The organism is Marinobacter mobilis, assembly GCF_900106945.1.
Lineage (GTDB): Bacteria > Pseudomonadota > Gammaproteobacteria > Pseudomonadales > Oleiphilaceae > Marinobacter > Marinobacter mobilis.
Genome location: NZ_FNNE01000001.1, coordinates 283,498 through 341,168 on the forward strand (window position 1 = coordinate 283,498; position 57,671 = coordinate 341,168).

Here is a 57,671-nt window from a genome sequence, read left to right on the forward strand (position 1 = left end):
TACGGTGTTTGCGGGCAAGCTGGTAGATCACGCTCAGACGCTCCTCGACGTCGGCGAGGCGGGCGGGATCTGCTTCATAATCTTCAACAAAGCGGCGGAGGTTGTCGCCCGCTTCTGCGGCCTGAATCTGGGCTTCGCCGAGCATTTGCAGGGTGTCGGCCAGGGCAGGCACGCTTGTTGGTAACTGTTCGAGCTGATTCAGTGCCTGGCGTAGCAGGCTGGCAGCACTGTTGTCGTCTTCGCTGCACAGTTGGGCGGCCTGGTGGCAGCTGTGTCTGACGGTATCGGCGTGGCTGAGCTGGGTTTGCTCGTCTTCGAGCTGTGCCTGTTCGCCTTCGCTTAGGGCCAGTCGGTCGAGTTCCTCAACCTGGTAACGGAGCAGTTGCAGCCGGGCTTCGGTTTCGTCGGCATTCTGCTGCCGGTCAAGCAAGCGGCTGTGGGTGTCGTGCCAGGCTTTCCAGGCATCTCGGGTGGCCTGGGCCAGTTCCAGGGTATTGCCAAATTCGTCCACCAGTTTGCGGTGGGTGTCCTTGCGCAGCAGTGATTGATGCTGATGCTGGCTGTGAATGTCCATCAACAGTGCGCCCAGCGCCTTGAGGTGGGCAAGCGGGCAGGGTTGGCCATTGATGTAGGCGCGGGAGCGGCCATCCTTGCTGATGGTGCGACGCAAAATGCAGTCGTTTTCTTCGTCCAGCTCGTGTTCCCGAAGCCACTGTTGAGCATCATCAATGCGGGAGATGTCAAAGCAGGCGGTGATGTCTGCCCTTTGGGCGCCGTGTCTGACCGCTCCGGCGTCGGCCCTTCCGCCCATGGCAAGGCTCAGGGCATCAAGGACAATGGACTTGCCGGCACCGGTCTCGCCGGTGAGTGCAGTCATGCCATCCTTGAATTGCAGTTCCACTCTCTCGGCAATGGCATAGTTGGAGACGGTCAGTTGGGTCAGCATGGGATTTCTCCGGGCTTCGCGGTTTCGGTGCTGGGAATAGCACTGTCTATGTATACAGTGACTGTGAATATATACAGGCTTTTTGTGGTTTGCAAATGATGATTTCCTCTTTTGTGGAGGTTGAAACCGAAAATTCGGGCCCCATATCCGTTCCCAAAGTCCATAAACCCGGTGTGGATTTCCCCGGGGTCAAGTAATAGAAGCCCGAGCGACGGGCACTTCAAGTTTGAGCAGGAGTAGCCAATGAGTGCTGACAACACCCGCAATGACCAGGTTGAAGAGGAGCTGAACGAGGCCGCTAAAGCAGAGGCCCCGGACGCTGCCGAGACCGAGCAGTCCGGCGATGCAGCGGAGTCCGAGCTGGATGCGCTGCGCACCGAGTTGCAGGAATCCAAGGATCAGATGCTGCGCTTGCAGGCGGAGATGCAGAATGTTCGCCGCCGTGCCGAGCAGGATGTTGAGAAAGCTCACAAGTTTGCCCTGGAAAAATTCGTCAAGGAATTGCTCCCGGTAGCCGACAGCCTGGAGAAGGCGGTTGAGAGCACCCAGGCCCAGGAAGCCGGTGACCAGGTGGTCGCCTCTATCCGTGAAGGCGTTGAAATGACTCTGGGATTGCTGCTGGGCGGTCTGGGCAAGTTCAAGGTCGAGCAGGTCAACCCCGTGGGTGAGCCGTTCGATCCGCAATTGCATGAAGCCATGTCGATGGTGCCCGCCCCCGATGCGGAGCCCAACAGCGTGGTTGCGGTGATCCAGAAGGGCTACACCCTGAATGAGCGTCTGGTGCGTCCGGCCATGGTGGTGGTTGCCAAGGCAGACGAAGCGCCAAAAATCGACGAGCAGGCTTGAAAAGTTCAATGTGGCGCCAATATAGGCAGTAACGAGTAGCGACACGGGCGGTTTTCGGATCAACAAAGTCCCGGATCAGTAGTGAGCTAAGCGCCCGAACCGAATTGAAAAACGAATTGGAGTGAATCGATGAGCAAAATTATTGGTATCGACCTGGGAACCACCAACTCTTGTGTAGCCATCATGGATGGCGACAAGGTCAAGGTGATTGAGAACGCCGAAGGCGATCGCACCACCCCGTCCATCATTGCCTACACCGACGATGGCGAAACCCTGGTGGGTCAGTCTGCCAAGCGTCAGGCAGTAACCAACCCGAACAACACGCTGTTTGCTATCAAGCGTCTGATTGGTCGTCGTTTTGACGACAACGTCGTTCAGAAAGACATCAAGATGGTGCCTTATGCCATTGCCAAGGCCGACAACGGTGATGCCTGGGTTGAAGTAAAAGGACAAAAGATGGCTCCGCCGCAGATCTCTGCGGAAGTGCTCAAGAAAATGAAGAAGACCGCTGAGGATTACCTGGGCGAGACCGTGACCGAGGCGGTGATCACCGTGCCGGCCTATTTCAACGATAGTCAGCGTCAGGCAACCAAAGATGCCGGTAAGATTGCCGGTCTCGACGTCAAGCGGATCATCAACGAGCCGACTGCTGCGGCGCTGGCTTACGGTCTGGACAAGAAAACCGGTGATCGTACCGTTGCGGTTTACGACCTGGGTGGTGGTACCTTCGATCTGTCCATCATCGAGATTGCCGATGTGGATGGCGAGCACCAGTTTGAAGTGCTGGCCACCAACGGCGACACCTTCCTGGGCGGTGAAGACTTCGACCTGAAAGTAATTGAATACCTGGCTGACCAGTTCAAGAAAGACAGCGGCATTGATCTGCGTGGCGACTCCCTGGCCATGCAGCGTCTGAAAGAAGCGGGTGAAAAGGCCAAGATTGAGCTGTCCAGCAGCCAGCAGACCGACGTCAACCTGCCGTACATCACGGCTGATGCCAGTGGTCCCAAGCACATGAATGTGAAGCTGACCCGTGCCAAGCTGGAATCCCTGGTGGAAGATCTGGTTGAGCGTTCTCTGGAGCCCTGCAAGATTGCCCTGCAGGACGCGGGTCTGAGTAACGGCGAGATTGATGAAGTTATCCTGGTGGGCGGTCAGACCCGTATGCCGCTGGTTCAGGAGAAGGTTAAGAACTTCTTCGGTAAGGAAGCCCGTAAGGATGTGAATCCGGATGAGGCAGTTGCCATGGGTGCTGCGATCCAGGCGGCGGTTCTGTCTGGTGATGTCAAAGATGTTCTGTTGCTGGATGTTACCCCGCTGACCCTGGGTATTGAGACCATGGGTGGCGTTGCGACGCCTCTGATCGACAAGAACACCACCATCCCGACCAAGAAGTCACAGACCTTCTCTACTGCCGATGACAGTCAGACTGCTGTGACCATTCACGTGGTTCAGGGGGAGCGTAAGCAGGCGGCGCAGAACAAGTCTCTGGGTCGTTTTGATCTGGCCGACATTCCGCCGGCCCCTCGTGGTGTGCCTCAGATCGAGGTTACCTTTGATATCGATGCCAACGGTATCCTGAATGTGTCCGCAAAGGACAAGGCGACCGGGAAGGAGCAGTCCATCGTGATCAAGGCGTCCTCCGGTCTGAGTGAGGACGAAATCGACAAGATGGTGTCTGACGCCGAGGCGAACGCCGAGGAAGATCGCAAGTTCGAGGAGCTGGTGCAGACCCGCAACCAGGGTGATGCCATGGTTCACGCGGTTCGCAAGACCCTGACCGATGCGGGTGACAAGGTCTCCGACAGCGAGAAGGAAAGCATTGAGGCAGCCATCAAGGACCTGGAAGAAGCACTGACAGGCTCCGACAAGGAGGCCATCGAGGCGAAGACCCAGAAGCTGACGGAAGTGTCTTCCGAGCTGGCTCAGAAGATGTACGCTGAGCAGGGTGAACAGGCGGCTCAGGCTGGTGGTGCCGAGCAGGGTGGCGCCCAGGCGGAAGCGGCGGATGACGCGGTTGATGCCGAGTTTGAAGAAGTGAAAGACGACGACAAGCGCTGATTTCAGCGGCGTCGTAATCAAGGAAAACGCGGGGCCATTCGGGTTCCCGCGTTTTTCCTCGTTTGGGGGTTGCGTTAGAATGCCGCGCGGCTCCAACTGTACAAGCGAATTCAAGTAGTCAAAGACCTCGGGCAGCATCCGGGGGCGTTAACAGGGTTTTAAGCATGGCCAAGCGCGATTATTACGAAATTCTCGGAGTGTCCCGGGATGCGGATGACAAGGAAATCAAGCGGGCGTACCGTAAGCTTGCGATGAAATATCATCCCGACCGGAACCCGGATGACAAGGAGGCGGAAGGCAAGTTCAAAGAAGCCAGCGAAGCCTATGAGGTGTTGTCCGATGGCCAGAAGCGCGGCGCCTATGATCAGTATGGCCATGCCGGTGTGGATGGTCAGGCTGGTGGCTTTGGCGGCGGCAATGGCAGCTTCTCCGACATCTTTGGTGACGTGTTTGGTGACATCTTTGGTGGCGGTGGTCGCGGTGGCCGTAATACCCGTGGATCGGATCTGCGCTATACCCTGGAGCTGGACCTGGAAGAGGCGGTTAAAGGCAAGACCGTGAAAATCCGGGTGCCGGGTCACGTGGAGTGTGGCTCCTGTGACGGTACCGGTGCCGAGAAAGGAACCCGCCCGGAAACCTGTGGCACCTGTAACGGTGTCGGTCAGGTGCGCATGCAGCAGGGCTTCTTTACGGTTCAGCAGGCCTGCCCCAGCTGTCGGGGGTCCGGCAAGGTCATCAAGAATCCGTGTAAGTCCTGTCACGGTGTAGGTCGGGTTCAGGAAGAGAAGACCCTGTCGGTCAAGGTGCCGCCTGGCGTCGATACCGGTGATCGTATCCGTCTGGCAGGTGAGGGCGAGATGGGTATTGATGGTGGTCCGTCCGGTGATCTGTATGTGCAGATCGCAGTGCGCGAGCACAGTATCTTTACCCGCGATGGCCGTAACCTCTATTGCGAAGTGCCGATCAGCATCGTGGATGCCGCCCTCGGTGGTGAGCTGGAGGTGCCGACTCTCGATGGTCGCGTGAAGCTCAAGATTCCTGAGGAAACCCAGACCGGAAAACTGTTCCGCCTGCGCAACAAGGGCGTGAGCCCGGTTCGTGGCGGTCCTGCCGGAGATCTGTTGTGCCGGGTTATCGTGGAAACTCCGGTCAACCTGACCAAGCGCCAGAAGGAGCTGCTGAACGAATTCCAGCAAACGCTCGATGGCAGCAATGGCACCCATCATGCTCCGAAGAAAACCTCCTGGTTTGAGGGTGTGAAAAGTTTCTTTGACGAAATGAAATTCTGAGGACGATGAACATGAGGGTAGCAATCATCGGCGCCGCCGGGCGCATGGGGAAGGTTCTGATCGAGGCCGTGGATGAGGCTGAAGGTCTGGAACTGGGTGCTGCGGTCGTTGAGCCGGATAGCACTCTGATCGGTGCAGATGCGGGTGAGATGGCTGGAATCGGTAAGACCGGGGTCGCGCTCGCGGCCAGTCTGGCGGATGTGAAAGATGATTTTGATGTGCTGGTCGATTTCACCTTTCCGGATCTGACCCTGGAAAACGCCGAGTTCTGCAAGGTCAATGGCAAGCGCATGGTGATTGGCACCACGGGCCTGACCGAGGCTGAAAAAGAGCAGTTGTCTCTGGCGGCCGAAGCTACCCCGATCGTATTTGCGCCCAACATGAGTGTGGGCGTGAATGTGGCTCTCAACCTGCTGCGGACGGCGGCCCAGGTGCTGGGTGATGACTATGATGTCGAGATCATCGAAGCTCATCACCGTCACAAGAAAGATGCCCCATCCGGAACAGCGTTACGGATGGGGGAGGTGGTGGCCGACGCTCTGGGGCGTGATCTCAAAGAGTGTGCCGTATATGGTCGTGAAGGCTTTACCGGTGAACGCTCCCGCAAGGAGATCGGTTTTGAGACCATTCGCGCCGGAGATGTGGTGGGTGATCATACGGTCTTGTTTGCCGGAATTGGTGAGCGTATTGAGATTACCCATAAGGCCAGTAGCCGCATGACCTTTGCCAAGGGCGCGGTGCGCGCGGCCAAGTGGCTGGAAGGCAAGGGTGCCGGGCTGTATGACATGCAGGACGTGCTGGCGCTGAAGTAACTGACCGGTGAAGCGCGATACTTTTTGTCGTGGACAGTGAGCGCCTGAATTTCTTATAATGAGGCAGTTTAACTGCACCAAGCGTAGCTTAAAATGCCGGGGCGCCGTTGATTGACGGGGCCCTAACAACAAAAAAGCGGGACGGAGCAACTTGCTCCCTCTCGCTTTTTTGCGACCTGAATTTGCGCTTGCGCTCCTGTTCGTGACGTTGGGGAACGGGCCCAATGCCCTGCTTGGCGGGGTGGGTTCGAGCCCGATTCGGAACTGACGATACGCCACTCGATGAGGATACAAGCCTTGAGTACTCATACCTTGAGCACCGACACCTTGAGAACCCCGGCAATCCTGGCTCTGGAAGACGGAAGCCTGTTCCATGGATTTGCCATTGGCGCCGAAGGTGAAACCAGCGGTGAGGTGGTGTTCAACACCGCCATGACCGGTTATCAGGAAATCCTGACTGATCCGTCCTATGCCCGCCAGATTGTCACCCTGACCTATCCTCATATTGGCAACACCGGGGTCAATGAAGAAGACGTTGAATCTGATCGCGTCCAGGCTGCCGGCCTGATCATCCGCGATCTGCCCCTGCTGGCGAGTAACTGGCGCAGTAACGGCAGTCTTGATGACTACCTGCGCAGCAACAACATTGTCGGTATCGCAGGCATCGATACCCGTCGCCTGACCCGGATCCTGAGGGACAAGGGCTCCCAGAATGGTGCTGTCGTTGCTGGTGCAGATGCGACACCGGAGCGGGCTCTGGAACTGGCGCGGGCCTTCCCTGGCCTCAAGGGAATGGATCTGGCTAAGGAAGTGACCTGCGAAAAAACCTGGCATTGGTCACAGACCGAATGGGATCTGGTTGAGGGCTACGGCGAACAGTCCGAAGGCCGCTTCAAGGTGGTGGCTTGGGATTACGGCGTCAAGCTCAATATCCTGCGTATGCTCGCTTCCCGCGGTTGTGACATTACCGTGGTGCCGGCGCAAACCCCGGCCTCTGAAGTGCTGGCAATGAATCCGGACGGTATCTTCCTGTCCAACGGCCCGGGAGATCCTGAGCCCTGCGATTACGCCATCAAGGCGATTCAGGACGTGCTGGAAACCAATATCCCGGTATTCGGTATCTGTCTGGGGCACCAGTTGCTGGCCCTGGCCAGTGGTGCCAAGACCGTCAAGATGGGCCATGGCCACCATGGTGCCAACCATCCGGTACAGGACCTGAAGACCGGCGTGGTCATGATCACCAGCCAGAACCACGGCTTTGCGGTGGACGAGTCCACTCTGCCTGGCACTGTCGAGGCGACTCACAAGTCCCTGTTTGACGGCACCCTGCAGGGCATTCGTCGCACGGACAAGCCGGCCTACAGCTTCCAGGGGCACCCGGAAGCCAGCCCGGGGCCGCACGACGTGGCGCCGCTGTTTGACGAATTTATCCAGTTGATGGAAGCGTCAAAGGCCTGAACGGCCATTCCGGACAAATAACAGGCTGCGCCGTGTTTCGCGCTGCAAGAAATTAAACGTTGCTGACAGGTTTACCAAGACATGCCAAAACGTACCGACATTCAAAGCATCCTGATCCTGGGCGCGGGCCCCATCGTCATTGGACAGGCATGCGAATTCGACTACTCCGGAGCTCAGGCCTGTAAGGCGCTGCGCGAAGAGGGTTACCGGGTGATCCTGGTGAACTCCAACCCGGCGACCATCATGACTGACCCAGCGATGGCCGATGCCACCTACATCGAGCCGATTACCTGGAAAACCGTCGCCAAGATTATTGAGAAAGAAAAGCCGGATGCACTGCTGCCAACCATGGGTGGTCAGACTGCGCTGAACTGTGCACTGGATCTGGAAAAGCATGGCGTGCTGGAAGAGCATGGTGTCGAGATGATCGGCGCCAACGCTGACACCATCGATAAGGCTGAGGATCGTAATCGTTTCGATAAGGCGATGAAGGCGATTGGCCTTGAGTGCCCCCGAGCTGAAATCGCTCACACCATGGAAGAAGCCTGGCAGGTGGCCGAGAATATCGGCTTCCCCTGCATCATTCGTCCGTCCTTCACCATGGGCGGTTCCGGTGGTGGTATCGCCTATAACCGCGATGAGTTTGAAGAGATCTGTACCCGCGGTCTTGACCTGTCACCGACCAGCGAGCTCCTGATCGACGAGTCGCTGATCGGCTGGAAAGAGTACGAGATGGAGGTTGTCCGCGACCGCAACGACAACTGCATCATTGTCTGTGCCATCGAAAACTTCGACGCGATGGGTGTGCACACCGGTGATTCCATCACCGTGGCACCGGCCCAGACGCTCACCGACAAGGAATACCAGATCATGCGGAATGCCTCGCTGGCAGTCCTGCGTGAGATCGGTGTTGAAACCGGTGGCTCCAACGTCCAGTTCGGCATCCACCCGGACACCGGTCGCATGGTCGTGATTGAAATGAACCCGCGCGTGTCCCGTTCCTCGGCGCTGGCTTCCAAGGCCACCGGTTTCCCGATTGCCAAGGTTGCGGCCAAACTGGCCGTTGGCTACACCCTCGACGAACTGCGTAACGAGATTACCGGTGGCGTGACCCCGGCTTCGTTCGAGCCCAGCATCGACTACGTGGTTACCAAGATTCCGCGCTTCACCTTCGAGAAGTTTCCTCAGGCCGATGCCCGCCTGACCACGCAGATGAAGTCTGTGGGTGAGGTTATGGCCATCGGTCGTACCTTCCAGGAATCCATGCAGAAAGCGCTGCGCGGCCTGGAAGTCGGATCCGAAGGCTTCGAGCCGAAAGTGGATCTGGACACCGAAGAAGGTCTGGAAACCCTGACTCGTGAGCTCAATGAGCCCGGCGCAGAGCGGATCTGGTACATTGGCGATGCCTTCCGCAAAGGCATGACCGTGGAAGAAGTCTTTGAGCACACCAAGGTTGATCCGTGGTACCTGGTGCAGATCGAGGACATCATCCGTGAGGAAGAGGCACTGAAGCAGTCCGGCAAGGCCGACATTGACCGCAATGTGCTGTTCCGTCTCAAGCGCAAGGGTTTCTCCGATGCCCGTCTGGCCAAACTGCTGAGTATTTCCGAAGACAGCGTTCGCAAGCTGCGTGATGAGCTGGGTGTCCGTCCGGTCTACAAGCGCGTGGATACCTGTGCCGCTGAGTTTGCCTCCAACACCGCCTACATGTACTCCACCTACGAGGAAGAGTGCGAGGCCGATCCGTCTGACCGCGAGAAGATCGTGGTGATTGGGGGTGGCCCCAACCGTATCGGTCAGGGTATCGAGTTTGATTACTGTTGTGTCCACGCCGCGCTCGCCATGCGCGAAGACGGCTACGAGACCATCATGATCAACTGCAACCCTGAAACTGTGTCCACCGATTACGATACGTCCGACCGTCTCTATTTTGAGCCGATCACCCTTGAGGATGTGCTCGAAATTGTCCGGGTCGAACAGCCCAAGGGCGTGATTGTCCACTACGGTGGTCAGACCCCGCTGAAGTTGGCTCGGGGCCTGGAAGCGGCCGGAGTACCCATTATCGGTACCAGCCCGGACGCCATCGACCGCGCGGAAGACCGTGAGCGTTTCCAGCAGATGATCAGTCGTCTGGGGCTGTTGCAGCCGCAGAACGCCACTGTCCGTAGCCACGAAGAGGGTGTGCTGGCGGCCCGTGAAATCGGGTACCCGCTGGTGGTTCGTCCGTCCTACGTGCTGGGTGGCCGGGCGATGGAGATCGTCTACAACGAAGAAGAGCTGGTGCGTTACATGCGCAACGCGGTGCTGGTCTCCAATGACAGCCCGGTACTGCTGGATCACTTCCTCAATGCTGCGATCGAGGTGGATATCGACGCCATCTGCGACGGCAAAGATGTGGTGATTGGCGGCATCATGCAGCATATCGAGCAGGCCGGTGTTCACTCCGGTGACTCTGCCTGTTCCCTGCCGCCGTACACTCTGCCGAAGGATGTGCAGGACGAGATGCGCGATGCCGTACGCAAGATGGCCATCGAGCTGGAAGTGGTGGGTCTGATGAACGTCCAGCTGGCGTGGCAGGACGGCAAGATCTACGTGATCGAGGTCAACCCGCGGGCTTCCCGCACCGTGCCGTTCGTATCCAAGGCCATTGGCCTCTCCCTGGCCAAGGTCGCGGCTCGCTGCATGGCGGGCACCTCCCTGGAGGAACAGGGCTTTACCCAGGAGATCGTGCCGTCCTACTACGCCGTTAAGGAATCGGTCTTCCCGTTCAACAAGTTCCCGTCCGTTGACCCGATCCTGGGGCCGGAAATGAAGTCCACCGGTGAGGTGATGGGGCTGGGTGACAGCTTTGATGAGGCTTTTGCCAAGGCTGTACTGGCCTGTGGCGGCAAGCTGCCGGAGCAGGGCACGGCGTTCATTTCCGTGCGTGACGTTGATAAGGAAGGTGTGGTTGCGGTTGCCCGGGATCTGGTTGCTGCGGGCTTCAAGCTGATCGCTACCACCGGTACCGCCAAGGTACTGAACGATGCCGGCGTTGCTGTTGAGAAGGTGAACAAGGTTCGTGAAGGTCGTCCGCATATTGTGGATGCGATCAAGAATGGCCAGGTCCAGCTGATCGTGAACACCACCGAAGGCCGCAAGGCGATTTCCGACTCGGCGCAGATTCGTCAGTCGGCCCTGCAGTCAAAAGTGACCTACACCACTACCCTGGCAGGCGGCGAAGCCCTGTGCCGGGCAATCAATTTCGGTCCTGAGCGCACGGTTCGTCGCCTTCAGGATCTGCACGCAGGAAAGTAAAACTATGACAGTTCGTGTCCCAATGACCAAGGCGGGTGAAGCGGCACTTCGTGAAGAGCTTCAGCAGCTGAAAAGCGTAGAGCGTCCACGGGTGATTGCGGCCATTGCCGAAGCTCGTGAGCACGGTGATCTCAAGGAAAATGCCGAATATCACGCTGCCCGCGAGCAGCAGAGCTTTATCGAGGGTCGTATTCAGGAGATTGAAGGCAAGTTGTCTTCCGCTCAGGTGATTGATGTCACCACCATGGAGAACACCGGTAAGGTTGTGTTTGGTGTCACCGTGCATCTGCTCAATCTTGATACCGACGAACAGGTGGTTTATCAGATCTGTGGTGAGGACGAGGCTGACATCAAGGCCGGCAAGATCTCGGTGTCTTCTCCCATTGCCCGCGCCCTGATCGGCAAGAGTGAGGATGACGTGGTCGCGATTCGTGTGCCTTCCGGAACGGTGGAGTACGAGATCGAACAGGTCGAGCACATCTGATTGGCTCGCTGCGGCCTCCCCTTTTAAGGGGAGGCACAAAAAAACCGGCACCGGGAATGACTCCGATGCCGGTTTTTTTTCGCCTGCCGGTTAGCCGCGGTTGCGCAGCAGGTTTGACAGTTTAGGGTTCGGCTTTTTGGCGCGGCGCAGGATCACGGCAATCTTGCCGATCACCTGAATCAGCTGTGCGCCGGATTCCTGGCACAGGGCGTCGATGGCCTCGCGGCGGGCGTCGCGATCCGGATGGGCGACTTTGATCTTGATCAGCTCGTGGTCATTCAGGGCGCGATCGAGTTCCTGTTGCAGGCCCTCGGTCAGCCCCTTGTCGCCAATGATGATGACGGGTTTGAGATTGTGGGCGATGCCACGGTATTCGCGGCGCTGCTCAGGCGACAGGCTCATGATGCAATCCTTCAATGGGTGCCATAAAAAATCGTCAGCGGCACTGAGGCCGTCAAACCTTTATAATCGGGCGATTGTATCAGATACGGGGGGTGGTGAAATGGCCAAATCCACGTATCAAACCTAAGTGGGAGGTGAAATTGGCGCGTTCGAAATCCAGTGGTCGTTGGCTCAAGGAACATTTTGACGATGCGTGGGTCAAAAAGTCCCAGGCTGATGGTTACCGTTCCCGGGCCAGCTACAAGCTGATTGAGCTCGACAAGAAAGATCGCCTGTTCCGGCCAGGACAGCTGGTGGTGGATCTGGGCGCCGCTCCCGGTGGCTGGTCCCAGGTCGCGGTGGAGCTGGTCGGTGATCATGGTCTGGTGCTGGCCAGCGATATCCTTCCCATGGATCCGATCGCCGGAGTGACCTTTGTACAGGGAGATTTTACCGAGCAGACGGTGTTTGATGAGCTGCTGGATAAATTGGGCGATCGTCGGGCAGACGTTGTAATTTCCGATATGGCACCCAATATGAGTGGTATGGCTGCCGTTGATATCCCCAGCGCCATGGGGCTGGTTGAATTGGCCCTGGATATGGCGCGTCAGGTGCTTAAGCCTGGCGGGGTGTTTGTAGCCAAGGTTTTTCAGGGTGAGGGGTTTGACGCCCTGCTCAGAGACATGCGGGGCTCGTTCAGCAGCGTAGTCAGTCGCAAACCGGATTCCTCACGGGCCCGTTCCCGTGAAATCTATCTGGTCGGCAAGGGCTATAAAGGTTGATGGCGGACTTCAGGTAACAAAAATCCACCAGGCTCGGTCGATACGGATGGGGCGATTGTGGTGGTGGCGCCTACAATTGGTGTAAGGTGTCGATAGAGGCTGTTCTTCCGGTGTGTCTGGCGGTTTGGTCTTTTAATTCACAGGTGACGATCCTTGAACGATATGGCAAAAAATCTGGTTCTCTGGCTGATCATAGCCGCCGTGCTGTTAATGGTGTTTCAGAACTTCTCACCGTCGACGACCGGCCAACAGGTAAATTATTCCCAGTTTGTACAGATGGTGCAGCAGGGGCAGGTGCGTCAGGTGACGATTGACGGACTGGAAATTCAGGGCCAACGTGGTGACGGCTCCCGCTTCCAGACCATTCGTCCCCAGGTGGTCGACAACAAGCTGATGGACGATCTGCTGGCAAACCAGGTTGAGGTTGTCGGCAAGGAGCCAGAGCGGCAGAGTCTGTGGACTCAGTTGCTGGTGGCTGCGTTCCCGATACTCATCATCATTGCGCTGTTCGTGTTCTTTATGCGGCAGATGCAGGGTGGCGGTGGCGGCAAAGGCCCCATGGCCTTTGGCAAGAGCAAGGCCCGCCTGATGAGCGAGGATCAGATCAAGACCACCTTCGCTGATGTGGCGGGAGTGGATGAAGCCAAGGAAGACGTCAAGGAGATCGTCGATTTTCTGCGTGATCCGAGCAAGTTCCAGCGTCTTGGTGGGCGTATTCCCAAGGGCGTCCTGATGGTAGGCCCTCCGGGTACGGGTAAGACGCTGCTCGCGAAGGCTATTGCCGGCGAGGCCAAGGTGCCGTTTTTCTCCATCTCCGGTTCCGATTTTGTCGAAATGTTCGTGGGTGTGGGTGCGTCCCGGGTTCGCGATATGTTCGAGCAAGCCAAGAAGCAGAGCCCGTGCATCATCTTCATTGATGAGATTGATGCGGTGGGTCGTCATCGGGGCGCTGGCATGGGTGGTGGTCACGACGAGCGTGAGCAGACCCTGAACCAGTTGTTGGTTGAGATGGACGGCTTCGAAGGCAACGAGGGCGTGATCGTCATTGCGGCAACGAACCGTCCGGATGTTCTGGACCCGGCGTTGCTGCGTCCCGGTCGTTTTGACCGCCAGGTGGTGGTCAGCCTGCCGGATATCATTGGCCGTGAGCAGATCCTCAAGGTTCATATGAAGAAGGTTCCGCTGGCGGACGGCATTGATCCTGGTGTTCTGGCGCGCGGTACCCCCGGTTTTTCCGGTGCTGACCTGGCGAACCTGATTAACGAAGCTGCGCTGTTCGCGGCACGTCGTAACCAGCGTCTGGTCTCGATGGAAGAGCTGGAGCTGGCGAAAGACAAGATCATGATGGGCGCCGAGCGCAAGTCCATGGTGATGAACGAGAAAGAGAAACGGAACACGGCCTATCACGAAGCCGGGCATGCGATCGTCGGGCGCCTGATGCCGGAGCATGATCCGGTCTATAAGGTCAGTATCATTCCCCGTGGCCGTGCTCTGGGTGTGACTATGTTCCTGCCTGAGGAAGATCGTTACAGCCACAGCAAGCGGTATCTGATCAGTTCGATTTGCAGTCTGTTTGGTGGAAGAATCGCCGAAGAGCTGACGCTTGGCTTCGAAGGTGTGACCACCGGTGCGTCCAATGATATCGAACGAGCAACGGGCCTGGCTCGAAACATGGTCACCCGTTGGGGGCTGTCAGAGAAACTTGGGCCGCTGCAGTACGATACGGACAGTGAAGAGCCGTTCCTCGGTCGTTCAGCAGGGCAGGCCCATACGGTCTACTCCCCGGAGACGGCCCAGCGTATCGATGAGGAAGTGCGCAATATCATCGATGAGTGTTATGAAAAGGCCCGCCAGCTGTTGCTGGACAATCGTGACAAGCTCGACACGATGGCTGACGCCCTGATGAAGTACGAGACCATTGATCGCCATCAGATTGATGACATCATGGAAGGTCGTACCCCGCGTCCCCCGCAGAACTGGGGGGACAGTGGTCCGCAGGGCGGCGTAACCGCCGAAGAGCCGGCTTCCGGAAAGGCCGGCGACGACCGCTCGGCCGGGAGCGTGGGGAGTCCGGCCGGGGAGCACTGATCCCGCTGGACCCATAGAGAGCTGATAGTGCTGGCGCCGCCCTTCTGGGCGGCGCTTCTGTTTTGTTTCGGGGATTCTGGAGAAGGGTTGATGATCGTGGATTTTGGTGGCCGGGCACTGGACATGGCCCATTGCCATGTCATGGGTATTCTGAACGTTACGCCGGACTCATTTTCCGATGGCGGTCGTTTTAATCGGCCAGATAAGGCGCTTTTGCGTGCCCGTGAGATGGTCGCTGACGGGGCGGCGTTTGTGGACGTGGGTGGCGAATCCACTCGTCCCGGTGCCGCTCCGGTGTCAGTGCAGGAGGAGCTCGATCGGGTGTGTCCGGTCGTTGAAGCGATTGCGCGGGAGCTGGATGTCGTGGTGTCGGTGGATACCAGTACGCCGGAAGTTATGCGCGAGACGGCCCGTTTGGGCGCAGGCCTGATCAACGATGTGCGGGCGCTGAGTCGTGAAGGGGCGATTGAGGCTGCAGTGGCCAGTGGCCTGCCGGTGTGTTTGATGCATATGCAGGGGCAGCCGGCGAACATGCAGGAGCGGCCGCATTATCAGAATGTATTGCGCGAAGTTAGCTCGTTCCTGATGGAGCGGGTTCGGGCGGCAGAGCAGGCGGGGATGCCAGCAGAGCGGATTGTGCTCGACCCGGGGTTCGGGTTTGGTAAAAGTCTGGCTCATAATCTCCAGTTGCTGGATTCGCTTGAGCAGCTGAATGTCCTCGGCTATCCACAGTTGGTGGGGGTGTCAAGAAAGAGCATGCTGGGCCATATTACCGGTCGGGAAGTGGGTCAGCGGTTGCCTGCAAGTCTTGCAGTGGCGACAATAGCCGCCCTGAAGGGGGCGTCGATTCTGCGTGTGCACGATGTCTGGGAAACGGTCGATGCCATCAAGGTGGTGTCGGCAATGGAGGAGAAGGGACAATGACTGGCAGAAAATATTTTGGCACCGATGGTATTCGTGGCCATGTAGGGCAGGCGCCCATCACTCCGGAGTTCATGCTGCATCTGGGCTGGGCTGTGGGGCAGGTGTTCAAGCGTGAGGGCCAGCGCAACAGTGTCCTGATCGGCAAGGATACCCGGCTTTCCGGATACATGTTCGAATCCGCCCTCGAGGCCGGTTTGTCGGCCGCTGGCGTCGACGTGAAGCTGTTGGGCCCGATGCCGACGCCGGCCATTGCTTACCTGACCCGGACTTTCCGGGCGGCAGCTGGCATTGTCATCAGTGCATCCCATAACCCCCATCATGACAACGGCATCAAGTTTTTCTCTGCTGCGGGCACCAAGCTTGACGACGCCGTGGAGCGGGAGATTGAAAGCTGGCTGGATCGCCCCATTGAGGTGGTGGATTCCAGTGAGCTGGGTAAGGCGAGTCGGGTTGACGATGCCCCGGGGCGTTACGTTGAATTCTGTAAGAGCACGGTACCTAACGAGTTTACCCTGGAAGGTAAGCACATCGTTCTTGATTGTGCTCACGGTGCGACCTATCACGTGGCGCCAAAGGTGTTCCGGGAGCTTGGCGCGAAAGTGTCCCTGATCGGGGTTGAGCCGGACGGCCTGAACATCAACCTGAACGTTGGTTCAACCCATCTGGCGCCGCTGAAAGAAGCGGTATTGGCGCAGGGTGCGGATCTCGGGATCGCGTTTGATGGTGATGGTGACCGGGTCATGTTTGTGGACCGTAATGGCGTCGAGGTGGACGGAGATGAGCTGCTCTATATCATCGCCGCTGAGCGCCAGGACTCGGGCCGCCTGAAAGGTGGGGTGGTCGGAACCCTGATGACCAATCTGGGGGTCGAGTTGGCCCTGAAAGAGCGAGGGATTCCCTTCGAACGGGCCAAGGTCGGAGACCGTTACGTCATGGAGCGGCTGGTTGAGCATGGCTGGGTGCTCGGTGGTGAGGGCTCTGGGCACATGGTTATTCGAGATCGTACCTCCACAGGGGACGGCATTGTGTCGGCGCTGCAGGTGCTGGTCGCCGGCTGGCGCAAGGGGCAGACCCTGGCGCAGCTTCGTGAAGGTATGAGCAAGTTGCCGCAGACCATGATCAACGTGCGGGTGATCGAGCGTTTTGATCCGCTGGCGCGTGAAGATATCGCCGCGGCGGTGCGCCATGCCGAAGAAACGCTGGGCGATGCGGGTCGGGTATTGTTGCGCGCCTCGGGCACAGAACCCCTGATCCGGGTGATGGCGGAAGGGCGCGATGCGGTGGTCATCAGCCGTGTTGCCGAAGAGCTCGCCGACGTTGTGCGCAATTCAAGTCTCTGAGTTTGTGTCGTATTACCTGGTTGTGTGGTGGCGCGGACTGCTGTATAGTTCGGCCTCCCTCGTATCTGGGGTCAGTGTCAGGGGGCGAATATGCGTCGGAATATTGTAGCTGCAAACTGGAAGATGAATGGGTCTCGTGACCTGGTCGAGTCTCTGGTTGGCGGAGTTAAAGCGGGTGTTACAGAGCTTGATAAAGACGTAGAGGTTGTTATTATTCCTCCCGCGCTTTATGTGAGTGATGTTCGTCAGGCGCTATCCGGCAGTTCTCTTGGCTTGGGTGTGCAGAATGTTGCCCGCTGGGAGTCAGGGGCCTACACCGGAGAGGTGTCGGCACAGATGGCCCGCGATGCAGGTTGTGATTACGCTCTGGTTGGGCACTCTGAGCGTCGTCAGTTGTTTGCTGAAGATGACGCCCAGGTTGCTGAAAAGATTCGTCAGATTCTGAGTAGTGGTCTGAATGCCATAGTGTGTGTTGGCGAGACCCTGGAAGAGCGCGAAAGCGGTCAGGCCGAGCAAGTGGTCGCCGAGCAGATTCGCGCTGCCCTGGCAGGACTTGGCGCAGATGACTGGACGAAAGTCATTGTTGCCTACGAGCCGGTTTGGGCGATTGGTACCGGCAAAACCGCGACAGCGGAAGATGCCCAGAATATGCACGCGAGTATGCGTGCCCTGTTGGCGGAGCTGGGTGCTCCGGCTCAGGACATATCCCTCCTTTACGGAGGCAGTGTAAAGCCGGATAATGCGGTCGAGCTGTTTGCTCAGCCGGATATTGATGGCGGCCTGATTGGCGGAGCGTCGCTGGTTGCGAACGATTTTGTTCGTATTTGTGAAGCGGTTTAACGAGTCAGCCAGTTAATCGGGTTGAACAGTTTAGGTTTGCAGAGAGTCGTTATGGATTGGATGGAAACACTGGTTGTCGTTGTGCACGTCGTGATTGCGGTGGCGCTGGTGGGTCTCGTTCTGATCCAGCAGGGTAAGGGTGCCGATGCCGGAGCAGCATTTGGTGGCGGCGCTTCCCAGACGGTCTTTGGAAGTCAGGGTAGTGGTAGCTTCCTGACTCGCGTGACAACGTTCCTTGCGATCGTATTTTTTGTCACAAGTTTTTCGCTGGCGATCTTTGCCAAGCAGCGTGCCGATGTGGCCGTAGATGCGGGAATTCCGGTAGTTGAGGAATCTCCGATGGCGGCTGACGACGTGCCTGCTCTGGAAGGAAGTGCCAGCGAGGCTGAAGCGGCGGCGGGCAATGCTCTGCCGGAGCTTGAGTAACAGTATTGCCGAAGTGGTGGAATTGGTAGACACGCTATCTTGAGGGGGTAGTGGCGTAAGCCGTGCCGGTTCAAGTCCGGCCTTCGGCACCATTTTGAAAAACGGCTTGGAGTACCAAGCCGTTTTTTTTGGTCAGTCCTTGACCAGTGGGCTTGTGGTACTTATACTTCCGCCCACTATCTAGGCGGGCTTCCGGCGTTTTTGAGCGCTTGAGGTTTCGCAGATTGACAGGCCAGGTGTCTGTCTGCGGGAGGTTTTATTTTCCCGTAAGTTCTTGCAACAAAAGTCCCGTTAGAGGCTGCGTGTATGTCGCGCACTCGTGGATGGGGCTTTTTGATTAGGGGCCTGGCGCAAGGGCCCTGGTGCAAAAAAGGGCTGATTGACAGCCCTTTTTTTGTTTCCGGTCGCGGAAAATCTGTATGGAGACGGCATAGCCTTGTCAGCCAAGCTAAACAAACTTGAAGAAATGCTTCGCCCAGTGATTGAAGGCCTGGGGTATGACTTCTGGGGGTTGGAATTCCGTTCCCGGGGGCCACAATCCATGCTGCGCGTGTTCATCGATGATGCCGAGAAAGGCATCAGTGTCGAGGACTGCGAAAAAGTCAGTCGCCAGGTCAGTGGTGTGCTGGATGTGGAGGATCCCATTCAGAGCGAATACACGCTGGAAGTTTCTTCCCCGGGAATGGATCGGCCGCTGTTCCGTCTTGAGCAATACGAAACGTTTGCCGGCCATCGGGTGCAGATTCGCCTGCGCATGGCCTTTGAAGGACGCCGGAAATTTCAGGGTCTGCTCAAGGGTATTGAGGGTGCTGACGTGGTGGTGGTGGTTGATGATCATGAGTATCTGCTGCCCTTTGACAGCATTGAGCGCGCCAACATCGTACCGGTGTTTGAATAATTCGTCAGACTGCGAGTCTATTTAGATAAAGGCAGGGTAATCCAATGAGTAAAGAAATCTTGCTGGTTGTAGAAACCGTCTCCAATGAGAAGGGCGTTGAAAAGGACGTTATCTTCGAGGCGATTGAACTGGCACTCGCTACTGCGGCCAAGAAACGATACGAAGACGAAGAAGCGGACATCCGCGTGGTAATCGATCGTCGCACTGGTGAATACGAAACCTTCCGTCGCTGGCTGGTTGTGGACAACGACGCCGTTCCGGCCCTGGGCACCGAACTGACCATGCAAGAGGCTGAAGAAATTGATACCAGCCTTCAGCCTGGTGACATCCATGAAGAGAAGGTTGAGTCCGTTGCGTTTGGCCGTATCGGCGCGCAGGCGGCCAAGCAGATCATCTTCCAGAAGGTGCGTGAGGCTGAGCGCTCCAAGATTGTCGACAGCTACCGTGACCGGGTTGGCGAGCTGGTCTCCGGTACCGTCAAGAAAGTGACCCGCGATAACGTCATCGTGGATCTGGGCGGTAATGCCGAGGCGCTGTTGCCCCGTGATCAGCTGATTCCCCGGGAAACGTTCCGCATGGGCGACCGGGTGCGCTCGCTGCTGCTGGAAATTCGTACCGATCATCGTGGCCCTCAGTTGATTCTGAGCCGTACCGCGCCGGAAATGCTGATCGAGCTGTTCCGCATCGAGGTTCCGGAAATCGCTGAAGAGCTGATCGAGATCCGTGGCGCAGCCCGTGATCCGGGCTCCCGCGCGAAGATTGCCGTCAAGACCAATGACCGCCGTATTGATCCGGTTGGTGCCTGTGTTGGTATGCGCGGCTCCCGTGTCCAGGCGGTATCCAATGAGCTTGGCGGTGAGCGGGTTGATATCGTGCTGTGGGACGACAACCCTGCCCAGCTGGTGATCAACGCCATGGCGCCCGCCGAAGTGGCCTCCATCGTCATGGACGAGGATCGCAATACCATGGATGTGGCCGTGGCTGAGGATAATCTGGCCCAGGCGATTGGTCGCAATGGTCAGAACGTACGTCTGGCCGGCGAGCTGACGGGCTGGACCCTGAATGTTATGACCGAAGAGGAAGCGGGTGAACGTCAGGAGCAGGAGCAAACGCGTCTGCTTGAGCACTTCACCAACAACCTCGACGTTGATGAAGAGTTTGCTGGTGTACTCATCGAGGAAGGCTTCACGTCGATTGAAGAAGTGGCCTATGTCCCGATGGAGGAAATGCTGGCGATCGAAGGTTTCGATGAGGAAACCGTGAGTGAGTTGCGTCGTCGAGCCAAAGATGTGCTGCTGAACAAGGCACTGGCCGATGAAGAAGCGCTTGAGGGCAGTGAGCCCGCTGAAGACCTGCTGACCATGGAAGGAATGGACCGTGCCCTGGCGTTCAAGCTGGCGGGTATCGGTGTTCGCACCATGGAAGATCTGGCAGAGCAGTCGGTGGATGACCTGCTTGAAATCGAAGGTATGGATGAAGAGCGTGCCGGTCAGCTGATTATGACTGCACGTGCCCCCTGGTTCCAGGACCAGGCTTAATCGGGAGGAGGACCAGTATGTCAGAAGTAACGGTAAAACAACTGGCCGAGGATGTAGGCGCTCCCGTGGATCGTTTGCTGCGCCAGATCGTCGAGGCGGGTCTTCAGGCCCGTTCCGAAAACGATTCGGTTTCCAGCGATGAGAAGCAGCAGCTGTTGGCCTTTTTGCGTAAAACTCACGGTGAGTCTGAGGCCGAGCCTCGGAAGATCACGCTCAAGCGTAAGACTACGACCACCCTTAAAGCAGGTGGAGCGGCCGGGCGTGCCAAAACCGTGAATGTTGAAGTTCGTAAGCGTCGGACCTATGTCAAGCGTGCTGAGACGCAGCCAGAAGCTGAGCCGGAAGCGCCGAAGGTTGAGGAACTGCCGGAGACCCAGGAGCCGGTAGTTGAAGAGACAGTGGCGCCGGTTCAGGCCGAAGCGCCAGCCGTAGAAGAAGCACCGGTTCAGCAGGAAGCTGAGGTTAAAGCCGAAGCCCCTGCCGACTCAGCGGATATCGCTGCCGTCGAAGCAACCGTTGATGTTGTGGTTGAGCCGCCTGTTGATGGCGAAGGCAAAGACCGCAAGGGCAAGAAGAAAAAGGAAAAAGTGCGAGAGCGCGTCGAAGAGACTGATGATGGTAAGCCGAAGAAGAAGTCGGCCGGCCACCGCGGTCCCCGTAACCGTCCTGTGGATGAGCCAGTAGTTATCTCTGAGGACGAAGAAGACACGACGCTGCGTAAACCCATGCGGGCGAAGAAAAAGCTGAAAGAGAAGCGTCACGCCTTCGAGAGGCCAACCAAGCCTATGGTGCACGAAGTAGAGATTCCAGAAACGATTACGGTGGGCGATCTTGCCCAGCGTATGGCGGTCAAGGCCGCGGATGTTATTAAGACGCTGATGGGAATGGGCGTAATGGCCACCATCAATCAGGCTCTGGACCAGGAAACTGCGGTGCTGGTCACCGAAGAACTGGGTCACAAAGCCAAGCTGGTCAGTGCAGATGCCTATGAGGAAGAAGTCCTCAGTGAATTCCAGTCCGAAACGGGCGATATGCAGAAGCGGGCGCCTGTGGTCAGTGTCATGGGCCATGTTGACCATGGCAAGACCTCCCTGTTGGACTACATCCGTCGGGCCAAGGTCGCTGCCGGTGAATCCGGGGGCATTACCCAGCACATCGGTGCCTATCACGTCGAAACCGGCCACGGCATGATTTCGTTCCTCGATACCCCGGGTCACGCGGCGTTCACGGCCATGCGTGCACGCGGTGCCCAGTGTACCGATATCGTTATCCTGGTGGTTGCGGCTGATGACGGTGTTATGCCGCAGACCAAGGAAGCGGTTGATCACGCCCGTTCCGCTGGCGTACCGCTGGTTGTTGCCATCAACAAGATGGACAAGGAAGAGGCTGATCCCGACCGAATCAAGACCGAGCTGTCGGCACTGGACGTCATTCCGGAAGACTGGGGCGGCGATGTTCAGTTCGTGCCGGTCTCTGCCCATAGTGGTCAGGGTATCGACGAACTGCTGGAAGCGGTCTTGCTGCAGGCAGAAATGCTTGAGTTGCAAGCAGCTCCGGATGTACCAGCGAAGGGTGTTGTTGTTGAATCCAGCCTTGAGCGTGGTCGCGGTTCCGTAGCGACGGTTCTGGTTCAAAACGGTACCCTGCGTCAGGGTGATATGGTTGTTGCGGGCGGTTTCTTCGGTAAGGTTCGGGCCATGATGGACGAAACCGGTAGCCAGGTAAAAGCCGCTGGTCCGTCCATTCCGGTTGAGATCCTCGGCCTGAACGGTACCCCGGATGCGGGTGACGAGTTCTTTGCGGTCGCCGACGAGCGCAAGGCGAAGGAGCTGGCCGAATTCCGTCAGATTCGCGAGCGTGAACAACGCTTGCAGCGCCAGCAGGCCGCCAAGCTCGAAAACATGTTCGAAAATATGGGCAAGGACGAGGTCAAGACCCTCAACGTTGTCCTCAAGACCGACGTCCGTGGTTCCCTCGAGGCCATCACCAAGGCCTTGCTGGATCTTGGTAATGACGAAGTTCAGGTCAAGATGGTCTACACCGGTGTTGGCGGTATCGCCGAAACCGACATCAGTCTGGCCATGGCGACCGGTTCCGTTATCTTCGGTTTCAATGTTCGTGCCGACAACGCGGCCAAGCGTCTGGTTGAACAGGAAGGTCTGGATCTGCGTTACTACAGCATCATCTACAACCTGATTGATGATGTTAAAGCAGCCCTGACCGGTATGCTGGCTCCGGAATTCCGCGAAGAAATCATCGGTATTGCCGAAGTCCGGGACACTTTCCGTTCGCCGAAGTTTGGTCAGGTGGCGGGTTGTATGGTTGTGGAAGGTACCGTCTTCCGTAGCAAGCCGATCCGGGTTCTGCGTGACAACGTGGTGATCTTCGAAGGTGAGCTGGAGTCCCTGCGCCGCTTCAAGGACGATGTCCAGGAAGTCCGTAACGGCATGGAGTGCGGTATCGGCGTTAAGGGTTATGACGTGAAGGTCGGAGACCAGATCGAGGTATTCGATCGGGTCAGGGTCGAGCGCAAGCTGGAATCAGCAGGCTGATCGCATTACCGATCCCTTTACCTTAAGCAGAAGGAAACGTCCCGGGTTCGGGACGTTTCCCGTTAAGCAGGCGAAAACATGCCAAGAGAATTTAGCCGTCTTGATCGCATAGGTGATCAGATACAGCGTGAACTGGCCCAGATGATTCAGCGGGAGATCAAGGACCCGCGTCTGGGTATGGTCACCGTCAATGCCGTCAAGGTGAGCCGGGATCTCGGATACGCCGATATCTTTGTCTCCCTGTTGACCACTGAAGAGCTGACGGAAGACTCCGAACAGGTCAAGGTTTCACTGGCGATCCTGGCCAAGGCCGCCGGGTACCTGCGTGGACAGTTGGGGCGGGCCATGAAACTGCGGATGGTTCCACACCTGCGTTTCCATTTCGATACCCTGCTCGGCAAGAGCCGGCGTATGGATGCCCTGATTCGTCAGGCGGTAGACGAAAAGCCGGCGGTATCCCGGGATGACGACAGCCCGGAGACTGACGCTTGAGTCGTCGGCGCAAAGGCCGTGACGTCAACGGCATCCTGGTCATCGATAAACCTCAGGGCGTGACGTCCAACGGTATCCTGCAACAGGTTAAACGGCTTTACGGAGCGGCAAAAGCCGGCCACACCGGTGCTCTGGATCCGCTGGCAACCGGGGTTCTCCCGCTGTGCTTCGGTGAGGCGACCAAGTTTTCGCAACTGATGCTGGACAGTGACAAGGCTTACATCACCACCGCCCGTCTCGGTATCCGTACCGAAACCGGTGACAGCGAAGGTGCCGTGGTCGCGGAGCATGCTGTGCCTGAACAGCTTGATGAGGCGACGCTGGAGCCGATCCTGGATCGTTTCCGGGGTGACATCCAGCAGGTCCCGTCAATGTACTCTGCGCTCAAGCACAAAGGGCGCCCGCTGTACGAGTATGCCCGTGAGGGCATTGAGGTCGAGCGTCCTGCGCGACCGGTTACCATCTATGAGCTGACCCTGCTCGCTGTTCGTGACAACGAGATCGATCTGGCGGTGAAGTGCACCAAGGGAACTTACATCCGTTCGTTGGTTGAAGACATTGGCGAGGCGCTGGGTTGTGGTGCTCATGTCATCGCGTTGCGACGTACCCTGGCGGCCGGATTCACCCTTGAGGATTGTCATCCGGTCGATCAGCTGGAAGCGATGCGAGCGCGTGATGAGAGCCTTGATGGCTTGCTGGTGGCTCCGGACGCAGCGCTGACCATGTTCCCGCAACTGGAGTTGCAAGGGGCGTCCCTGGTATCGCTATTGAACGGACAACCGGTTAGAATACCGGGTCATTCCCTGGTCGGCCCGGTGCGCCTGTATGGCGAAGGCCGGTTTGTCGGACTGGGTGAAAGTTTTGCTGAGGGCGAGGGCGTCAATATCGTTCCCCGTCGCTTGGTAAAAAGCAGCTGACTGCCCCTCGAGAGAGGGACGGCAGCGTATTAGCCGGGCTGTAGAGATGCACGGTCCGGCTGAATGTTTATGCATCGCAATCAATGAGGTGATATATGGCACTTTCTGCCCAAGAGAAAGCACAGATCGTTAATGATTTCCAGCAAGGTGAAGGCGATACCGGTTCTCCTGAAGTTCAGGTTGCACTGCTGAGCGCCAACATCGACAAGCTGCAGAGCCACTTCAAGGCCAACAAGCAGGATCATCATTCCCGCCGTGGTCTGATTCGGATGGTTAACCAGCGTCGTAAGCTGCTTGACTACCTGAAGAACAAGAACGCTGATCGTTATCTCGATCTGATTCAGCGTCTGGGTCTGCGTCGCTAATCTGTCTGGATTAGACGAGACTGCCGGTTGGGGCTTTTGGGCCCTGACCAGCATACGGTGGGGTTTCCCCACCGTATGTGTTTCTCTCCTGTGGAACTGCTTCGGGCTGAGGTCTCAGCAGGGACTGTTTCACACCAAAGTGCTGCATCCGGGGTAACCGGAGTATTCGAAGGACTCCCTGTCGTATCAGAAAGCCGAAATTGATAGCAGGTTGTTGAAAGTATCCGCATCGACATATCGACCTGTGTGCTGGGATTTTCAACAGCCTGTTAGCTTTCAGACGGGTTCACCTTCGTACATCCGTTGTCACTCCCGAGGCAGTTAGATCGCCGCTGACGTTGGTGTCGGTTGGCGTTGCAACGAAGAATTGACGATTAAGGAGTTACCGTGAACCCGGTAAAGAAGACATTTGAACTCGGCGGTCAGACCGTCACCCTGGAAACAGGTCGTATTGCTCGCCAGGCCACCGGTGCTGTGCTGGTTACCATTGATGACGTAGCCGTGCTCGGTACCGTTGTGGGTGCCAAGGAACCGAAGCCGGGCCAGGGCTTTTTCCCGCTGACGGTTAACTACCAGGAAAAAACCTACGCTGTTGGTAAGATCCCTGGTGGCTTCTTCAAGCGCGAAGGTCGTCCTTCCGAGAAGGAAACCCTGACCTCACGTCTGATCGACCGTCCGATTCGTCCGCTGTTCCCGAACGGCTACATGAACGAAGTTCAGGTTGTGCTGACGGTTATGTCTGCCAACAAGACCCAGGATCCGGACATTGCAGCCATGCTGGCAGCTTCTGCTGCCCTGGCAATCTCCGGCATTCCGTTTGATGGTCCGATCGGCGCTTCCCGCGTTGGCTTCACCAACGAGCGTGGTTACTTCCTCAACCCGACCTTCCAGGAGCTTGAAACCTCGCTGCTGGACATGGTTGTTGCCGGTACTGAAGACGCCGTGCTGATGGTTGAGTCCGAAGCCAAAGGCCTGACTGAAGATCAGATGCTGGGTGGTGTTTTGTTCGCCCACGAAGAAATGCAGTCAGCCATCAATGCGATCAGGGAATTTGCTGCCGAGAATGGCAAGCCGCGTTGGGAGTGGGAGCCGGAAGCTGAAAACACCGAGCTGCTGAACGCCATTCGTGCTGATTTCGCTGGTGCCATTGAAGAAGCCTACGGCATTCGCGAGAAGATGGATCGTTACACCCGTCTGGGCGAGCTGAAGGCCCAGGCCGTTGAGAAGCTGGCCGGTGACGAAGAAGGTCAGCCGTCCGAAGACGAAGTGAAGAAGTACTTCGGCAAGGTTGAGAAGGCCACCGTTCGTCAGTCCGTGATTGACGGCAAGCCGCGTATTGATGGTCGTGACACCAAGACCGTTCGTCCGATCAAGATTGAAGTTGGCGTGCTGCCCAGCACTCACGGTTCGGCCCTGTTCACCCGTGGTGAAACCCAGGCCATCGTGACCACCACTCTGGGTACCGCGCGTGATACCCAGATCATCGACGCACTGGAAGGTGAGCGTAAGGATCCGTTCCTGTTCCATTACAACTTCCCTCCTTACTCCGTTGGTGAAGCGGGTCGTATGGGTAGCCCCGGCCGTCGTGAAATCGGTCACGGCCGTCTGGCCAAGCGTGGCGTTGCTGCGGTCATGCCGACCATGGACGAGTTCCCGTACACCATTCGTGCGGTATCTGAAATCACCGAATCCAACGGTTCCAGTTCCATGGCCTCCGTGTGTGGCTCCAGTCTGGCTCTGATGGACGCCGGTGTGCCGATCAAGGCGCCGGTGGCCGGTATCGCCATGGGTCTGGTCAAGGAAGGCGACCAGTTTGCTGTTCTGACGGATATCCTGGGCGACGAGGATCACCTCGGTGACATGGACTTCAAGGTAGCCGGTACTGCAGCAGGTGTGACCGCACTGCAGATGGACATCAAGATCAACGGCATCACCGACGAAATCATGGAAATTGCGCTGCAGCAGGCCTATGACGCCCGTCAGCACATCCTGGGTGAGATGGCCAAGGTCATTTCCGAGCCGCGTTCCGAGCTGTCTGAGCGTGCGCCGAGCATCACCTCCATGAAGATCCATCCGGACAAGATCCGCGACGTCATTGGTAAAGGCGGTGCTACCATCCGTGGTATCTGTGACGAAACCGGTGCTTCCATCGATCTTGACGACGACGGCAGCGTGAAGATCTACGCCGAAGATCAGGCGGCTGCTCAGGCAGCCATGAAGCGGATTCAGGAAATTACCGCTGAGATCGAAGTGGGTGCTATTTACAGCGGTCGCGTTGAGCGCATCGTTGATTTCGGTGCCTTCGTCAACATCCTGCCTGGCAAGGACGGTCTGGTGCACATCTCCCAGATCTCCGATCGTCGCATCGAGAACGTCACTGACGAGCTCAGCGAAGGTCAGGAAGTTCTGGTCAAGGTGCTGGATGTGGACAACCGTGGTCGCGTCAAGCTGTCCATGAAGGAAGTGAAGGAAGGTGAGCAGCCGACCGAGTTCTAACCCGGTCGTCAGCGCTCATTGAGCCTGAAAAGCCCGCCACCGGTTACGGTGTGCGGGTTTTTTTATGGCTGGGTGTTCTGGGCCAGGAAGTCGAGCACCGCCTCCCGGTACGCGGGGATGATGAAGGTCGCCGCGTGTGGGGTATCCGTGCGCAGGAAAGTCTTGGGGTTGCCGGCAGCGGTATAGAGCTCGGGGCCATGGTGAAAGGGGATGATGGTGTCGTTGATGCTGTGTATGACCATCACCGGGGTAGGTGCGATCGCGGCGATGTGATTGATGCCTTCGTAATCATCGGGAATGGTCCAGCTGAGGGGTACCTGCAAGGGCCAGGTCAGCCAGAAACTGTCGAGCTTTTCCTGGGCGATGGTGCGAAAACCGGAGAAGCTTGCGTCCAGTACCACCGCATCGAACGAGGGTTCCTGCCGCTGCTGGGCCCACTCACTGGCAAAGGCTATTGCCAGCGCACCGCCCAGACTCTGGCCAAGGAGGATCAGGGGCTGATCGTCGCGATAGTGGTGACTGGCGAGCCAGCGCAGGCCGCTTTCCACATCGTGCAGTGCGCCTTCGATGTCCGGTTCGCCACTGGACTGGCCATACCCCCGATAATCGATCAGGAATACGTTGTAGCCGCGCTCCGGAAGCCAGGCCACGTTGAGCAAATGGCTGCTGATGTTCTGGGCGTTGCCATGCAGATAGTAGACCGTACCCAGCGGCTCAGCGCCCATGGCCGGTAGCCACCAGCCGTGAAGACTTTCACCGTCAGCGGTATCGAGATAGATGTCTTCGTGTTGCAGATTGAGGCGGTCAGGGGTCAGGTACACCTGCCGGTCAGGGAAGAAAAACAGGCCGCTGCACCCGGACAGGGTCAGGGTGCCAGCGGCGACAAGCAAGGTCAGAAATAGGCGTGCAGTCCGACGTGCCATAAGTTTCGATACCGGTCGTAGTGGTGTTCCCGGGTGAAATCAGCAAACAGACTCAGGGAGCGACCAAAGTGGAGGCTGCCATTGAGGTAGGCCTGATCCTGACGGTGCTGGCTGCCGACGATCCAGGCCTTGCTCTTGATGCCTGTGAGCACACTGAATCCGGGGCTTTGATGCATTAACCCAAGATCGGCACCGGGCGCCGCATCGTAGCCATGCCGCAGATCATCATCGATTTCTAAGTCAGCCGTTGCCATGGCAAAGGCCTGCAGCGAGGAGCCCAGGCTCCAGCTGCCTCCGGCCCCACCTTCCAAATAGGGGGTTAATACCCGCGCGCTCTCGGTGTCGGTGCGGCGGCCACCAAAGCCAACCTGCCACGACAGCGGAGAGAAGAACTGATTTCGGGGCGACAGCGAGCGAATCTCGACGCCGGTAATGTGCTCCACCTGAACTTCGTCGTGGTCGGTGTAGTAACGCAGGTCCAGTCGAAGAAACTCCAGTTCGGCTCCAGGGCGGTAACCTTCCGGTGGGTCAAGCAGGTCATGGTAGGCCGGGCGCAGCGTCAGCTGGCCGAAATTACGGTCATCCCAGCGCCCACCTGACAGGCTCAGGCGGAACGTATTGTGGCCCTGATCATCACGGACGTCGGGCTCTGGGGGTACCGGTGGCGTGCCGGACGGTTCAATCTGGCTGCGGGCGACCAGCAGCTGATGGGACAGGGGGGCCGCAAACTCGCGGGGCCAGGCGTCGGCCTCGCTCTGGTAGCGCAGGTAATCGTAGGTGGCGTCGAGTACCGGGGCACGTTGTTCGGGCTCAAGTTGCGCCAGTTCCGGTCCATCCACCTGAACGTAGCCGTAGGCAATCGCGGCCGCGAGGGTGCGTTGGTCATCGCTCAACTGCTTGAGGCTGTAGCTGACGGCGGTGGCGGCAGATGGCCGGTAATGAATGCTGGCGACCAGATCCTTATCGACGATCCAGCGTACCGTGTCAGAAGGAATGGCATGCGTGCTCACTTCCCCAACAAGATCGGTGCCGGGGCGGGCAATGTCAATCAGTGCCAGCAGGCGGTAGGCGCAGTTCTCGTCGAAGAAATAGTAATCGAAGTTGCGGCCGCGAATCTCCCAGGCATGGGCGACGAGCGTGTCGACCTCCTCGGGGCTGAGGTTGAGCCGGTATTCCCACAGGTCCCGGTGTTCAATATCGGAATACAGCCGGATTTTTTCGTAGTAAGGCTGGACCGTCGTGATGCCGGGGTAGCCACCAAAGATACCCTTGTACGCAAACAGGAGCTCACTGTCATGGGCCGCGGCATCGGCCGCGTAGGAGATGGTGTTGGCCAGGAGCAGATCGGTGCTCTGATCATCGCTGGGAGGATCCAGTCGTAAAAAGGTGTGTCCGAACATGGACGAGGGGCTGTTCAGATAGGAGGCTGCAAACACCAGAGTAATCGCGTCGGTGTTCAGAGTCTCGCTCCAGTCCTGGTAGTCCGGGCATTGGACCGGGGTGTCCGGAAGTTCCAGTCGTTCTCTCAGCCAGCGGTCCCGGGCAGGGAAGCGGCAGCGGGCATGGCTGTCGCCGCCACCAGGCTGTTGGATGGCCTCGACGGTTGCGGCCAGTTCGGCGTAAGGCTGGTGCTTGCCATCGGGGCTGAGGAAAAAGTCGGGGTCATCGGCCTGGCTCGTGAACCCGGAGCCCAGTGAGTCTGGGTGGTAGTGGCCGAGGTTGAGCCAGCCCGTTTCCTGGGCAATGGCTTCTAACGGGAAATCGGAAGTTGCCAGCACTGGCATGGCCGTCGCCAGCCCGGTCAGAGCCAACGCAAAACGTAGCGGTGCGCGCATGAAGGGTCTTTCAGTGGCTTGGTGAGCAAAAGGGAAATGCGCCATCCCTGGCGCATAAGAGTCCTTGATCTGATCGCCGGGATCAGGCTGCGACGTACTTGGCCAGCGCCTGGTCCTGTTCCATCAGGGAAACAATGGCTTCCACGGCTTCACCGGAAGTGGTCTCGGAAGACGGGAAGATGGCCGCGAAGTTGTCCTGCAGCAGAGTGCGGAAAGTGTCACGGTCGCCGGCTTCGATGTTCAGCAGAACAGCCAGGGTGTCGAGGTTTTCGCCTTCGCCACGGGACATGTCACGGGCAATTTTGTCAACGTTGCTGTCCATGTACATGGCCATGGACTGAACGGCCTGGTTGGTGTTACAGCCCAGGGTGCCAGTGGTCATGCCAAATGTCTGGTTACCGAAAGTGCCGTTGGTGGTAGCGGCCAGTACGTGCGGGCCAACACCGGATTGTCCTTTAAAGATCATGGCACCTACACCACAGCCCGGCTGCGCGAAAGTGACGGTGGAAGCACCGAGAAGGATTGCGCCTGCGATCAGTTTTTTCATTGTCCACTCCTTGATATTGGTTTGACTGTCGTCGCATTCGTGCTGAATTCGTCGCATAAATCAGCACGTTAACGGCCCTGACATGGATCCCGTGAAGGGCGAAACGACCGTTCCACTGAGTATAGACCAGGAAATCTGCAGGCCAAGAGTAAATATGCCTAAAAGGACTAAAAATGCTCCGCGGAACATTACAAAATGCTCATTTGTATCTAATTGTTATTTCGAGGCTTTTTGGGTCAGGGTGGGGTGGTCGCCGGTCGGTGACGGGCAGGTGTAAAAAAAGCCGGGCCTATGGCCCGGCTTTCGAACGGCGTTAAGTTCCGGTCAGCCGCCCAGATAGGCCGCCCGGACATCCGGGTTGGCCAGCAGGTTTGCGCCGGTATCCTGAAGGCGGATACGGCCGGTTTCGAGCACGTAGCCACGGTCGGCCAGACTGAGGGCCTGATTGGCGTTCTGCTCAACCAAAAACACGGTGATGCCTTCGTCGCGCAGATGGCCGATGATCTCGAAGATCTGCTTGATCACCAACGGCGCCAGACCCAGTGAGGGTTCGTCGAGGATGATCATCTTGGGCTTGCTCATCAGTGCCCGCCCGATGGCCAGCATCTGCTGTTCACCGCCGGACATGGTGCCGGCCCGTTGATGCTCACGTTCCTTGAGGCGGGGAAACAGTTCGTAGGCATGATCCTGGTTCTTGCGGATCTCGGCCTTGGATTTGAAGAAGCCCCCCATGTGCAGGTTTTCTTCCACCGTCAGTCCGGAAAAGATCCGCCGCCCTTCCGGGACGATGGCAATGCCCGAGCGCATGATGCTGGCGGTGGGGGCGCGGGTGATATCGCGTCCTTCCAGGATAATCCGGCCGGACGAGGCCTGTGGATTCCCGCATACGGTCATCAGCAGGGTGGTCTTGCCGGCGCCGTTGGCACCGATCAGCGAGACGATCTCGCCTTTGTTGACCTCAACGGAGACCCCATGCAGAGCCTCAATTTTGCCATAGTGGGTATGAACGTCTTCCAGTACTAGCATGGACATGGCTCAGGCCTCCCCCAGATACGCTTTGATAACATCGTCGTTCTGACGGACTTCTTCCGGTGTGCCGCAGGCCAGCGGACGCCCCTGGTTGATCACGTTGATCCGGTCGGAAATCTCCATGACCAGGCTCATGTCGTGTTCAATCAGCAGCACCGAGACGTTGTAGTCTTCTTTCAGGCTGACAATCAGGTGATTGAGGTCCCGGGTCTCCGCCGGGTTTAGCCCAGCGGCCGGCTCATCAAGCATCAGCAGTTGGGGTTCGGTCACCATGCAGCGGGCAATTTCCAGGCGCCGTTGCTGGCCGTAGGCCAGGTTGCCGGCCTCCCGGTTGGCCAGTTCAAGCAGACCCACGCGGTCGAGCCAGTAGGCGGCACGATCCAGGGCTTTCTGCTCCTGTTGGCGGTAGCTGGGGGTCTTCAACAGGCCGGCGAACAGGTTGGTGTTAAGGTGGCGGTGCTGGGCCACCAGCAGGTTCTCGACCACGGTCATTTTGCTGAACAGCCGAACGTGCTGGAAGGTGCGAACCATGCCCAGGCGGGAGATTTTAAAGTCCGGTTTGCCCTGAACTTCTTCACCCTGGAAGCGGATCTTGCCTCCGGTGGGGCAGTAGAAGCCGCTGATGCAGTTAAAGACGGTGGTTTTACCGGCACCGTTAGGGCCGATGATGGAAACGATTTCGTGTTCGTTGACGTCCAGCGACACCTGGTCGACGGCCAGGAGCCCGCCAAAGCGCATGGACAGATTGCGTACTTCAAGCATTCTGCATCACTCCTGCTTCTTGAGTTCAATGTGAATCCGGCGCATGGGCATCAGGCCCTGCGGGCGCCAGATCATCATGAGAACCATGGCCAGGCCAAACAGCAGCATCCGGTATTCGGAAAACTCCCGGGCCAGCTCAGGCAGGATAATGACTGCAACGGCAGCCAGGATAACGCCAATCTGGGAGCCCATGCCGCCCAGCACCACTATCGCCAGAATGATGGCGGATTCGAGGAACACGAAGGACTCCGGGCTGATAAAGCCCTGTTTGGAGGCAAACACGGTGCCGGCGAAGCCGGCAAAGAACGCGCCGATGGTAAAGGCGGACAGCTTCACCGAGGTGCGATTGAGACCGAGGGAGCGGGCGGCGATCTCGTCTTCACGCAGGGCCTCCCAGGAACGGCCAACCGGCATCTTGGTGAAACGGCGGATCACCAGGGCGGTGAACAGGGCCAGCACCAGGGTGATCAGGTACAGCACGATAATTTTGTGGTTGCCGCTGTAGCTGATGTTGAAGACTTCGTGGAACAGAGTGTTGCCTTCCTCCTTCACCCGCCGACCAAACTCCATGCCGAACAGGGTGGGATCGGGGATGCCACCGATGCCGTTGGGGCCGCCGGTGAGCCAGGTCATGTTGTTCAGCAGGATACGGATGATTTCGCCAAAGCCGAGAGTCACGATGGCCAGGTAGTCACCCCGCAACCTGAGCACCGGGAAACCGAGCAGGAAACCGAACGTTGCGGCCAGGCAGGCTCCGATGGGCAGCGCCAGCCAGAATGAAATGTTGAAGTACTGGTAGAGCAGGGCGAAGGTGTAGGCGCCGACGGCATAGAAGGCGACGTATCCCAGGTCCAGCAGACCTGCCAGGCCCACCACCACGTTCAGTCCCAGTGCCAGCATGACGTAGATCAGTACCAGGGTCGCCAGGTCTACTGAGCCCCGGGAGACCAGGAACGGCCAGATCAGTGCGCCGATGACCAGCAGCGTCAGTACAATGGTGTCGAGGCGCTGGCGTTTACTTTGCTCCATGGGTTCACGGTTGGCAAAAGGGTTCAGGTTGGGCATCTTGCCGACGGACCCCATGATGTGGTCGCGGAACAGCTGAAACAGGAATACGGCCACGGCGGCCAGCACAATCGAGATCAGGGTGGCGGTGTCGGCGCCTTCGAGCACCACCTGGGTGCCCTGGGCAACCAGGTTAAGCCCCAGGATCGGGTAGGAGATCACCAGGGTGACGATGGCGCAGAACAGCGCATGTTTGAAGTTTTGAGCGGCCATCAGATCTTCTCCACCTCGGGTTTGCCCAGCAGCCCGGTCGGCTTGAACAACAAGATCAGAATCAGCAGCCCGAAGGACACCACGTCCTTGTATTCACCGCTCAGGTATCCAGACGTCATGCTTTCGGATACGCCCAGAATCAGGCCCCCCAGCATCGCGCCCGGAATGCTGCCAATGCCGCCGAGCACCGCCGCAGTGAAGGCTTTCAGGCCGGCGATAAAGCCGAACAGCGGATCAACGGAGCCGTAGTACATGCCCAGCAGCAACCCGGCTACAGCCGCCAGTGAGGCACCGATGATAAAGGTCGCTGAAATGATGCGGTTGGTGTCTATGCCAAGCAGGTTGGCCATGCCCAGATCCTGGGAGACCGCGCGGCAGGCCCGGCCGATGCGGGAACGGGAGATAAACAGGGAAAGGGCGGTCATGCAGATCAGGGTGGTGATGAAAATGGTGATCTGCATGTAGGAAATCGAGGTCTGGAAGGAATCGGGGTCGCCGAACTGGAAGCCGCCCTGGATCAGGGCCGGAAAACCGATGTTGCGTGAACCCTGGGCGAGATGGACATAGTTCTGCAGGAAAATCGACATGCCGATGGCTGAAATCAGCGGGATCAGTCGATGTCGCCCTCGGACCGGTCGGTAGGCCACCCGTTCCACGGCCCAGCCCATAGAGCTGGAGACCAGAACCGCGCAGATCAGCGCAACAATGAGAATCAGCGGTAGCCAGGCGACGCCCAGTGAGGCCAGTCCGGTGATGGTAATCAGGGCAGTATAGGCGCCGATCATGTAGATTTCGCCGTGGGCGAAGTTGATCATGCCGATAATGCCGTAAACCATCGTATACCCGATGGCAATCAGTGCGTAGGCACTGCCAATGGTCAGCCCGTTAATGAGCTGCTGTAAAAAGTACAGGAGGTCTTGCATTCTTGTGGGACTCCGACAAACCTGCTCTCACAATTCTTCCGCCTGGAATGCCGGGGTGCCAGCGCCATGGTCTTAAGAATTGCCGGTAGAGCTTAGAAAAACACCTTCTCCCGGATCACGGTGAGAAGGTGTTCTCATTTTTGGGGAACCGCCGAATAACGCCAGGTGTGCCTCCTTGTACGTTAGCGTCGTCTTGGGTTCCCTCGTCTCGTTTTTCAACGAAAGTTGGTTAGTTTACCGGAGTTTTGCTGCCATCTGAATGCCATTCGTAGACAACGAACTCGAATGAGCGCATGTCGCCCTTGTCGTCGTACTGAACGGTGCCAATCGGCGTGTTAAAACTGTTTGCGCGCAGGGCTGCGGCCACTTCCATCGGATCATCGGATCCGGCTTGTGCAATGCCGTCAGCGATCAGCTGCACTGCGGTGTAGGACGTCAGCACGAACGGACCGGAGGGGTCTTCGCCCTTATCGTTGAAGGCCTGAACCAGGGCTTGGTTCTCCTCCTTCTGATCAAAGCTGGGCGGCAGGGTTACCAGCAGACCTTCAGCGGCATCGCCGGCGATGGTGTTGATGTCCTTGTTGCCGACCCCTTCAGGGCCCATGAAGACCGCGTCGAGATCCGCCTGGCGAGCCTGGCGCAGAATCAGGCCGAGCTCCGGGTGATAGCCGCCGTAGTAGACGTAGTCCACATCAGCCTGCTTCATTTTGGTGATCAGTGAGGAGAAGTCCTTGTCGCCGGCGGTAATACCTTCAAACATGGCGATTTCAACGCCAGCGGCTTGCAGGGTGTCGCGGACGGCCGTCGCGATACCTTCACCGTACTGCTGTTTGTCGTGAACAATGGCAACGCGCTCAGGGTTCAGGCTGGCGATGTGCTGGCCGGCCACCGGTCCCTGCATGCTGTCCAGACCGATCGTGCGGAACACCAGTTCATAGCCCCGCTCGGTGATGTCCGGGCTGGTAGAGGCGGGGGTGATCATCAGTACGCCTTCGTCTTCATAGATATCGGAGGCAGGCTGAGTCGAGCTGGAGCACAGGTGCCCGACGACATACTGTACGCCCTCGTTGACCAGACGGTTGGCGACGGTTACCGCCTGTTTCGGGTCGCACACGTCGTCCACTTCAACGGCTTCGAGCATTTCGCCGTCAACACCGCCGTTGGCATTGATCTGCTCAATGGCCATGCGGGCACCGGAGAATTGCATGTCGCCATATTGGGCAACCGGACCGGTCATTGGGCCGGCAATACCAATCTTGATTTCAGCAGCGACCTGGCCGGCAGCCATTACTGCCACTGAGGCGCCCACGGCGGCCGCAAGTTTTTTCACAGATGTTCTCATGGGTTCTGTCCTACATTGGGTCAGGGTTATTCTTATGTTCTCAACGGCTTAAACAAACACTACAGCGCCGACCTTGTCAAGCTGGCAGGCGGGGCAAGTCGTTGGAACCGGGAGCAAAGCCTGTGCCAGCGCTTTATTCGTCAACGCTGTCCTCATCGGGAAAGACGACGGAACGGAACTGTGCGTGTTCGTGCAGGCGGGTGAAGCTGGGGTCTGCCGCGGCGTCTTCGCGATAGGCTTCGGAAATTTCCACGGCCTTGGCGAGGGTATTGACGGCGTCTTCCCAGCGACCGATCTCCGCATAGGCGCAGGCCAGCTGGTAGTGGGCGTGACCGTTATCCTGCGCCAGCTTCAGGGCGCGCAGGCAGAGGCTGATAGCCCACAGCGGTTCCTGCAGTTCCAGCACAGCGTCCGCCTTGTAGCTCAGTGCTTCAACGTCATCCGGGCGGAGGTCGAGAATCTGGTCATAGACGGAAATCTTGTTCTGCTGGGACGTTTCCTGGCTTGCTTTCAACCAGAGCGAATGCACCTCGTTGGTGCGTTCAATTTCCGCCTGGTTCTGGTGAATGATGTCGGATTTCTGTTGGAGCTGTTCTTCGATGGTTTTCAGTCGTGTTTCGTATTCGATGACCAGCTCGTTGACCCGTTTTTCCGCCAGGCTGGTGAGCTGCGAGCGCATATCGCGAATGGAGTTCCAGCCGATGACGACCAGAATCGACGTGGCTCCGGCGATGAGATAGAAGAAATAGGTCACCGTATCGGTGGCGTAGGACATCGTCTTGTCGGCCACTGACAGCTCTTTTTCCACCACCTTTTCGATCAGTTCCGCCCGGGTTTGCAGCAGTTCAGTGCGCAGGTTCCTGACTTCATCAAGCAGGTAGCGCTCGACAAATGGGTTGTACAGCGGCTCTTCAAGAGTCTCGATGCGTTGCTCCACATCGCTGGCGTCAACCTCCCCCTCTGCCAATTCCTGGGCTCCCGCGTAGGTGGTCAGAGACAGCAGGCAGGCGACGATGACGGTGCTGATTCCATTGGGCAGCATCCGCAAGGTAGAGAGCATCTTTATCAAAGGCATTGGCACATCCGTTTCAGGTCAATGGGGTTGACTGACTGACCTTATCATAGTGGCTGACGGAATAAATGCTGACGACCTCTGGTCTTGCCGGTTGCGAGAGGCACTGACTAAATGCCGCGGGTCTGCCAAAATGCTTTGTACTCGTAAAAATACATTGCCTATAATTCGTGCCCTTTTGATGTCTCGGGTGGGGGTGTACCGTGAACAACTACGAACAGGTCCTGGTAGCGTTGCGGCGTGTCATCCGGGCTACGGATTTACATTCCAAACGCCTCAGCAAGCATGCGGGCCTGACGGGGCCACAGTTGCTGATCATGCGGACCATCCGTGAGCTGGGCGAAGTGACGATCGGAACCATCGCCGACAAGGTCAGCCTGAGCCAGGCGACGGTGACCACCATCCTGGACCGTCTTGAGCATCGCAATCTCGTTTACCGGGTCCGCAGTACCCAGGACAAGCGTAAGGTGCACGCGCATCTGACCGAACAGGGCGCGGAAATCCTGGCCAGGGCTCCGTTGCCGCTGCAGGAAGAATTTATCGAAAAGTTCCAGAACCTGCAGGAGTGGGAGCAGACCATGATCCTGTCGTCACTGCAGCGGGTGGCGAATATGATGGATGCCGACAAGATCGATGCGTCGCCGGTGCTGGACGTTGGGCCGGTGCTGCGTGAGGATGGCTGGAAGGACACCGGCAAGAAGTAATTCCTGTCACGGCTGGTGAGATGTCATCCCGCCGTTTCAGATCCGGCGAAAGCCTTCGGGTGGGGCGTCTTGCTCCTTGGCTTTGACGGCACCTCCCTGTGCCGGCACAGCTACCGAGGCGTCCATGCCTGTGTTCCGCAGGACCACCTCCCCCTCGAAGGCTTGCGCGAATGTCAGTGAACGCTCGCTTTTCTCTTCGCCTGGTCTTCAAAACACACCTGGAAGACCTCGCCATAATGCTTGGCAAAGTGCACCTCAAGCCCTTCTCTCAGGTACTCCGGGAGCTCATCGTAATCCGCCTGATTGGCCTCCGGCAGGATCAGGGTGGTGATCTTCTGGCGCCGGGCCGCAATCACTTTCTCGCGGATACCACCGACCGGCAGCACTTGCCCGGTCAGGGTCAGTTCGCCCGTCATGGCGATGTGCTGCCGCGGTGGTTCATTGCGGGCGATGGACAGCAGTGCGGTGGCCATGGTGACTCCGGCACTGGGGCCGTCTTTCGGCGTGGCGCCCGCGGGTACGTGGAGATGGATCAGGGACTTGTCGAAAAAGCCTGCGTCGCCTTTGTAGCGTTTGAGATTGGACGACACATAGCTGTAAGCGATTTCAGCCGACTCCTTCATGACGTTGCCCAGTTGGCCGGTGAGCTTGAAGCCTCGCTGGTTGGCGTGAATGCGCGATGCCTCGATACTCAGGGTTGCGCCCCCCATAGCGGTCCAGGCCAGACCGGTGACCACGCCGACACCCTTGAGTGAGCGTTCTTTCTTGAAGGGCGGTTGTCCCAGGTAATCGGCCAGGTCGGAAACACCGACCTTGATGGGCGTGTCCGGATCTTCCAGCAGTTTCACAATGCCCTTGCGGATGATCTTGTGGATCAGCTTCTCGAGATTTCGCACCCCCGCTTCGCGGGCGTAGCCGTCGATCACTTGCTTCAGGGCGGCGTCGGTGATGTTGAGTTGCTTTTTCAGCAGGCCGGCTTTTTTCAGGAGCCGTGGCAACAGATGGTGCTTGGCGATAACCAGTTTTTCTTCAGCGATGTAGCCGGACAGCCGGATGGTATCCATGCGGTCGAGCAGTGGCCGGGGAATGGTGTCGAGCTGGTTCGCGGTGCAGATGAACAGAACCTTGGACAGATCCATGCGGACATCCAGATAGTGATCGAGGAATTCACTGTTCTGTTCCGGGTCCAGGGTTTCCAGCAAGGCCGAGGCGGGGTCGCCCTGGTACGAACTGCCAATCTTGTCGATTTCATCGAGCATGATGACCGGGTTGGCGACTTTGACGTCCTTCAGGGCCTGCACGAACTTGCCGGGCATCGCGCCGATATAGGTGCGGCGGTGTCCCTTGATCTCGGCCTCGTCGCGCATGCCGCCCACACTGAACCGGTAGAACTCCCGCCCCAGCGCCTTGGCGATGGAGTGACCGATGGAGGTTTTGCCGACCCCGGGTGGTCCGACCAGCAGCAGGATAGAGCCAGACACTTCCCCCTTGAAGGTGCCTTCCGCCAGAAATTCCACAATCCGGTCTTTGACGTCTTCAAGGCCATCGTGGTCCTGGTTGAGGATCTTGCGTGCCGCGGCAAGATCGAAGTGATCCTGGGAGGTCTTCCCCCAAGGCACCTGGGTCAGCCAGTCGAGGTAATGGCGGGTAACGCCGTATTCTGGGGAGCCCTGCTCCAGTATCTGCAGCTTCTGCAGCTCATCCTTGAAGCGTTCAGACACATGTTCAGGTGGGTCGAGCTGTGCCATGCGTTGCTCGAAGCGCTCGGCATCGGCGGTCCTGTCATCCTTGGCGATGCCCAATTCCCGTTGAATCACTTTGAGTTGCTCGCGGAGGAAGAACTCACGCTGATGCTTTTGCACCTTGTCATTCACTTCCTCGCTGATTTCCGCCTGCAGACGGGCAACCTCCAGTTCCTTGCGCATCAGCAGCAGCACTTTTTCCATCCGTCGTACCAGCGGCACGGTGTCGAGCACATCCTGCAGCTCGCGACCTGGAGCGCTGGTCATGGAGGCGCCAAAGTCGGCCAGCGGGGAGCTGTCGTCCGGACCGAAGCGGGACAGATACTGTTTCACTTCCTCGCCATAGAGCGGGTTAGTGCGCAGGAGGTCCTTGATAGCGGTGATGATGGCCAGGGTGTAGGCTTTGAGTTCGTCGGCTTCTTCATCCGGTACTTTCGGGTACTCCACCTCCACAAGGTAGGGTGGTTTGCGCCGCAGCCACTGGACAATGCGAACCCGTTGCAGGCCCTGGGCGATGAACTGAATCTTTCCGTTCTCCCGTTGAACATGGTGTACCCGGACTGCACAGCCCATGGTTTCCAGCTCCTCGCTGGGCGGTACCTGATGTTCGGAGTCGGGCGCGTCCACGAAACAGATCCCCATGACCTGGTGGTCGGTTTCACCCACGCGCTTGAGGGTTTCGTCCCATGGCTCCTGATTCACCACGACAGGTTGCACCTGCGCTGGAAAGAATGGCCGGTTGGCCACCGGCAGGATATACATGCGGCGGGGCATCATCTGCTGGGGCAGGGCGAGGTTTTTGCTGTGTTCGTCCTTGCCGATGTATTCGGTGACGTCCTCGATGACGTCGTGACCGTTGTCTTCGTTCATGGCGTTGGGCTCTGTCCGACTTTGTTTTTTGTTATGTGACGCCATCTGCCCGATTTTCAAGGCAAGAGTGTGAGTAGCGTTATGTCGTAAGATCGGGGCAAGGCCTTGAAATTTTCCCGTCAGTCATCACTAATGGGGTAACTTTTTCACGCTTATCCGACCAGGTGTTGACCATGAGTAATTCGCCCTACGTTTTTGAAGCCACGATGGAGAACTTCCAGGATTCGGTCATGGTGGCTTCCTCCACGACCCCCATCCTGATCGACGTATGGGCAGACTGGTGTGCACCCTACAAGCAGCTGATGCCGTTGCTGGAGAAGCTGGCAGATGAATATAAGGGGCAGTTCCTGCTGGCCAAGGTCAATGCTGACGAGCAGCAGCAGTTGACCGGAAGCCTCGGCGTTCGCAGTCTGCCAACGGTTATCCTTGTAAAGGATGGTCAGGCCGTGGACGGTTTTAACGGTGCGCTGCCCGAGAGTGAAATTCGCAAAGTGCTCGACAAGCACGTTGAAGCGCCGGCTGAAGATCCCTATGAAACGGCGCATAAACGCTGGAATGATGGCGATGCCGAGGGTGCTCTGGCGATCCTCACCGGGATGAATCAGGCCGATCCGGAAAACCTGAAGGTGCTGATCGATATCGCCCAGATCAAGGCGGAGCTGGGGGATGTCGAGACCGCCGAGCAGATCCTTGAAAGCCTGCCGCCGGAAGAAAAATTGCAGCCACAGGCAAAGCAGCTGGCGGCCCGTATCAAGTTCATCAAGCAGGCGGGCGAGTTACCGCCGGTGGCAGAGCTCGAGAAAACCCTGGCGGCAGAGCCCAAGGATCCCGCTGCACTGCATCAGCTTGCCCTGCAATATGTGCTGAAGGAAGAGAACGGCCAGGCGATGGAGTTGCTGATTCGCCTGATGCAGGCGGATTCAGCCTACAAGGATGGCATTGCCAGAACGACGTTGATCGAACTGTTCGACAAGCTGGGTAATGCCAATGCGGATGTGCGGGCGTACCGGCGTAAGCTGTACACGCTGATGCACTGATTCGCCGCAGTGCCGGGATGGCGGGCCCGTTTGTGAGGGCTGACATCCCGGTGTATCCCTCGCCAGCCGCGTCAGTCTCTCCAATCCCCTTCCCTTTTTGTTGCCCCATTTGTCAGGCCCCGGAACCAAGCGGGTCCACGTTTGCTCTAACCACTGTCTGTGCATGGAAATAGGGAGCGCCGAGCCATGGTATGGCGATTGGGGTGTCTGCTTTTAGTCTCTGCTTTGGTGATGGGTGCGGGCTGCGCCAGCTATCGCTCCAGCTCTTCGCCGGCGGTGGTGAGTGGTGAATGCGCCGCACAGTTCCGCTGGTGGCGGGCGAACAGTGTGCGAGCCGGGACCTTCGATGCCCAGGACTGGTCGCCCCCTGGCTTTCCCTACCTGCGGGTTGACCGGTTCCTCGCGAGCTATCGTTTTTCCGGGTTGTCTCGTGAGCAGCAGGAACACTGGTTGCAGCTGGCACTCGATCGGGCAGTCATTGCCTGGGAGCAGGAGGCTGAGGGGCAGGGCGAGGTGGTTGAAGGCCGGGTTGCCGGGCTGGTGGCGTGTGGCCGGCGGGCGGCTGACCGGCTTATGGCTGAGCCGCGATTGTGGGCCGAGCTCGATAGTGCCAAGGATGTACCGGATGCCTACAGCACCGTGGCGCGGGTGTTGGGTTTGTATCCGCTGGTTGAGCCAGTGATCCGTTGGCGGGCTGCGGAAGTGATGGGCGCACTGCGGGAGCAGTTGGGGCGAGAGGTGCCTGATGGGCCGTGGCAGTTTTTCCGCCCGGGCGCTGGGCCGGCTTTTTTTGCGGCAGCCCGAGATGGGGGTGCGGCCTGGCCGTCTCCGGTGTTGGGCGGGCCGGATAGTCGGCCTGACGAGGTGTGGACGCTGATTCACCGGCATGCGCCGCGCTATGGGGTAGCCACCCGCAGTCGTCATGACCGGCCGGGGCGTCCGGGTCGCGATCCGGGCGGCCAGCTGCATTTTTTGCCGGAGCCCGTGGTGTACGCCCAGGTTGCGTTCACCCGGTGGCAGGGGCGGGTCCTGCCGCAATTGGTTTATACGATCTGGTTTTCGGCCCGGCCCGCCGCCACGGTTGGCGATATCTATGCGGGCGCGCTGGATGGTCTGGTGTGGCGGGTGACCTTGGGGGTGGATGGGCAGCCGCTGGTATACGATGTCATGCACGCCTGTGGCTGCTATCACCAATGGTTGCCGGTGAAAGGGCGGCTGGCGGTCAGGGAGGGGGTCGAGGTCAATCGGGAGCCGTTCTGGTTGCCGGCATTCGTTCCGCCCTCCGCTGGCCCGCCCACGCTCTATCTGGAATCTGCCACCCATCATCTGATCGGGGTCGCGTTTGAGTCTGTCGGGGAAGGTGCGGTGCGGTACCGGGTTGCAGATTACCGGGAGCTGCGCGGGCGCAGTTACGCCGGAGGCCGATTGTTTGGGGTAGATGGGCTGATTCAGGGAAGTGAGCGTTCAGAGCGCTACCTGCTCTGGCCTACCGGTGTGGTCTCAGCTGGCGGCATGCGCCAGTGGGGGCATCACGCCATTGCGTTTGCCGGGCGGGTTCACTTCGATGATCCGGAGTTGCTGGCGCGTTATTTCGTTCCAGATCGCGGCCGGGGTGATACGGTGCAGTAAAGGCGCTGGGGTCGTCGGGGAGGCTGGAGGTAAAGCGGCAGCCCTGGCGGGCAGGGCTGCCGTACTTGCTTAGCCGTTGCCCTTGCGCATTTGCTCGTACTCATCCTCAAAGAAGAATTTTTCCTCCCCGAAGGCCGGTTCAAGCTGGTGCAGCCAAGTGGCGGTTTCGCTGTACTTTGCGAAGAACGGACGTTGGACCCAGTCCGGATTGCGGCCCTGCAGGAAGCGCAGCACGAAGACCTTCTCGCCGTTGATCTCGGTGACACCCTGAACCTCGACCTTGCCGGGGCCCGCGCTCATGGAGGGGCCGCGGGCAGTGCGGGCGAGACCGGAAACCTGCTTGATGGCTTCGCGGTAAATGTTATAGGCGTCGGCCAGTGGCACCTCGAAGTAATTCTTGGCACCGGTGTCCCGTTCTACAAACATGTAGTAGGGAATGATGCCCAGCTTCACTTCTTTCTTCCACAGCCTGGCCCAGGCATCGGCATCGTCGTTGACGTGCTTGATCAGCGGGCCCTGAGCGCGAATTTCGGCACCGGTGGCGCGAATGCGGCGGATCGCGGCTTCGGCGATGTCGGTGCTGATTTCCTGCCAGTGATTGTAGTGCGCCATGATGGCCACGTGCTTGCCGGCATCAACCAGGCGGGCAAACAGATCGATCAACTCGTCGGCGTCCTTGTCGGTGACAAAGCGGTAGGGCCAGAAGGTCAGGGCCTTGGTGCCGATGCGGATGGTCTGGACGTGATCAAACTCAGGTTCCAGCAGCGGTTCCAGGTACTGCACGAGATTCTTGGTCTTCATGACCATGGGGTCGCCACCGGTAACCAGGAGGTCAGTGATCTCGGTGTGCTCCTTCAGGTAACCGTGCATGCGGGCGGCATCGGTGCTGGACATTTTCAGGTCCTTGTCACCGACAAACTGCGCCCAGCGGAAGCAGAACGTGCAGTAGGAATGGCAAGTCTGGCCCTGGGCCGGGAAGAACAGCATGGTTTCCCGGTACTTGTGCTGAATGCCATCGAGCACTTCGCCGTCCAGGGTCGGCATGTTCATTTCCATCTGCCCAGCCGGGTGAGGATTCAGCTCGTCGCGGATCTCCTTGGCCGCGGCCTGGATCTCGGCCTTGTCGGCGCCTTCCCGGTGCAGCTTGGCCATGCGCTCGTAGTGTTCATCCGTGAGCATGCCTTTTTGCGGAAACACCAGCTGATAGATCGGGTCATTCGGCACCTGGTCCCAATGGATCAATTCATTGATCACATACTCATTAACCCGGAACGGCAACACGCTGGCTACAACGCGCATTTCAAAGCGGGTTTCTTCGGGCAGTTGCTGGATGGCTTCGATCTTGTCGAGCTGGCGGTCCGTATAGACCTGGAAACGTCGTTCTTCGAATTCCTCAGCAGGAATGCGGTTAGGGAACGTGACGATGGAGTTCATGAATCGCCCTCTGTCTTGAAGCAAAAACGGAAGTGCCAGCAACGGAGGTGTGTCTGCTACTGGTCAAAAAACGGGCAGGCAGTATACATAAAACAGCAGGCATTTTCAGGTCTAATGAATGTTGGCGGGGAATTGTTTCAGGGAAGCGCGGCCTGAATGCTTGTCAATGGCTGTATGTGTGGTCGTAAGGCCATGATTGGGCGCAGGAAACAGCGTTGAAAAATGTTTAGGGCCGTAAAGGAGCGGAGGCAGATGGCGGAGCCGGTCCATGCGCGGTCTGAGACATTGGTCGGATGGGTATTGAGAGTTTAGTAAAAAAACGTCATTCTCATAAAATATTTCGTTGTTCAGGCCAAAAGAAGGGCTTAATTTACGAAATATAATGACCGCCATGCAGTAAATTAGTAATAAAACTACAACACGAGTGTGGTTGGTGTATTCGTCTCTTGCAGCCCGGTAACTCCGGGAGACTGATCTATGCTGTAAGCAGGCCTGCACCATGCATCACCTGGCATGGTCTCAATTTCATCGTGGCGTTCGTCGGCTGACGAGCGACTGCCGCGCAGCGCACCAAAGGCCCTGCGCCCCTACATTGTCAAAGTCGGAGGGTTGGATGTATCAGGACGAAGATCCCGTAGAAACCAGTGAATGGCTGGACGCGCTGGAGTCTCTGATCGAGCAGGAAGGCGTTGAGCGCGCCAAATATATTCTGGAGCGACTGTCTGAACGCGCTAGCCGGGATGGTACAGAACTTCCCTATTCCATCACCACGCCCTTCCGCAACACGATCCCGGTGACCCAGGAAGCCCGCATGCCCGGTGACCTGTTCATGGAGCGCCGGATCCGCTCGCTGATCCGCTGGAATGCGATGGCGATGGTGATGCGTGCCAACCAGCGCCCCGGCGAGCTGGGTGGTCACATTTCTTCGTTCTCGTCTGCAGCCACGCTCTACGACGTGGGCTTCAACTACTTTTTCCACGGTGGCGATGAGAAGCGCGAATCCGATCTGGTGTACTTCCAGGGGCATTCGGCTCCGGGCATCTATGCCCGATCTTTCCTTGAGGGCCGCTTCGAGGAGGAGCAGTTGGACAGCTACCGGGAAGAGGTCGATGGCAGCGGGCTGTCATCCTACCCTCACCCCTGGCTGATGCCGGAGTACTGGCAGTTCCCGACGGTGTCCATGGGGCTGGGGCCGATTCAGGCCATCTATCAGGCCCATGTCATGAAGTATCTGCACAGCCGTGAACTGATCGAGATGGGTGACCGCAAGGTCTGGTGTTTCATCGGCGATGGTGAGTGTGATGAGCCGGAAACCCTGGGTTCCATCTCGCTGGCGGGGCGTGAGAAGCTCAGCAACCTGATCTTTGTGGTCAACTGCAACTTGCAGCGCCTTGATGGACCCGTGCGGGGCAATGGCAAGATCATCCAGGAGCTGGAGGGCGTGTTCCGCGGCGCAGGCTGGAATGTCATGAAGGTGGTCTGGGGACGGATGTGGGATCCACTGTTCGAGAAGGACTCCAATGGCATCATGCAGCGGGCCATGGACGAAGCCTGTGATGGCGACCTGCAGAACTATAAGAGCAACGGCGCAGCCTATACCCGCAAGAATTTCTTCGGCCGCTATCCCGAACTGGCCAAACTGGTTGAAGGGCTGTCTGACGATGACATCAGTCGCCTCAACCGCGGTGGCCATGACCCCTACAAGATCTATGCCGCCTACCACCACGCCATCCACAACCATGGTGGCCGGCCAACGGTGATCCTGGCTCATACCATCAAGGGGTATGGCTTTGGTGCCGCAGGCGAAGCCCAGAACACCACCCATTCTTTGAAAAAGCTGGATCTGGACACACTGAAGGCGTTCCGCGACCGTTTTGCGGTGCCGCTGAAAGACGAAGAGCTGAAGGATGTACCTTACTATCGGCCGGCGCCTGACAGCCCGGAGATGGTCTACATGCGCAAGCGCAGGCAGGAACTGGGCGGCTTTTATCCCAAGCGTCGTAAGGACTGCCAGCCGCTGAAGATTCCCGATCTGGATATCTTCAAGGCCGTACTCGAGGGTTCCGGTGAACGCCAGATCTCAACCACCATGGCCTTTGTACGGTTGCTGACGGCGCTGACCAAAGATAAGCGGGTGGGCAAGCGGGTGGTGCCGATTGTTCCTGATGAAGCCCGTACGTTCGGTATGGAAGGTATGTTCCGTCAGTTGGGGATCTACACGTCAGAAGGGCAGAAGTACGTGCCCCAGGATCGTGACCAGATCATGTACTACCGTGAGGACAAACAGGGCCAGATTCTTGAAGAGGGTATCAACGAGGACGGCTCCATGGCCGCGTGGATGGCTTGCGCGACCTCTTACAGCAACAATGATTTCCCGCTGATACCGTTCTACATCTTCTATTCGATGTTTGGATTCCAACGGGTCGGTGACCTGGCCTGGGCATCGGGCGATATCCAGGCCCGTGGTTTCCTGATCGGCGGTACAGCCGGGCGTACCACGCTCAATGGCGAAGGCTTGCAGCATCAGGATGGTCACAGCCATATCCTGGCCAACACCATCCCCAACTGTAAGGCTTACGACCCGGCCTATGGCTACGAGATGGCCGTGGTGGTGCACCATGGTATGAAAGAGATGTTCGAGCAAAACCAGAACGTCTTCTATTACCTCACGGTGGAGAACGAAAACTACGCCCAGCCGGCGATGCCAGAGGGAGTTGAGGACGGCATCATCAAGGGTATGTACCTGCTGGATTCGGTGGAGATCAGCGGCAAGAAAAAGCATGCCCGGGTCCAGCTGATGGGCTCCGGTGCGATTCTCAACGAAGTGCGTGCGGCGGCTGAGTTGCTGCGGGATGACTATGGCATTGCCAGTGATGTCTGGAGTGTCACCAGCTACAACGAACTGGCTCGGGATGGTCAGCACGTCGAACGCTGGAACCGCTACCATCCGGATGATACCGCGCGGAAGCCTTATATCACCCAGTGCCTTGAAGGGCGCCAGGGCCCGGTGGTGTCGTCCACGGATTACATCAAACTGCACTCTGAACAGCTGCGTGCTTATGTGCCGAAAACCTACGTTACCCTCGGTACGGACGGCTTCGGGCGCAGTGACACCCGCGAAAAACTGCGGAGCTTCTTTGAGGTCGATCGCTACCATGTGGCCGTGGCAGCGCTGTCGGCCCTGGCCAGCGATGGCGAGGTAGAACGGGAGGTCGTGCTGGAGGCAATGCGCAAGTACGGTATTGATCGCAACAAATCAAACCCGGTGCAGAGCTAAGGAGATCGATATGAGCGAACAGGACATCAAGGTTCCCGATCTCGGTGGCGCTGATGAGGTGGAAATTATCGAAATCACGGCCAGTGTCGGGGATTCTGTCGGTGAAGAGGATCCAATCCTGACGGTGGAATCGGACAAAGCGACGGTTGAGCTGCCATCGCCGGTGGCCGGTACCATCACGGCCATTACCGTCAAGGTCGGCGACAAGGTCCGGGAAGGTGATGTGGTGGGGCGTCTGGATGCAGCAGCAGGTGCTCCTGAGGCCACTCCTTCGGATGCGGTCTCGGAGCCTGAGCCCGAGGTGGCTGAGCCTGCCGCGGAGGCGTCGGCGCCAGCCCCAGCACCCGCCGCTGGAGGCAGTCGCGAGGAGGTTGTCAAAGTGCCTCCGCTGGACGGCTTTGCCGATGTGCCGGTGATTGAAATTAACGTCAGTGAAGGGGATACGGTCCAGGTGGACGATCCTCTGGTCACGGTGGAGTCTGACAAGGCGACCATGGAGATTCCTTCTCCGTTTGCTGGCAAGATCGGCAAACTGTTGGTGGCCGTCGATGACAGGATTTCCGAAGGCGACGCCCTGGTGGAGATGACCGTCTCCGAAGCGGGTGAGGCGCCAGTCGCGGCATCGGCAGAGCCTGCCCCGGCAGCGCCGCCAGCATCTCCGGCGCCCGCACCCACTGCCCAGGTCAGCGCTGCGGCGCCGGCGCAGGACAGTAGCGTGCCTGCCGCTGCCGCTGCCGCTGCCGGTGCCCGGGTTCATGCCGGGCCTGCGGTACGCAAAGTGGCACGGGAGTTGGGCGCCGACCTGACCCGTGTGAAGGGCAGCGGGCCCAGGGGGCGCATTCTCAAGGAAGATGTGCAGGCTTACATCAAGCAGCAGTTGCAGATGTCCCAGTCTGGCGACGGTGTTTCCGGAGGGGCGGGCATTCCAGGTATCAAGCTGCCCGACTTTAGCCAGTTCGGTGAGATCGAGCGGCAGTCCATGTCCCGTATTCATATCGCCACTGCCAAGAATATGCAGCGGAGCTGGCTCAATGTGCCTCACGTGACCCAGTTTGATGATGCGGATATCACCGAGATGGAAGCCTTTCGAAAGAGCCTGAAGGCGGAGGGTGACAAGCGGGGTGTCAAGATGACGCCGCTGCCGTTCATGCTCAAGGCCTGTGCCCGGGCGCTGGCAGACATGCCCCAGTTCAACGTGTCCCTGGACCTGGACAAGCAGGAAATCATCCGCAAACGCTATATCCATATTGGTGTGGCAGTGGATACTCCGGCGGGGCTGGTGGTACCAGTGATCCGGGACGTTGATCAGAAGGGGTTGTGGGAGTTGGCTCGTGAGGTGATAGAGCTGGCCGAAAAGGCTCGTGATAAGAAACTCAAGCCAGCCGAGATGCAGGGCGCTTGCTTCACCATTACCAGCCTTGGTGGTATCGGTGGCACGGCCTTTACGCCGATCGTGAATGCCCCGGAAGTGGCGATTCTCGGAATCTCCAAGGCATCGATGAAGCCGGTGTGGGATGGAGCCGCCTTTCAGCCGCGTCTGATGTTGCCGTTGTCGCTGTCGTACGACCACCGGGCGGTCAACGGGGCGGATGGCGCCCGGTTTACCAATCGCCTTTGTGAGTTGTTGGGGGATATTCGGCAGTTGCTGCTGTAATTTTCCAGCCTGGTTGAGCGGTGGTGGGAGAGCGGTTGGCAGGGGAGCGGAGAAAGCTTCCCTGCCAACCGCCGGCGCGGCCTCGCAGGCTGCGAATGATTCGTCGCAGAAGTGTTCGGGTTCATCCCAAAAACCGCCGTAACTCCTCCCGCATATCCTCTTCCAGATAGCAGGTCATGAATTTGCCCTGCCGCTCCACCCGAATAAGCCCGGCATTGACCAGCTCCTTGATGTGGTGAGACACCGTTGGTGCCCCCACCTTCAGCAGATTAATAAAATCTACCAGTTTGCAGCCGGAGTCCGGCATGTGCCCGCAGGGCATGTCCTTGATCTGTTGGTAAATGCGCAGACGGGTCGGGTTGGATAGTGCCTTGAAGGCGTTGCTCAGGCGCTCTTCCCGTTGGGCTATGGCCATTTTTTGTCCCAATTCGATAACACGGTGATGCGGCTTAGTGTAATACAGTTTGACAGTTGTCGAAATGTCTAATAGTTTGATGTCCATCGAACTGACAGGAATCGAGGAAGATTGTCATGACTGCTGCTGGAACACTGGGCCAGACCCTGACGCTGCCGAATGGCGCGGTTTTGCCGAACCGCCTGGCCAAGTCCGCCATGAGTGAAACCATGGGAACCATTAATAATCGGGTAACCCGTGAGCTGGCGACGCTGTATGGCGCATGGGCTGATGGGGGAACGGGTCTGCTGATTACCGGGAACGTGATGGTCGATCGTCGCCATATCGGTGAGCCCAAAAACGTGGTGCTCGACGATGAGCGCGACATGACCGAGCTGAAGGCATGGGCGCAGGCGGGGCAGCGTCACGGTAATCACATCTGGGTGCAGCTCAACCACCCGGGCAAGCAAAGCCCGAAAATGCTGAACAAGGCCCCGGTGGCCCCCAGTGCGGTACCGTTCCGCAAGGACATGCGGGCGATGTTTGCAACGCCCAGAGCCATGAACGAGCAGGAAATTCGGGACACCATCGGCCACTTTGCCCGCAGTGCGGCGTTGGCGGAGCAGGCGGGGTTTCAGGGGGTACAGATCCATGGTGCCCATGGTTACCTGGTGAGTCAGTTCCTGTCTCCGCACCATAACCAGCGTAACGATAGCTGGGGGGGGACTGCCGAAAAGCGCATGCGCTTTGTGCTGGAAGTTTACCGGGCCATACGTGAGGCGACGTCGCCGTCATTCTGTGTTGGCATCAAGCTGAACTCTGCTGATTTCCAGCGTGGTGGATTTACCGAGGAGGAATCGCTGGCGGTTATCGAGCGCCTCGCGAAAGAAGGTATCGACCTGGTAGAGATCTCGGGTGGCAACTACGAGAACCCGGCGATGGCCGGTGCTGCCGGAGTCAAGGAAAGTACAGTATCAAGAGAGGCGTACTTTCTTGAGTTTGCAGAAAAAGTACGGGAGAAGGTCTCGGTGCCGTTGATGGTTACCGGTGGATTTCGCACCAGTGAAGGCATGGCCGAGGCCGTGCAGTCGGGAGCGACGGATCTGGTGGGCATTGCCCGACCGCTGGCGGTAGAGCCAAATCTCTCGGTGCGGATCCTGGCGGGTGAACAGGTTGTCAGTGCGGTTAAGCCAATCACCACCGGCATCCAGAAGATCGATGATATGGCGTTGATGGAAGTCAGCTGGTACACCCGTCAGCTGGGCCGGATTGGCAAGGGTAAGAAGCCCCATCAGCACAGCAAGGGACTGATGCCTTTGTTGGAAGTGATTGCGGTGATGGCGACCCGTGGAGTGGCCAATCGGTTACGGGCAGGGGAATGAATCGCCCGTAACCGTCCTGGTTTACCCTCATGCAAGTCCGGGGTTGGCGGGATAATCAGTTCGCGAAGTACATCCAGTCGAAGTAGTCGTGCAGGTCATCCATAACGGCTGCTTCGAACGGATGGGTCAGTTCAAACAGCAGGCTGTGGTTTTGTGCTTTTTTCATGGTGTCACCTCATCGGGTCGCGGTATGGGGCGGCGACGGAACGTTCCGTCACCAGGAGAAGCCCTACACGGTATACAGGAGCATAGAGCATGCCAGGAAGGGGTGTTATGCACCTTTCAGTAATTACAGGCAGTTACGGCGTTTGGATTGTTGAAGGTTACTCAGGGCCGGGGAGAGGTTGCCCCGGGAAAGTGCAGTTGCCCGATTAATGCACAAAAAAAGCCCCGGCCGGAATGGTCGGGGCTTTTTGTCTTATGGCGCTGGCTTAGAAGTTGTACTGGCCAGCGAACAGGATGCGGCTGGCATCGCCATCATCACCGTTGACGTTTTCACGCTTGAAGAAGCCGTATTCCACGCCCATCATCACGTTCTTCACCGGGCTCCACATGTAGTTGGCCATCAGGTTCTGGTTGGTTTCGCTCTTGCTCGCCACCGCAGCGCCATCAGCTTCGGCATCGTCCCAGTCCACCGTTACCAGGCCATAGCCGATGTTGGCCTTGCGGCCGCCACCGAGATCAAAGCCCATGCCCACCGAACCGCCATAGCCGGCGATGCTTTCCAGATCGCCGCCGTTGAGGTAGGCATCTTCAGCGCCGAAGTTCTCACCGGAGCGGTACAGGTAAGAGTTGGCGCCATCGGTGTAGGACAGGGTGCCCTGGAGGGTCACGCTGTCACCGAGACCCATTTTGGCGGCGACAAAGGCGGCGTAGCCAACGATGCTGTCATCCACGGTGCCGGTGTCGTAGCCCACTTCCTGTACCAGCGCGGCAGCCGAGTACGACAGGCCACCTGCGGACTGTTCAAACCGCGCGGTCAGAGTTGGCAGGCCCTGCTTGCCACCGGTGGTGGCGCCGGCGCCGTCCAGGAAGTTGGTGATAGGCTCTTCCGCCGAAACCGAGAGTGCTCCGGTGGTGTAACGGGCCTGGGCGATACGTCCCTGCAGGCCTGCCAGGCCGGCGAGAGAGTCAAAGTCCAGGGTGGCGGTGTTGCCGACGAAACTGTTGAAGTTGGACCAGGTCTGGCCCAGCAGTACGCCATTGTATTCGCCGTAGCCATGACGCAGACGCAGGGTGCCAGGGCGGAAGTCACCTTCCACCACCACCTTTACCCCTTCCGGAGAAGTGGCCTTGACACCCAGACGGGTTTGCACGGCGTCGGCACTGAAGTAACCCTTGGCCTCGTCGTCTTCGGCAGCGCCGGTGTTGATCGCGGAGAACGCGCCTGCGCGAGTCGAGATGCCGATGTCTTCCTCGATGTCGTAACTGGCGTTGAAGCGGGCGTAACCATAAATGTCAGCGGTGTACCCGTTGCTGCCTACTTCGATGGCGCTCGCCTGTCCTGCGATGCCCATGACCATGGCCGCCGTCGTCGCGCGAACTGCAAGTTTGAGAGTGTTGTTGTCTTTCATTTTATTGTTGTCTCCTGAATTTATTTTTGTTGGCTCGTAAACACACTAGTTACATCTATATAACACCGCCAATAGTCGTGGTTAAAAATTAGACGAATGTCTAATCAGGGCTCATGTACTTTCGGAGCGGGGCGGAGAGTGGGCTGGACAGGGGCAGTCAGCGTAGAATGAGCTATGACTGATCAATCTTGCCTATTGACTGCAACGACGTTTGCGTTTCTGGATATTGAAACCACCGGCGGTAATGCCATGACCGATCGTATCACCGAGATCGGAATCCGCTTCTGGTGTAATGGCGAGGTCATTGGGGACTGGCAGACCCTGGTCAACCCGCAGACCCGGATTTCCCCGTTTATCGAAAGCCTGACCGGAATCAACAATGCTCTGGTGGCCGATGCGCCGGTGTTTGCAGACATTGCCGACGACTTGCGTCAGCAGTTGGAGGGCAAGGTGATGGTCGCCCACAACGCTCGTTTCGATTATGGCTTCATCAAGTCGGAGTTCCGGCGCCTGGAGCAGCCGTTTGCGACCCGGGTGCTGTGCACGGTCAAACTATCGCGGAAACTGTATCCCCAATACCAGCGCCACAACATGGACGCGCTGATTGCCCGCCACCATCTGGCCGAGGTCGAGCGCCACCGGGCCATGGGGGATGTCAGTGCCATGCTGGCGTTCTTCTCCGTGGCGCTCGCCGAGCACGGTCGGGAAACCATGGCAAAGACCATCGGCCTGCTACTGCAAAGGCCGAGCGTACCGTCCCACCTCTCCCATGATGTTCTGAAGGGGCTGCCATCGGCACCGGGGGTGTACCGGTTCTACGGTGAGAATGACGTGCTGCTCTATGTGGGCAAGAGCACCAACATTCGCCAACGGGTGGCGTCCCACTTCTCCGGGGATCACAACAGTGCCCGCGGGGTGCGGATATCGGAAAGCCTGCGGCGGGTCGAGTGGACGGAAACCGCTGGAGAGCTCGGCGCCCTGTTGCTGGAACTGAAACAGATCAAGTCCCTGAGCCCGCTGTTCAATCGGCGATCCCGCGCCGCTAAACGACTGGTCACCGTTGAGCTGGAGGCCAATGCTGCGGGGTATCTGGAAGCCCGCCTGGTGCGGGAAATCGAGCCCCGGCGTTTGGGCGACTACTACGGTCTGTTCCGCAGTAAACGGGAGGCGGAACGGGCGTTACAGGGCATTGCGGGCAAGAACGACTTGTGTAACAAACTACTTGGTCTGGAGACTCCTGGCCCTGGCCCGTGTTTTCAACATGCCCTGGGGCGATGTCGGGGTGCCTGTGCCGGTGGGGAAGATGTCACCCGATACAACCTTCGTATGCAGATCGCCTTCTATGGCTTGCGGTTGCGGACCTGGCCATGGCGTGGGGCGATAGGCATCGTCGAAGAGTATCACGATATTGCAGCCGGCAAGGATGTAGCGGAAAGCCGCAATAGTGATCGTACCGATATTCTGGTGATCTTTAACTGGATGCACATCACTACGGTACACCAGCCGGAAGATCTTGAGGCTCTGTCGCTGGCGGATCGGACCATCACGTTCGACCTTGATTCCTACAAACTGGTGGTCAAGGCGCTCTTGGGCAAAGATCGTGACCGGCATCGGATTATTGAGTTACCGGAGGCCGGTTTTCCCGATGTGAGAATGCCCGTGCTCGACTATGATAGAAAGAGTGAAGATAACTGAAATCCGGGCTATGTCGGGTGCTTCTGTGTACTGTAGCTGTCCCGGAAAAATACTGAGATTCAGAGGATTCGATGAATAAAGAACCTGTCAGCCGCGAACTGTTTGATGAAGTGATGGTGCCTAACTATGCACCGGGGACAATTATTCCCGTGAAGGGAGAAGGCTCGCGCATTTGGGATCAGGACGGCCGAGAGTTCGTGGATCTGGCTGGTGGCATCGCGGTGACGTCCCTGGGCCACGCGCACCCCGGGCTGGTGGGTGAACTTGAGGACCAGGCCCACAAAATCTGGCATCTGTCCAATGTGATGACCAATGAGCCAGCTCTGCGACTGGCCAAGGCCCTGTGCGATCTGACCTTTGCCGAGCGGGTATTCTTTGCCAACTCGGGCGGTGAAGCGAACGAGGCGGCGTTCAAGCTCGCCCGTCGTTACAGCTGGGAGCACTTCGGCCCAGAAAAGCACGAGATCATTTCGTTTCGGAATGCTTTTCACGGCCGCACCCTGTTCACCGTGAGTGTGGGTGGCCAGCCAAAGTATCTCGAAGGGTTCGAGCCGGCGCCCGCGGGTATCCATCATGCTGAATTCAACGATCTGGAGTCGGTGAGAAAGCTGATCTCGAAAGAGAAGACCTGTGCGGTCGTCGTTGAGCCGATTCAGGGTGAGGGGGGCGTCCTTCCGGCGTCACCGGAATTCCTTCAGGGGTTGCGTGAGCTCTGCGACGAAAACGACGCCCTGCTGGTCTTTGACGAAGTTCAGACCGGCGTTGGCCGGACCGGCCACCTGTTCGCCTATCAGATGTACGGTGTGACTCCGGACATCCTGTCCAGTGCAAAATCCCTGGGCGGTGGCTTCCCGGTTGCCGCGATGCTGACCACCGCTAAAGTGGCTGCCAGCCTCGGAGTCGGCACTCATGGCAGTACCTACGGTGGCAACCCGCTGGCTTGCTCGGTGGCCATGAAGGTCATCGATACCGTCAGCCAGCCGGATATCCTCAAAGGGGTGGCTGCCCGCTCAGCGCGCCTGCGCAAGGGTATGGAAAGCATCGGTGAGCGCTACGGCGTGTTCAGCGAAGTCCGTGGTGCCGGGTTGTTGCTTGGTGCGGTACTGACCGAACAGTGGAAAGGCAGGGCCAAGGACTTCCTCAACTCAGGGCTTGAGGAAGGGGTGATGGTGCTGGTGGCGGGAGCCGACGTTGTCCGTCTGGCGCCATCGCTGATCATCCCTGAAACGGATATTGACGAAGCCCTTGAGCGTTTCGAGAGGGCTGTCAAAAAACTTTGCGCCTGAGCGACGGGCAACAGGAGGCAGGCTGATGTGGCTTGTTCGACCTGCACAACCGCAAGACATTGAAGGCATCATGAAGCTGGCTGCGGAGCACTGCAGCCAGCTTTCGTCTACGGTGCCGAAAACCCGGGAGGGCCTGGAGGCACGTATTGAGCTGTCCTCCAATTCCTTCAGTGGGGCGCTGGGGCCTGACCAGTGTCAGCGCTTTCTGTTCGTGCTGGTCGACAGCAGAGACCAGCAGGTTCAGGGTGTGGCAGGTATTGATGGCCGTGCCGGTAATGGCCAGCCTTTTTACAACTACCGGATGGACGCTCTCATCCACTCCTCCCACGAATTGGGGGTGTCCCGACGGGTTGATGTGCTCTATCCCTCCCATGCGCTGACTGGCCGAACCCTGCTGGGGGCCTTCGTCATTGCACCGGGGCTGTGTGACAGCGACGCTTTTGAATTGCTGTCACGGGCACGTCTGGTTTTTATTGCCAGCCACCGGGACTGGTTCTCCGACGACATGGCCGTGGAAATCCAGGGGATTCAGACCGAGCACGGTGAGGTGCCTTTCTGGGACAGCCTGGGACGTCACTTCTTCGACATGGATTTTGAAACCGCCGACCGCTATTCCGGCATGCTCAGCAAAACCTTCATCGCTGAGTTGATGCCGCCCAATCCGATCTACGTCACCCTGTTGTCCGGGGCCGCCCAGCAAGCGCTGGGACAGGCACACCCGGCAACCCGGCGCAGTGTGTCGCTGTTGCAACAGGAAGGCTTCCACGGGGGCAGTTACGTCGATATTTTTGACGGCGGTCCGGTGCTGGAAGTCCGCACCAGCAATCTGAAAACTCTGGTCACCTGCCAGCGCAAAAGCCTGCGCGCCAGCGATGCGGAAGACGGTGAGCAATGTCTGCTGGCGTGCGGTCAAGGGGCAGATTTCCGGTGCACCCTCGCCGGTATCTCGGAATCCCTGAATGAGGTGATCCGGGCGCCCTTGTCGGTGCTTCATGGCCTCGGATGTGAATCCGGGGAAGACGTCATGGTGGCGCCGTTATGAGTCGCTGCCCAGTCATCCGCGGAGGAAGCCCATGTTGTTGATCCGTCCGTTACAGTCGGGAGATCTGGATGACCTGATGGCCATGGCCGAGGCGGCCGGAAAGGGGCTGACCACCCTGCCGGCCAACCGGGATCTTTTACGCCAGAAAATTACCCAGGCCCAGGATTCCTTCAACCAGCGCTGTGAACCGGAAGCCGGGTTGTTCCTGTTCGCTCTGGAAGACACCGAGCTTACACGCTGTGTGGGGATCAGCGGCATTCAGGCCCGGGTCGGGCTGGACGAGGTGTTCTACAACTACCGGGTCAGTACCACGGTCAATGCATCACGGGAGTTGGGGGTGCATGTCCGCACGCCCACCCTGCACCTGACCAATGACATGACCGATACCACCGAAATCTGTTCGTTGCTGCTGTCAGCCAGCCATCGTAAGGGCGGAAATGGACTGCTGCTGTCCCGTTGCCGTTTCATGTACCTGGATGACTTTCGCCGCCACTTCTCCGACAAGGTGTTTGCCGAAATGCGGGGTGTGTCGGACGCCGAGGGGCATAGCCCGCTGTGGGATGCGCTCGGTAGCCGCTTCTTCGACATGGAATTCGGTCAGGCTGACTACCTGACCGGTATCGGACAGAAAGCCTTTATTGCCGAGTTGATGCCAAAGTACCCGATCTACCTGCCGCTGTTACCGGCGCCGGCCCGCGAGGTCATTGGGCGGGTGCACGAGAACACCGCGCCAGCGTTGAGAATGCTGCGGGAAGAGGGGTTCAATTTTAACGGGCTGGTGGACATATTTGACGGTGGCCCGGTGGTGGAGGCGTTCATTCATAACATCCGTACCGTGCGGGAAAGTGTGAACCGGCACGTGTTGCTGCGTCACAAGCCTCTGGACCAGGAGGTGCCGGCCGGTGAGCGGGTGATGGTCTCCAATCGCTCGTTCCGGGATTTCCGGGTTACCACGGTGCCGGCTTACTGCATCAGCCCTGACACCATCAGCCTGCCGCCCGACGTGGC

The 57,671-nt window shown here is 58.3% G+C and carries 45 protein-coding genes and 1 tRNA gene (2 of these 46 only partly in view); 31 read left to right on the forward strand and 15 right to left on the reverse strand.

Annotated elements, in window-relative coordinates:
* Positions 1-946, reverse strand: partial view of a DNA repair protein RecN gene (gene recN, locus BLV11_RS01300; RefSeq protein WP_091811132.1) — the 5' portion only. It extends 734 nt beyond the left edge of the window; only the first 946 of its 1,680 coding nucleotides appear in the window; the start codon lies at positions 944-946; the stop codon falls past the left edge of the window.
* 243 nt (positions 947-1,189) lie between these two features.
* Here recN and grpE point away from each other — a divergent pair, with 243 nt between their 5' ends.
* The 7 genes from grpE (at position 1,190) to greA (ending at position 11,193) form a co-directional block, all read left to right on the forward strand.
* Positions 1,190-1,792, forward strand: coding sequence for a nucleotide exchange factor GrpE (gene grpE / locus BLV11_RS01305; RefSeq protein ID WP_091811133.1), 603 nt, complete (start codon positions 1,190-1,192; stop codon positions 1,790-1,792).
* 129 nt (positions 1,793-1,921) lie between these two features.
* The gene (gene dnaK / locus BLV11_RS01310) at positions 1,922-3,853 is read left to right on the forward strand and encodes a molecular chaperone DnaK (protein WP_091811134.1); all 1,932 of its coding nucleotides are present in this window, start codon (positions 1,922-1,924) and stop codon (positions 3,851-3,853) included.
* A gap of 164 nt (positions 3,854-4,017) precedes the next feature.
* Positions 4,018-5,142 carry a molecular chaperone DnaJ gene (dnaJ, locus tag BLV11_RS01315; protein WP_091811135.1) on the forward strand — a complete coding sequence of 375 codons (1,125 nt, stop codon included), beginning with the start codon at positions 4,018-4,020 and terminating at the stop codon, positions 5,140-5,142.
* Between the two features lie 11 nt (positions 5,143-5,153).
* A complete protein-coding gene (gene dapB / locus BLV11_RS01320; RefSeq protein ID WP_091811363.1) occupies positions 5,154-5,954 on the forward strand; it encodes a 4-hydroxy-tetrahydrodipicolinate reductase in 801 nt (266 codons plus the stop codon).
* Positions 5,955-6,281: 327 nt separating this feature from the next.
* Positions 6,282-7,412 (forward strand): glutamine-hydrolyzing carbamoyl-phosphate synthase small subunit, encoded by a 1,131-nt coding sequence (gene carA / locus BLV11_RS01325; RefSeq protein WP_091811364.1) that lies wholly within the window; start codon positions 6,282-6,284, stop codon positions 7,410-7,412.
* 81 nt (positions 7,413-7,493) lie between these two features.
* Positions 7,494-10,709 (forward strand): carbamoyl-phosphate synthase large subunit, encoded by a 3,216-nt coding sequence (carB, locus tag BLV11_RS01330; protein ID WP_091811136.1) that lies wholly within the window; start codon positions 7,494-7,496, stop codon positions 10,707-10,709.
* A gap of 4 nt (positions 10,710-10,713) precedes the next feature.
* Complete coding sequence (gene greA, locus BLV11_RS01335) at positions 10,714-11,193, forward strand: transcription elongation factor GreA (RefSeq protein WP_245725872.1); 480 nt, start codon at positions 10,714-10,716, stop codon at positions 11,191-11,193.
* A gap of 90 nt (positions 11,194-11,283) precedes the next feature.
* On the opposite strand, the gene yhbY is transcribed toward greA, so the two are convergent.
* Positions 11,284-11,595, reverse strand: coding sequence for a ribosome assembly RNA-binding protein YhbY (gene yhbY, locus BLV11_RS01340; protein WP_091811138.1), 312 nt, complete (start codon positions 11,593-11,595; stop codon positions 11,284-11,286).
* 140 nt (positions 11,596-11,735) lie between these two features.
* On the opposite strand from yhbY, the gene rlmE reads away from it, so the two are divergent.
* The 14 genes from rlmE to pnp all read left to right on the forward strand — a co-directional run bounded on the left by rlmE (position 11,736) and on the right by pnp (position 27,232).
* Positions 11,736-12,356: a 23S rRNA (uridine(2552)-2'-O)-methyltransferase RlmE gene (rlmE, locus tag BLV11_RS01345; protein ID WP_091811365.1), complete on the forward strand. Its 621-nt coding sequence runs from the start codon at positions 11,736-11,738 to the stop codon at positions 12,354-12,356.
* Between the two features lie 153 nt (positions 12,357-12,509).
* Complete coding sequence (gene ftsH / locus BLV11_RS01350; protein ID WP_217634507.1) at positions 12,510-14,444, forward strand: ATP-dependent zinc metalloprotease FtsH; 1,935 nt, start codon at positions 12,510-12,512, stop codon at positions 14,442-14,444.
* A 90-nt stretch (positions 14,445-14,534) separates the two neighbouring features.
* The gene (gene folP, locus BLV11_RS01355) at positions 14,535-15,368 is read left to right on the forward strand and encodes a dihydropteroate synthase (RefSeq protein WP_091811140.1); all 834 of its coding nucleotides are present in this window, start codon (positions 14,535-14,537) and stop codon (positions 15,366-15,368) included.
* A complete protein-coding gene (gene glmM, locus BLV11_RS01360) occupies positions 15,365-16,708 on the forward strand; it encodes a phosphoglucosamine mutase (protein ID WP_091811141.1) in 1,344 nt (447 codons plus the stop codon). Before folP ends, glmM begins: the two co-directional genes overlap by 4 nt.
* 90 nt (positions 16,709-16,798) lie before the next feature.
* On the forward strand, positions 16,799-17,548 hold the full coding sequence (tpiA, locus tag BLV11_RS01365; protein ID WP_091811142.1) for a triose-phosphate isomerase: 750 nt from the start codon (positions 16,799-16,801) through the stop codon (positions 17,546-17,548).
* 51 nt (positions 17,549-17,599) lie between these two features.
* On the forward strand, positions 17,600-17,974 hold the full coding sequence (gene secG, locus BLV11_RS01370; protein ID WP_091811143.1) for a preprotein translocase subunit SecG: 375 nt from the start codon (positions 17,600-17,602) through the stop codon (positions 17,972-17,974).
* Between the two features lie 7 nt (positions 17,975-17,981).
* Positions 17,982-18,066: transfer RNA gene (locus BLV11_RS01375), tRNA-Leu, on the forward strand.
* 344 nt (positions 18,067-18,410) lie between these two features.
* A complete protein-coding gene (rimP, locus tag BLV11_RS01380; protein ID WP_091811144.1) occupies positions 18,411-18,872 on the forward strand; it encodes a ribosome maturation factor RimP in 462 nt (153 codons plus the stop codon).
* Between the two features lie 44 nt (positions 18,873-18,916).
* Positions 18,917-20,410 carry a transcription termination factor NusA gene (gene nusA / locus BLV11_RS01385; RefSeq protein ID WP_091811145.1) on the forward strand — a complete coding sequence of 498 codons (1,494 nt, stop codon included), beginning with the start codon at positions 18,917-18,919 and terminating at the stop codon, positions 20,408-20,410.
* A gap of 17 nt (positions 20,411-20,427) precedes the next feature.
* Positions 20,428-22,962 carry a translation initiation factor IF-2 gene (infB, locus tag BLV11_RS01390; RefSeq protein WP_091811146.1) on the forward strand — a complete coding sequence of 845 codons (2,535 nt, stop codon included), beginning with the start codon at positions 20,428-20,430 and terminating at the stop codon, positions 22,960-22,962.
* Between the two features lie 78 nt (positions 22,963-23,040).
* Entirely contained in the window at positions 23,041-23,454 is a 414-nt protein-coding gene (gene rbfA, locus BLV11_RS01395) for a 30S ribosome-binding factor RbfA (protein WP_091811147.1), read from the forward strand.
* Positions 23,451-24,371 carry a tRNA pseudouridine(55) synthase TruB gene (gene truB, locus BLV11_RS01400; RefSeq protein ID WP_091811148.1) on the forward strand — a complete coding sequence of 307 codons (921 nt, stop codon included), beginning with the start codon at positions 23,451-23,453 and terminating at the stop codon, positions 24,369-24,371. Before rbfA ends, truB begins: the two co-directional genes overlap by 4 nt.
* A 95-nt stretch (positions 24,372-24,466) precedes the next feature.
* Positions 24,467-24,736, forward strand: a complete 270-nt coding sequence (gene rpsO / locus BLV11_RS01405) for a 30S ribosomal protein S15 (RefSeq protein WP_091811149.1) — start codon at positions 24,467-24,469, stop codon at positions 24,734-24,736.
* A gap of 387 nt (positions 24,737-25,123) precedes the next feature.
* Positions 25,124-27,232 (forward strand): polyribonucleotide nucleotidyltransferase, encoded by a 2,109-nt coding sequence (pnp, locus tag BLV11_RS01410; RefSeq protein ID WP_091811150.1) that lies wholly within the window; start codon positions 25,124-25,126, stop codon positions 27,230-27,232.
* A gap of 62 nt (positions 27,233-27,294) precedes the next feature.
* Here the strand turns inward: pnp and BLV11_RS01415 are convergent, their stop codons facing one another.
* From BLV11_RS01415 to BLV11_RS01455, 9 genes are all read right to left on the reverse strand, one after another.
* Positions 27,295-28,155, reverse strand: coding sequence for an alpha/beta hydrolase (locus BLV11_RS01415; RefSeq protein ID WP_091811151.1), 861 nt, complete (start codon positions 28,153-28,155; stop codon positions 27,295-27,297).
* On the reverse strand, positions 28,125-29,990 hold the full coding sequence (locus BLV11_RS01420) for an Lnb N-terminal periplasmic domain-containing protein (protein ID WP_091811152.1): 1,866 nt from the start codon (positions 29,988-29,990) through the stop codon (positions 28,125-28,127). Before BLV11_RS01420 ends, BLV11_RS01415 begins: the two co-directional genes overlap by 31 nt.
* Positions 29,991-30,072: 82 nt before the next feature.
* Positions 30,073-30,537 carry a DUF3015 domain-containing protein gene (locus BLV11_RS01425; RefSeq protein WP_091811153.1) on the reverse strand — a complete coding sequence of 155 codons (465 nt, stop codon included), beginning with the start codon at positions 30,535-30,537 and terminating at the stop codon, positions 30,073-30,075.
* A gap of 324 nt (positions 30,538-30,861) precedes the next feature.
* Complete coding sequence (locus tag BLV11_RS01430; protein WP_091811154.1) at positions 30,862-31,563, reverse strand: ABC transporter ATP-binding protein; 702 nt, start codon at positions 31,561-31,563, stop codon at positions 30,862-30,864.
* Positions 31,564-31,572: 9 nt separating this feature from the next.
* Entirely contained in the window at positions 31,573-32,328 is a 756-nt protein-coding gene (gene livG, locus BLV11_RS01435; protein ID WP_091811155.1) for a high-affinity branched-chain amino acid ABC transporter ATP-binding protein LivG, read from the reverse strand.
* 6 nt (positions 32,329-32,334) lie between these two features.
* Positions 32,335-33,606, reverse strand: coding sequence for a high-affinity branched-chain amino acid ABC transporter permease LivM (locus BLV11_RS01440; protein WP_091811156.1), 1,272 nt, complete (start codon positions 33,604-33,606; stop codon positions 32,335-32,337).
* Positions 33,606-34,529: a high-affinity branched-chain amino acid ABC transporter permease LivH gene (gene livH / locus BLV11_RS01445; protein WP_091811157.1), complete on the reverse strand. Its 924-nt coding sequence runs from the start codon at positions 34,527-34,529 to the stop codon at positions 33,606-33,608. The genes BLV11_RS01440 and livH overlap by 1 nt, the downstream gene beginning before the upstream one ends.
* Positions 34,530-34,758: 229 nt before the next feature.
* Positions 34,759-35,871 (reverse strand): branched-chain amino acid ABC transporter substrate-binding protein, encoded by a 1,113-nt coding sequence (locus BLV11_RS01450; RefSeq protein WP_091811158.1) that lies wholly within the window; start codon positions 35,869-35,871, stop codon positions 34,759-34,761.
* A 133-nt stretch (positions 35,872-36,004) separates the two neighbouring features.
* Positions 36,005-36,913 (reverse strand): TPR end-of-group domain-containing protein, encoded by a 909-nt coding sequence (locus tag BLV11_RS01455; RefSeq protein WP_091811159.1) that lies wholly within the window; start codon positions 36,911-36,913, stop codon positions 36,005-36,007.
* 233 nt (positions 36,914-37,146) lie between these two features.
* Here BLV11_RS01455 and BLV11_RS01460 point away from each other — a divergent pair, with 233 nt between their 5' ends.
* Entirely contained in the window at positions 37,147-37,647 is a 501-nt protein-coding gene (locus BLV11_RS01460) for a MarR family winged helix-turn-helix transcriptional regulator (protein WP_091811160.1), read from the forward strand.
* A gap of 173 nt (positions 37,648-37,820) precedes the next feature.
* On the opposite strand, the gene lon is transcribed toward BLV11_RS01460, so the two are convergent.
* Complete coding sequence (gene lon, locus BLV11_RS01465; RefSeq protein ID WP_091811161.1) at positions 37,821-40,259, reverse strand: endopeptidase La; 2,439 nt, start codon at positions 40,257-40,259, stop codon at positions 37,821-37,823.
* Between the two features lie 173 nt (positions 40,260-40,432).
* On the opposite strand from lon, the gene BLV11_RS01470 reads away from it, so the two are divergent.
* Both BLV11_RS01470 and BLV11_RS01475 read left to right on the forward strand, forming a co-directional pair.
* A complete protein-coding gene (locus tag BLV11_RS01470) occupies positions 40,433-41,296 on the forward strand; it encodes a thioredoxin family protein (RefSeq protein WP_091811162.1) in 864 nt (287 codons plus the stop codon).
* A 186-nt stretch (positions 41,297-41,482) separates the two neighbouring features.
* Positions 41,483-42,925, forward strand: a complete 1,443-nt coding sequence (locus BLV11_RS01475) for a hypothetical protein (RefSeq protein WP_139173190.1) — start codon at positions 41,483-41,485, stop codon at positions 42,923-42,925.
* 69 nt (positions 42,926-42,994) lie between these two features.
* On the opposite strand, the gene BLV11_RS01480 is transcribed toward BLV11_RS01475, so the two are convergent.
* On the reverse strand, positions 42,995-44,359 hold the full coding sequence (locus BLV11_RS01480) for a KamA family radical SAM protein (RefSeq protein ID WP_091811164.1): 1,365 nt from the start codon (positions 44,357-44,359) through the stop codon (positions 42,995-42,997).
* Between the two features lie 613 nt (positions 44,360-44,972).
* On the opposite strand from BLV11_RS01480, the gene aceE reads away from it, so the two are divergent.
* Together aceE and aceF are read left to right on the forward strand one after the other, a co-directional pair.
* The gene (aceE, locus tag BLV11_RS01485) at positions 44,973-47,636 is read left to right on the forward strand and encodes a pyruvate dehydrogenase (acetyl-transferring), homodimeric type (RefSeq protein WP_091811165.1); all 2,664 of its coding nucleotides are present in this window, start codon (positions 44,973-44,975) and stop codon (positions 47,634-47,636) included.
* 10 nt (positions 47,637-47,646) lie between these two features.
* Entirely contained in the window at positions 47,647-49,290 is a 1,644-nt protein-coding gene (gene aceF / locus BLV11_RS01490; protein ID WP_091811166.1) for a dihydrolipoyllysine-residue acetyltransferase, read from the forward strand.
* Between the two features lie 121 nt (positions 49,291-49,411).
* Here the strand turns inward: aceF and BLV11_RS01495 are convergent, their stop codons facing one another.
* Positions 49,412-49,705: an ArsR/SmtB family transcription factor gene (locus BLV11_RS01495; protein ID WP_091811167.1), complete on the reverse strand. Its 294-nt coding sequence runs from the start codon at positions 49,703-49,705 to the stop codon at positions 49,412-49,414.
* Positions 49,706-49,821: 116 nt separating this feature from the next.
* Between BLV11_RS01495 and BLV11_RS01500 the strand changes: the two genes are divergently transcribed.
* Positions 49,822-51,066, forward strand: coding sequence for an NADH:flavin oxidoreductase/NADH oxidase family protein (locus BLV11_RS01500; RefSeq protein WP_091811168.1), 1,245 nt, complete (start codon positions 49,822-49,824; stop codon positions 51,064-51,066).
* Positions 51,067-51,497: 431 nt separating this feature from the next.
* Here the strand turns inward: BLV11_RS01500 and BLV11_RS01505 are convergent, their stop codons facing one another.
* A complete protein-coding gene (locus BLV11_RS01505; RefSeq protein WP_091811169.1) occupies positions 51,498-52,640 on the reverse strand; it encodes a DcaP family trimeric outer membrane transporter in 1,143 nt (380 codons plus the stop codon).
* Positions 52,641-52,814: 174 nt separating this feature from the next.
* On the opposite strand from BLV11_RS01505, the gene BLV11_RS01510 reads away from it, so the two are divergent.
* From BLV11_RS01510 to astA, 4 genes are all read left to right on the forward strand, one after another.
* On the forward strand, positions 52,815-54,335 hold the full coding sequence (locus BLV11_RS01510; RefSeq protein WP_091811170.1) for an exonuclease domain-containing protein: 1,521 nt from the start codon (positions 52,815-52,817) through the stop codon (positions 54,333-54,335).
* A gap of 71 nt (positions 54,336-54,406) precedes the next feature.
* Positions 54,407-55,621: an aspartate aminotransferase family protein gene (locus BLV11_RS01515; RefSeq protein WP_091811171.1), complete on the forward strand. Its 1,215-nt coding sequence runs from the start codon at positions 54,407-54,409 to the stop codon at positions 55,619-55,621.
* A gap of 25 nt (positions 55,622-55,646) precedes the next feature.
* Positions 55,647-56,663 (forward strand): arginine N-succinyltransferase, encoded by a 1,017-nt coding sequence (locus BLV11_RS01520; RefSeq protein ID WP_091811172.1) that lies wholly within the window; start codon positions 55,647-55,649, stop codon positions 56,661-56,663.
* 31 nt (positions 56,664-56,694) lie between these two features.
* A protein-coding gene (astA, locus tag BLV11_RS01525; RefSeq protein ID WP_091811173.1) for an arginine N-succinyltransferase crosses the window boundary here: on the forward strand, positions 56,695-57,671 show its 5' portion. 91 nt of this gene lie beyond the right edge of the window; only the first 977 of its 1,068 coding nucleotides appear in the window; the start codon lies at positions 56,695-56,697; the stop codon falls past the right edge of the window.

Bases quoted from the DNA above. Each gene is read 5' to 3' on its own strand.
- dnaJ (WP_091811135.1), top strand. From the start codon at position 4,018: ATGGCCAAGCGCGATTATTACGAAATTCTCGGAGTGTCCCGGGATGCG.
- BLV11_RS01425 (WP_091811153.1), bottom strand. From the start codon at position 30,537: ATGAAAAAACTGATCGCAGGCGCAATCCTTCTCGGTGCTTCCACCGTC.
- secG (WP_091811143.1), top strand. From the start codon at position 17,600: ATGGATTGGATGGAAACACTGGTTGTCGTTGTGCACGTCGTGATTGCG.
- BLV11_RS01520 (WP_091811172.1), top strand. From the start codon at position 55,647: ATGTGGCTTGTTCGACCTGCACAACCGCAAGACATTGAAGGCATCATG.
- BLV11_RS01505 (WP_091811169.1), bottom strand. From the start codon at position 52,640: ATGAAAGACAACAACACTCTCAAACTTGCAGTTCGCGCGACGACGGCG.
- BLV11_RS01515 (WP_091811171.1), top strand. From the start codon at position 54,407: ATGAATAAAGAACCTGTCAGCCGCGAACTGTTTGATGAAGTGATGGTG.
- BLV11_RS01415 (WP_091811151.1), bottom strand. From the start codon at position 28,155: ATGGCACGTCGGACTGCACGCCTATTTCTGACCTTGCTTGTCGCCGCT.
- lon (WP_091811161.1), bottom strand. From the start codon at position 40,259: ATGAACGAAGACAACGGTCACGACGTCATCGAGGACGTCACCGAATAC.
- BLV11_RS01440 (WP_091811156.1), bottom strand. From the start codon at position 33,606: ATGGCCGCTCAAAACTTCAAACATGCGCTGTTCTGCGCCATCGTCACC.
- carB (WP_091811136.1), top strand. From the start codon at position 7,494: ATGCCAAAACGTACCGACATTCAAAGCATCCTGATCCTGGGCGCGGGC.
- folP (WP_091811140.1), top strand. From the start codon at position 14,535: ATGATCGTGGATTTTGGTGGCCGGGCACTGGACATGGCCCATTGCCAT.
- BLV11_RS01420 (WP_091811152.1), bottom strand. From the start codon at position 29,990: ATGCGCGCACCGCTACGTTTTGCGTTGGCTCTGACCGGGCTGGCGACG.
- BLV11_RS01495 (WP_091811167.1), bottom strand. From the start codon at position 49,705: ATGGCCATAGCCCAACGGGAAGAGCGCCTGAGCAACGCCTTCAAGGCA.
- BLV11_RS01510 (WP_091811170.1), top strand. From the start codon at position 52,815: ATGACTGATCAATCTTGCCTATTGACTGCAACGACGTTTGCGTTTCTG.
- tpiA (WP_091811142.1), top strand. From the start codon at position 16,799: ATGCGTCGGAATATTGTAGCTGCAAACTGGAAGATGAATGGGTCTCGT.
- BLV11_RS01475 (WP_139173190.1), top strand. From the start codon at position 41,483: ATGGTATGGCGATTGGGGTGTCTGCTTTTAGTCTCTGCTTTGGTGATG.
- rpsO (WP_091811149.1), top strand. From the start codon at position 24,467: ATGGCACTTTCTGCCCAAGAGAAAGCACAGATCGTTAATGATTTCCAG.
- BLV11_RS01450 (WP_091811158.1), bottom strand. From the start codon at position 35,871: ATGAGAACATCTGTGAAAAAACTTGCGGCCGCCGTGGGCGCCTCAGTG.
- BLV11_RS01470 (WP_091811162.1), top strand. From the start codon at position 40,433: ATGAGTAATTCGCCCTACGTTTTTGAAGCCACGATGGAGAACTTCCAG.
- rbfA (WP_091811147.1), top strand. From the start codon at position 23,041: ATGCCAAGAGAATTTAGCCGTCTTGATCGCATAGGTGATCAGATACAG.
- BLV11_RS01500 (WP_091811168.1), top strand. From the start codon at position 49,822: ATGACTGCTGCTGGAACACTGGGCCAGACCCTGACGCTGCCGAATGGC.
- yhbY (WP_091811138.1), bottom strand. From the start codon at position 11,595: ATGAGCCTGTCGCCTGAGCAGCGCCGCGAATACCGTGGCATCGCCCAC.
- livH (WP_091811157.1), bottom strand. From the start codon at position 34,529: ATGCAAGACCTCCTGTACTTTTTACAGCAGCTCATTAACGGGCTGACC.
- BLV11_RS01480 (WP_091811164.1), bottom strand. From the start codon at position 44,359: ATGAACTCCATCGTCACGTTCCCTAACCGCATTCCTGCTGAGGAATTC.
- infB (WP_091811146.1), top strand. From the start codon at position 20,428: ATGTCAGAAGTAACGGTAAAACAACTGGCCGAGGATGTAGGCGCTCCC.
- nusA (WP_091811145.1), top strand. From the start codon at position 18,917: ATGAGTAAAGAAATCTTGCTGGTTGTAGAAACCGTCTCCAATGAGAAG.
- BLV11_RS01430 (WP_091811154.1), bottom strand. From the start codon at position 31,563: ATGCTAGTACTGGAAGACGTTCATACCCACTATGGCAAAATTGAGGCT.
- aceF (WP_091811166.1), top strand. From the start codon at position 47,647: ATGAGCGAACAGGACATCAAGGTTCCCGATCTCGGTGGCGCTGATGAG.
- dnaK (WP_091811134.1), top strand. From the start codon at position 1,922: ATGAGCAAAATTATTGGTATCGACCTGGGAACCACCAACTCTTGTGTA.
- aceE (WP_091811165.1), top strand. From the start codon at position 44,973: ATGTATCAGGACGAAGATCCCGTAGAAACCAGTGAATGGCTGGACGCG.
- BLV11_RS01455 (WP_091811159.1), bottom strand. From the start codon at position 36,913: ATGCTGCCCAATGGAATCAGCACCGTCATCGTCGCCTGCCTGCTGTCT.
- livG (WP_091811155.1), bottom strand. From the start codon at position 32,328: ATGCTTGAAGTACGCAATCTGTCCATGCGCTTTGGCGGGCTCCTGGCC.
- greA (WP_245725872.1), top strand. From the start codon at position 10,714: ATGACAGTTCGTGTCCCAATGACCAAGGCGGGTGAAGCGGCACTTCGT.
- dapB (WP_091811363.1), top strand. From the start codon at position 5,154: ATGAGGGTAGCAATCATCGGCGCCGCCGGGCGCATGGGGAAGGTTCTG.
- glmM (WP_091811141.1), top strand. From the start codon at position 15,365: ATGACTGGCAGAAAATATTTTGGCACCGATGGTATTCGTGGCCATGTA.
- grpE (WP_091811133.1), top strand. From the start codon at position 1,190: ATGAGTGCTGACAACACCCGCAATGACCAGGTTGAAGAGGAGCTGAAC.